Raw genomic sequence first — 57,671 nt, 5'->3', positions numbered from 1 at the left:
CATGAAGATCAGGAGCGAGATCTGCTCGCCCAGGGCCAGCGGGGTACCCAGTGCGGAGGCCACGAAGAGCGAGGCCATGGTGAGGTAGATCGCCGTGCCGTCGAGGTTGAAGGAGTAGCCGGTGGGAACCGTGACGCCGACTACCGGCTTGGAGACGCCGAGGTGCTCCATCTTGGCGATGAGGCGCGGAAGCGCTGCTTCCGAGGATGACGTCGAGAAGATCAGCAGGTACTCGCGGGCCAGGTACTTCATCAGCTTGAAGATGTTGATGCCGGTGACCATCTTGAGCAGCCCACCGAGGATGACCACGATGAAGATGATGCAGGTGACGTAGAACGCGGCCATCAGGGTGAACATGCTGACGATGGCCTGGACGCCGGTTTCACCGACGACGGCGGCGATGGCACCGAACGCTCCGATCGGAGCGAGCCACATGACCATAATGAGGATGCGGAACACGAGGGCCTGGATGTGGCCGATGCCGCGGAGGACCGGCTTGCCGGCGGTTCCCATTTTCTGCAGCGCGAAGCCGACGAGCAGGGCGACGAAGAGAGTCTGCAGGATGCTGGTTCCGGTGAGTGAGGACAACAGGGTGTCCGGGATGATGCCGAGAAGGAAGTCGACGGTGCCTTCCGACTTCGTGTCATCGGTCTCATAGCTGGCACCGGAAATATCCAGGCCTTCACCGGGCTGGATGATGTTGCCGACCACCAGGCCGATGGCGAGCGCAAAGGTGGACATCAGCATGAAGTAGCCGAGTGCAAGTCCGCCGACCTTGCCGACCGTGGCGGCCTTGGCGATGGATCCGATACCGAGCACGATGGTGCAGAAGATGATCGGTGCGATCATCATCTTGATCAGGCCGATGAAGGCAGTGCCGATGGGCTTCATCGACTTGGCCACCTCCGGCGCGACGAGACCCAGGATGGCGCCGAGGATGACGGCGGCGATGACCGCAATGTAGAGGGTGTGGGTCTTATCCACCCTCTTGCGGGGCTTGTCGACCGAAGCGGCAGACTGTGCAGGCATCTTCGCCATGCTGTTACTCCTTATGCTGGTAGGCGGCCCATTGGCCGGTTCCTATTCATCGTGGGCGATACAGTGATTTGGGTCACCATTGCGTTCATACTGTTCGCCGGCCCATGCAACCCAAGCTGAGCCGTCCGCAAATCCAGGACGGGAGCCGCAGGCGAAAGGAGTGGAAGACGCATGAGGAACTGGAGTTTGGCCCGGCAGTTCTTCATCGGGCAGCTCGTCTTCGTCCTCGCCCTGACGACCACCATCTCGTGGGTGCTTTACCTCGATGCCGAAGACAGCACGTTTGACGCAGCTTCCCAGCGCATGCTCGCGGTTGCAACGACCTTCGCGAATGATCCCTATGTACTGGAGGCGGTGCAGGCTCCGAAACCGTCCGACCTGCTGCAGCCTTATGCAGCGGAAGTGATGAATGATCTCGGAGTCGATTTCATCACCATCATGGATACCGACAGGACCAGGTATACCCACCGCAACATCAGCGAGATCGGTGGACGCTACATCGGGTCCGTCGACCAGGCGCTTGCCGGTAACCCGCATACAGAGGTATTTACCGGTACTCTCGGACCCTCGGTCAGGGCAATCGTTCCGATACGAACAGAGGACGACGACGTCACCGCGCTCGTTTCTGCCGGCGTCACCGTGGATACAGTCTCCATCGCGCGCAACGCGCAGCTCCCCCTCGTCTGGCTCATTGCCGCCGGCGCCCTGACGGCCGGCACGATTGTCTCCCTGCTGCTCAGCCGTCATCTGCGCAGGGCAACCCTCGGCCTCGGCACCGAGCAGCTCTCCCGGATGTTCGTGTTCTACGACTCTGTGTTGCATTCAGTCCGGGACGGACTGGTACTGACCAACCTCCGCGGGGACCTCGTACTCTACAACGACCAGGCCGCAGCGCTATTGAACCTGCCCTCCTCGGTTCCGGGCGAACCGAAGCCGGCCTCCGACGTCGGCCTCTCCCCCTCGATACAGGAGTTGTTGATGAGCGGACGCAGGGCAATGGATGAAATCCATGTCACTGACGATCGTGTGCTGGTAGTCAACCAGGAACCGGCCATCCCAGCGTCCGGAACGAAGCCGCTGGGAACGGTGACCACGATCCGCGACCACACCGAACTTGAGGCTCTCTCGGATGAAGTCCAGACCATGCGCACGTTGACCGAAGCACTCCGCGCCCAGACCCACGAGCACGCCAACCGGCTGCACACCATCGTGTCCCTGATTGAACTCGACCGGCGGTCGGACGCCCTTGAGTTCGCGACCCGCGACCTTCAGCAGTCCCAGCAGCTCACCGATGAGGTGGTTGCGGCCATTGACGAACCCTTCATCACCGCACTGCTGGTCGGTAAGGCTGCGCAGGCCAACGAACGCGGACTGCAGCTGTCAATCGACGTACCTGAGACACTGGAAACCCGCGGAATGGACCCCAGGGATCTGGTCACGATCGTCGGTAACCTGCTGGACAACGCGTTCGACGCCGCCGCAGCTTCGGAAGACAGGTCCGTCGCCCTGTCCATCCACACTGCCGGTGAAGACGCCGACACTATCGTCATCGAGGTCAGCGACAGCGGACCGGGCCTGGACGATGCACAACTCGGTAATGTCTTCACGCTCGGCTCCACTTCGAAGGGAGCGGCCGGAACCCGCGGACTGGGCCTGGCCCTGGTACGCCAGGCCGTGCACCGGTTAGGCGGAACCATCACCGTCATGAACGACGGCGGCGCATGTTTCACTGTCCTTCTCCCGGCGGGCGCCTCCCCCTTGCCGGGCAGGCCGAATGAGCAGCCGGCCCAGCTGAGGACGCATGGAGAACTGCCGAATGGGTAGCAGCATCTCGAGCCACCCCATCCGGGTGCTGGTGGTGGAGGATGACCCCATTGCAGCCGAAGCGCATGCCCTGTATGTCCGCCGTCTTGAGGGGTTTGAGCTCGTCGGTACTGCAGGTACCGGCTCCGATGCCCTCGCCATGGTCCGCAGGCAGTCAGACGCAGGCGCCGAGACCATCGATCTGGTGCTGCTCGATATGAATCTTCCGGACCTGCATGGCCTTGACATCATCCGTCGGATCCGCGGCTCAGGCAGCACCGTGGACATCATCGCGATTACGGCCGTACGTGAGCTTGGAGTGGTCCGGTCCGCGATCTCATCGGGAATTGTGCAATACCTGATCAAGCCGTTCACCTATTCGGCATTCAGCGAGAAGCTGGGCAACTACAGGCAGTTCCGGGAGAACCTGCAGGCGCAGGCTTCGTCCACCACGCAGTCAGAAGTCGACAATGCCCTCGCTGCCCTGCGTCCGCCGTCGCAGGGAAGCCTGCCCAAGGGATTATCCGAGGAGACTCTGCGCGCCGTCGTTTCCTTCCTGTCGACGGCGAGCGCCCCGGTTTCCGCGGTGGAGGTGGCATCGTCGCTGGAATTGTCCCGGGTGACAGCACGGCGGTACCTCGAGCACCTGGCCGACAATGGGTCGGCGCGTCGAATGCCGCGCTATGGAACGCGCGGACGGCCTGAACTGGAGTACAGCTGGGCCCGCTAGGGGCTAACGCTCGTCAACCCTGTCCGGAAGCCCGAACGCCGGGAACAGTTCCGGATACAGGAAGTTGTGGTGGCCCACGATGCGGCCATCTGCCGCCTCGATGACCTGAATAGCAAACGGCTCCCACAGACCAGGTTCCACAGGGTGATACGCGCCGAACCCTGCGGTTCCATTCACCGTCACGGGGATAAGGCGGCTGTCCTTGCACACTATTCCCTTGCCCAGGAACCACGCCGCACAATCCTCCGGCCCACTGAGCCAGAGGTTGAACGGCGGCATCGACAGCACGGCATCATCCCGCAGCAGGGACACCAGCCGATCGATGTTGTACGTCTCGAAGGCTTCCACGTACTGCTCAAGCAGCACGGTGTGTTTGCTGTCCATGGTGGACATCAACGCCGGCCCCCGGCGCGCAGCGAGAGTCTTCCGCGCGCGCTGCAGGGCGCTGTTGACGGCGGCTACCGTCTGTTCCAGTAGATCGGCCGCCTCGCTGGCCTTCCAGGCGAGCACCTCACAGAGGATCAGCACAGACCGTTGCAGCGGCGGCAGGTGCTGCAACGCTGCCACAAAGGCGAGCCGGACTGACTCCTTGGCCAGGGCGACGTCGGCGGGGTCGGCGTTGAGGTCAATGACCTTGCTGTCGGCGATGGGTTGGACGAACGCGCTTTCGGGCAGCGGCGCTCCGAGCACCGCTTCCGACGTGGGGGTCGCCGGAGCTAACTCCATCGGCCGGGCACGCCGCTGCGGGCTGCGCAGCATGTCGATGCAGACGTTGTGGGCGATCTTGTAGAGCCACGTCCGGGTGGAGGAGCGCCCGTTGAAGTCGTTGCGGTTGTTCCATGCCTTGATCATGGTCTCCTGCACGGCATCTTCCGCTTCGGAGCCGGATCCCAGCATCCGATAGCAGTAGCCGGTCAGTTCCCTGCGGTAGCTTTCGAGGTCCTGGACAGACGTTCCTGCGGAAAGACCTACCTGTCCCGTCTCCATTGCTGGCTGCATGCCTTCAGCGTATCGGCGGGAGCCGGGACGAGACGAAGTTCGGCGGAAGTTTTCTTCGGAACCGATGATTTCCCTACGTCTCCGCCGTCTACTGGGTAAGCGAGCATTCACGCCGCCGAAACCCTCATCAAGGAGCGAGCACCATGACCACCAGCGTCTTCATCAATCTCCCCGTGAAGGACCTTCCGAAGTCGAAGGAGTTCTACACCAGCCTGGGCTGGAGCCTGAACCCGGCCTTCAGCGACGACAACGCCGGCTGCATCGTCATCAGCGACACCATCTATGTCATGATCCTGACGCACGAGCATTACCAGCAGTTCACCGACAAGCAGATCGCCGACACCTCAAACACCTCCGCCGTTCTCAATGCCATCAGCGTAGATTCCCCCGAGGAAATCGACGGCCTGGTCGACCGGGCGATCGGCGCGGGTGCCGTGGAGGGCAAGCCGCAGGACTACGGCTTCATGCGTTCGCGTACCTTCGCCGACCCGGACGGCCATTCGTGGGAAGTCCTCTGGATGGACCCGATCGCCCAGACCGGCGACTGGGCGGCGGTGCAGGAGAAGTACCCGCAGGAGGCCTGAAAGGACCATCACCTGACGACGACGGCGGCACCGCCCGGACGGTGCCGCCGTCGTTTGTCTGTATACAGAGCTGGGAGAAAAATCCCTATATCGCACGCTTCCGTTGATCCTGCCCACTGCGTTGTATACATTGGAACAAGTGCGACGAGCGAAGGAGCAGGCAGATGCGGGCAAGTGATCGCGCCTACCAGGCGTTGCGCTCCGACATCATGGATTGGCGGCTTGCACCCGGTGCGGTGCTCGCCGAAGTTGAGCAGTCTGCCCGGCTCGGTGTCTCACGGACACCTCTCCGCGAGGCGCTCTCGCGGCTGACGGCGGAAGGGCTGACGGAAGCCCACGCCGGACGCGGCGTCGTCGTCAGCGAAGTCTCGCTGGAGAAAATTGCGGAGCTGTTCGCCGTCCGGATTCCGCTGGACTGCACGGCCGCTGCCCTCGCGGCTGCTAACGGGGACCGGGAGTTGTTCGAAGGCTTGACCCTGCGGTTCGAATCGGCGTCGTCGCTCATCCGGAGCCCGGACACCGGACAGCGCCGGTACTACGAACTGGTCGCCGAACTGGACGCCGCCATTGACGCCGCCGCGGCGAATCCTTATCTCCTCCAGGCTCAGAAGCAGCTCCGCACGCACCTGAGCCGCGTACGCAGGCTGGCGCAGGATGACGTTGCACGCCTGACGGCCTCCGCAGCCGAACACGCACAGATCGCCAGATCAATCACGCAGGCCAACGGCGACCTCGCCGTTGCCTCCACCAAAGTCCACCTCCACAACAGCCTGCAGTATCTGCTCGCTGCACGAGCACACATCACCGCCACCCGAGAGGAAGCCCATCATGGTTGAGATTCATCCCGTCCGCGTGCACCGCAGCGAGGAAAACCTCCCCCGAAGCGGTCAACTTGCCTGGAAGATCGCCGAGGTTGCCACGGATCCGGTCGGGGTCGACGACGACGTCGCCGACATGGTGATCAACCGGATCATCGACAACGCCTCAGTCGCCATCGCCTCGCTGTCCCGTGCACCGATCGTCGCCGCGCGGGCGCAGGCGCTGAGCCACCCGGTCTCAGTCAACGGACGCGGCGCCACCCTCTTCGGAATCGGTGCGAAGAGTTCGCCCGAATGGGCTGCCTGGGCAAACGGCGTTGCAGTCCGTGAGCTCGACTACCATGACACCTTCCTCGCCGCCGACTACTCCCACCCGGGAGACAACATCCCGCCGATACTTGCAGTAGCCCAGCACACCGGCGCCTCGGGAGCCGACCTGCTCCGCGGCATCGCCACTGGATACGAGATCCAGGTGGACCTGGTCAAGGCAATCTGCCTGCACAAGCACAAGATCGACCATGTCGCGCATCTGGGCCCGTCCGCGGCGGCCGGCATCGGTACACTGCTGGGGCTCGACGCGGAGACCATCTTCCAGGCCGTAGGCCAGGCCCTGCACACGACGACGGCAACCCGCCAGTCCCGCAAGGGCGAGATCTCGACGTGGAAGGCGCATGCCCCGGCGTTCGCAGGCAAGATGGCCGTCGAAGCCGTGGACCGGGCCATGCGGGGGCAGACCTCCCCGACTCCGATCTATGAGGGCGAGGACGGCGTGATCGCCTGGTTGCTGGACGGCCCCGACGCCAGGTATGAGGTTCCGCTGCCCGCCGCCGGCGAACCGAAGCGGGCGATCCTGGACACCTACACCAAGGAGCATTCTGCCGAGTACCAGGCCCAGGCCTGGATCGACCTCGCGCGCCGGCTGAACGCTGCCCATCCGGAGGTCACCGATCCGGCGCGGGTTGAATCCATCCGGATCCATACATCGCACCACACGCACTACGTGATCGGCTCCGGAGCGAACGACCCCCAGAAATATGATCCTGCCGCGTCCCGCGAGACGCTTGACCACTCAATTCCGTACATCTTCACGGTTGCGCTGCAGGACGGCCGCTGGCATCACGTCGATTCGTACGCCCCGGAAAGGGCCTCCCGCGCTGACACCGTTCAGCTGTGGCACAAGGTCACCACCGTGGAGGACCCGGAGTGGACCCGGCGCTACCATTCACTGGACATCAGCGAGAAAGCCTTCGGTGGACGGGTCGAGATCACCCTGGCCGACGGCACCGTCATCATCGATGAGATCGCCGTCGCCGATGCACATCCGCTCGGAGCACGCCCCTTCACACGTGAGCAGTACATCGGAAAGCTACGTACGCTCTCCGCCGGCGTGGTGAAGGACGCTGAGCTTGACCGGTTCCTCGACGCGGTACAGCGCCTGCCCGAGCTCACGCCCGACGAGCTCGACCAGCTGAACCTGGCCGCCGCCGTCGACCTCCTGGCAGCAGGATCACCGAAAGGACTGTTCTAGATGCTGTACTCCTCCGTAACGCCCGAGCAGAAGCGGAAGGTCCTGCGGGCCGGACTGGCAAGCGGCCGTCTCCAGCAATTTCCCGGGGCCTTCAATCCGCTGTCCGCGCGGCTGATCGAAGACAAGGAGTTCGACGGCGTCTACATCTCCGGCGCGGTCCTGGCGAACGACCTCGGTCTGCCGGATATCGGTTTGACGACCCTCACGGAAGTCGCCACCCGGGCCGGCCAGATCGCCCGCATGACCGACCTCCCCGCGCTGGTGGACGCTGACACCGGTTTCGGCGAGCCGATGAACGTTGCCAGGACGGTCCAGGAGCTGGAAAACGCCGGCCTGGCAGGTTGCCACATTGAGGACCAGTACAACCCGAAACGGTGCGGTCATCTCGACGGCAAGAACGTTGTTGACGAAGACACCGCCGTCAAGCGCATCCGGGCAGCTGCCGATGCACGGCGTGATGGCAACTTCCTCATCATGGCCCGAACGGACATTCGCGGCACCGACACCCTCACTGCCGCGCAGGACCGGGCAAAAGCGCTGGTCGACGCCGGGGCAGACGCCATCTTCCCCGAGGCGATGCGGGACCTCACGGAATTCGAGGCCATTCGCCGGGCGGTCGATGTGCCGATCCTGGCGAACATGACCGAGTTCGGGAAGAGCGAGCTCTTCACTACTGCCGACCTTGAATCAGTGGGAGTGAACATGGTGATCTATCCGGTGACGCTGCTCCGTAGTGCGATGGGCGCGGCGGAGCGTACGCTGGAGACGATCAAGGCCGACGGCACCCAGGGGGCCGCCGTTGGCTCCATGCAGACCCGCGCACGGCTCTACGAGCTCGTCGATTACGAAGCGTACAACCGATTCGACACCTCAGTGTTCAACTTCCAGGTGCCCGGCGGACAGTGAGACACCCCGGCGCGCGCCGGACACCATAGACAAAGGAGTCAACGCATGACCGAACCCCAGATCTACAAGGGCCTCGCCGGAGTCACTGCGGACACCACCGCAATCTCGAAGGTCAATCCGGAGACCAACTCGCTGCTGTACCGCGGGTACCCGGTCCAGGAGCTTGCAGGTGCCCTGAAATTCGAAGATGTCGCCTGGCTCCTCTGGCACGGTGAACTCCCCACCGAAGCTGAGGCGCAACAGTTCCGCCAGCAGGGGCGCCCCTCGCGTGCATTGGCCGATAATGTGAAGGCCGCCATCGATCTGCTGCCGCTCAGCTGCCACCCGATGGATGTCGGCCGTACGGCTGTCTCCGTGATCGGCGCCAACCACCCCAAGGCGGAAGACTCCTCGCCGGAAGCCGAACTGGAGAAGGCGACGGAGCTGCTGGCGGCGTTTCCCGCCGTCGTTGCTTATGACCAGCGCCGCCGCCGCGGGCTCGAACCGGTGGAAGCACGCGAAGACCTGGATTACTCCTCCAATTTCCTCTGGATGACCTTCGGCGAGGAGGCAGCACCTGAGGTTGTTGAGGCCTTCAACACGTCGATGATCCTCTACGCCGAACACTCATTCAATGCCTCAACGTTCACCGCACGAGTGATCACGTCCACCCTCGCCGACCTTCATTCGGCGGTCACCGGAGCCATCGGCGCACTGAAGGGACCACTCCACGGCGGAGCGAATGAAGCCGTCATGCACACCTTCGAGGAAATCGGCATTCAGGCGGATGAGTCCCTGGAGGACGCGACTGCCCGAGCCAGGGCCTGGATGGAAGAGGCCCTCGCTCAGAAAAAGAAGGTGATGGGATTCGGTCACCGTGTCTACAAGAACGGTGATTCACGGGTTCCCACCATGAAGGCGGCCCTCGACGCGATGGTCAAGCACTATGGGCGTCCGGAGATCCTCGGTCTGTATGACGGGCTGGAGACGGCGATGCAAGAGGCGAAGGGCATCAAGCCCAACCTCGACTATCCCGCGGGTCCCACCTACCACCTCATGGGGTTCGACACTGAGATGTTCACACCCCTCTTCATCGCCGCACGCATTGCAGGCTGGACCGCACACGTCATGGAGCAGCGCGCAGCGAACTCTCTGATCCGGCCGCTGGCCGCCTACAACGGCGCGGACGAAAGACACCTCTCCTAGCCCGCGGACAGTGGCTGTCCTCAATTTAGGAGAATCCGTTCTTGAGAACGGACGCTCCCGGTAGGGTTTCCGGACATGGACATCATTCTGGTTCCCGGTTTCTGGTTGGACGCTTCCTCCTGGTCTGAGGTGAGCCCGCCGCTTACGGCTGCCGGACACCGCGTACACCCGCTGACCCTTCCCGGCTTGGAAGCGGTGGATGCTCCGCGGGAGGGGATCGGCCTGCGTACCCACATCGACGCCGTCGTATCGGTGGTGGATGCCATCGCCGATCCTGTGGTGCTCGTGGGTCATTCCGGTGGAGGAGCCATTATCCACGGCGTGGCGGACGCGCGTCCGGAACGCATTGTCAGGGCCATTTACGTGGACAGCGGTCCTCTCGGCGAGGACGGCGTGATCAATGATGAGCTGCCCTCGGATGGCGATGAGATACCGCTGCCACCGTGGGAGGTCTTTGATGATGAGGATCTCGTCGACCTGAACGACGAGCTGCGCGCCGACTTCCGGCGCCGCGCAGTTCCCCAGCCTCGCGGCGTCGCCTGCGATCCACAGCACTTGTCCGACGAACGCCGCTACGACGTTCCGGCCACCGTCATCGCCTGTGAGTTTCCTTCTGCGCAGTTGCAGGAATGGGTGGCGCAGGGGCATCCCTACGTCGCGGAGCTCGGGCGGATGAAGGACGTTGAGTACGTCGACCTGCCCACCGGACACTGGCCGCAGTTCACCCGGCCGAAGGAGTTGGGCGAGATCATTGCGGCGGCAGTCGACGGTTCTCCCCGCCCTCCTGCCGGCTAATCGAAGTCGGCGGTCGCCACCGTCTCATTATCCGGATTGAGTGTCACGGTCACATTCAGCGGCTGGCTGTGGAGCACGTGGCCGAGCCAGTGCTTTGCGTCGTCCCACATGCCGTCCCACGGCACCTGCTCGACTGGGTACCAGCAGGGATCAATTTCATCCGTGACGGCGGGGTGCCCGGAAAACCGTTCGGTGGTGAAGACTACGGCGTCCATATCTAGAACAGGCTTGACCGGAAAACGCCACCGGACCGGGCCCAGTTCCACGAGATCTGCGACCTTCACGACTACGCCGGACTCCTCGTGGACCTCGCGCGCAGCGGCTTCTCCGGCGGATTCTCCGGGTTCGATTCCGCCGCCGAGGGCCACGATTCGACCAGTGCCGAAACCGGAGCGCTTCATCCCCAGCAGGACTTCACGGCCGGCAGTTGTCTGCCGGAACAGGAAGCACAGCGCGACTCTGCGTGGGGTCATGAGAATCAAGTTTAGTCTCGGAGTGCAGAGGGAGTTGAACCGGTCGGCTAGGATCGCCGACGATCATCCTCTCGCAGGAAAAAGGCACCTAAAGAGCCGGCTAGCGTAGCGAAGACGCCGATCGAATAGACGGCGAGAAGCACCTGCACTATGCGGGCGAACGCACTGTTCGGCGTGATGCCGCTGCCGGTGATGGTCGCCATGGCCGTCTCATACAGGGCGTCGCCGTACGCCGAGTGCGTGCCTGTTGCGTAGAGCAGCTGGCTGGTTGCAAGGATCACGACGGCGGTGACTGCGGCCATCCAGCCGATTCTGCTTGAGAGCAGCCTGCCCGCCGACCGCGAGCCGCGTACACCTGCGGAGAGAATTCCGCCGACGCGGGCCACTCTGGCAAGGCGCAGAAGGCGGACAGCCTGGAGTGCCCGCACAAAACGGAGAAACGGCACAAGCAGGAAGATGACCTGCCACCAGTTCTTTCTCCAAAAAGCCGAGCTGAACCGCGCAATGTAAGCACGCAGCAGGAATTCGGCAACGAAGACCGCCCAGAACACCCATCCGGCAACGGTGAGTGCCAGGACAAGACCCGGATCGGTAGCCAGAAGCTGGCCAAGGACAACGAAGAGGAAAACAAGACCGAGCGCGCCCATCGGCCGATCCAGACGCCGGGCGAGAATCTCTGCGGCGCTCAGGCTTTCCGCTGCAGCGGCGTTCTCGCGATCATAGCGTTGAGCATGATGTTGGGCTTCGTTCACCTCCCCCATCTTTCCACGCCGCCATGATGAACTGGTTAGACTGCTGCGACCGATCCGCTCAAACCATATGGAGACCGTAGTGCAGTGGTTCCTGACCGTCCTCGGCTCGCTTGTGATCCTCACGGGACTCGTTGAAGTCTTCCACACGCTGCTTCATCCCAGCGGGCGCGGACGTCTGAGCCGCCTCTGCGTCGTCACGGTCTGGAGAACAATGCGCCTGCTGGGAAACTGGGGCTCATCGTTGGCCGGGCCCCTGGCAATGGTCGCCGTCATTCTCTTCTGGGCGGCCATGCAATGGATCGGTTGGGCCCTGATCTACTACCCCCATGTGCCGGACGGTTTCAGCTACTCCCCCGGACTGGACCCTTCGCGATACAACGACGCAGCGGAGGCCCTCTACATCTCCGCAGTCACCCTGACGACCCTCGGATACGGCGATGTGATCGCCTCCGATCCGGTCATCCGGTTCCTGTCCCCGCTTGAGGCGCTAACCGGTTTTGCGCTGCTGACCGCAGCGGTTTCCTGGTTCATGCAGATCTACCCGGCCCTGGGGCAGCGCCGGGTACTTGCGGTTCGCCTGGCCCTGCTGCAACATGCCGGCTACGGCTCAAAGCTTGACGCCCTGGAACCATCTTCGGTAACGAGCACGCTTGAGGCCGTGACCTCTGGTCTTGTCCAGATACGAGTCGACTTGACCCAGACATCGGAGTCCTATTACTTCTGGGAGTCCAACAAGGAATTGTCCCTTCCCGGCTCGCTCTCCTATGCCGTCGATCTCGCCGAAAACGCACAACGCTCAGCGGTGCCGACAATCCGGGTCGCCGGCAACCTCCTACAGGATGCGCTGGAATCGCTGTCAGACTTTCTGCGCGAGGAGTTTCTCGACGTGGAAGGAACAAGGGAGGACGTGTTCCGTTCGTATGCCGACGACCACCGATACCCCTACCGCGAAACAGACTGAAACCCTACCTCCTGATTCGGAAGGAATCAGGAGGCAGGGTTTCAGTAGCCTGCAGTCCGTACTAGTCGAGCACAGTGATCGAGTCCGCCACCTCAGCAAGCTGAGCGAATTCCGCGGATTCAGCGTAGGCCTGCGCTTCAGCCATCGATCCGAATTCGAGGGCGCTCCCCTGCTCATACGGCGAGAACATGAAAGTGGTGGTCAGTGACAACAGGCCCGTTCCGGGCCCACTGATCACGTTGTAGAGCATGCATGACTCTCCGGACGTGGGCTGGTCGGTGCCGATCAGAGACGGAGCAGCCAGGAGCGGATCACCGTCGAAGATCCGAAGTACGAAGCGGGCCGCTACCTCTGACCCACCGGGAACGGCGACGGAGACCGGTACCGCGCCAATCTCTTCCCACGGCACCGGATCCTGCGAGCAGACGCCGCCGAGACCGCTCGCACTCGAGTGCTGGACGTTGGCGACCTTCACCCCTTCGGCATTCACCAGATCCACCCCCTGCGAAGCGGCAACCACGTCCCAGTCGCTCCGCGTTTGGAAGGCAACGCCGAGATCCGTCGGCTGGTGGGTTACCCTGGACTCCGACGCCGCCGGACCATCACCCACCAGCTCCGGGCGCAGCTCCACGGGAATGCCTACGTCGATGAACTGCTGGTCCATCATCTCCGCCGGAGTGCGACCCTCGGGCACCGGCAGGAATTCCCATTTCACGATGGTGCTGTAGCTTTCCGTTTGCACCAGCCACTGCCCCTCGACCCGGCGGGCGATGTAGTACCAGGTGTTTCCGCCGTCCTGCGGGTTGGCCTCGAAGGCGGCGTCGGTGATCTCCATGGCCATCCACTCGTCCGTGCAACCGACGACCGCATAATCATCCGGATTAGCGGCGAACGTCATCAGGCTCATGAAGTCGCTGCCCTGCTCCATGACCCGGTCAACGTCCTGTACCCGGCAGCCTTCATCAGCCGGCGGTCCGGTGGGAACGCCGCTGGGCTCGACCGTTGGATCGGCCGTAGGCGCCGGCGAGGGATCGGCGGTTGTTTCGCCCGTTGGCTCAACCGAGGGCGTTGGATTAGTGGTCGCTGCGGGCAACGGCGCCTCGGTCTCGAGGGACCCACCCACGACGACGGCGCCGGCGACGGCTGCCGCGGCAGCGGCGCCTGCCACGATTGCTGCCATACGGCGGCGGCGCCGCAGGGGCACCACCACCGGGCGTTTATCGCTGAATGCGTCGTTCTCATCGTCCTCAGGGTCGATGACGGCGTGGTAGCCGCTGCTGATCGGTTCAGTAAACATGTCAGATCCCGGCTCCCGGTGCCCAGCATCAGCTGGGAAAGCAATGATTTCGGTTGGTGAATCCTCGGACTCACGTTCGGCGCGCACGGGGTCAAGGCCCCGGATCAGGTTTTCTATGCGGTCCATCTCAGGCACCTTCCTCTGCCATCACAGCGGCAGGCATCATCTCTGCAAACGCGGCGCGAGCCCGGTGCAGTCGAACTTTGGCAGCTGAGGCGCTGCAGCCGAGCACCTCACTGATCTCAGTAATGGACAGGTCGTCCCAGTAGGCCAACAGAAGAATCTCGCGCTCTTTCTCCCGCAGTCGCAACAACGAATCGGCAACCGCCTGCTGTTGCGCACCGTTGCCCGCGCGGGCGGCAATGACGACCGAGTCCCGAACCCGCTGCATGAGGTGCTCTGCGCGTTCACGACGACGGTATTCATTGCCGATGACGTTGCGGGCCACGGTGAGCAGCCACGCCGGCGTCACGTCAGCAGCGTCCGGATTCCGCTGCCAGGCGATGCGGAATACATCGTTGGTGAGTTCCTCGGATGCTTCCCGGCTACTGACTCGGCGGTGAATGAAGGAAAACACGCGGTCGCGGTATTCCCTGTGTAGCGCCGCGAACACGTCATCGTATCGCTGCAACACTGTCCCCCCTGGTGTATGTGTCCTGTCCATACCCCTCTTGTTTCCGGCATCCCGGATGGGGTTACAGGCGGCGCCGAATAACTACCAATTGCCGATTAACTACCCATTGCCGATTAAACTACCCATTAAAGGGCGCGCGGGTGCGCTGCGGCATAGATTTCCCGCAGTGTGTCAGCTGTGACGAGGGTGTACACCTGGGTGGTGGTCACCGAGGCATGGCCGAGAAGCTCCTGCACCACCCGGACATCCGCCCCGCCCTGCAGCAGGTGCGTCGCGAAGGAATGGCGGAGGGTATGGGGTGAGACCTCGCCGGATACCTTGGCGCGTTCGGCGGCAGCCCGAAGGATGGTCCACGCGCTCTGCCTGCTCAGGCGGCCGCCGCGGAGATTCAGGAACAGGGCCGGCGCGCTGGTCCGCTCGGATGCGTTCGCTGCTAGCGCGGGACGGGCACGCACGAGGTAGGAATCGATCGCCCGTGCCGCGTAGGAGCCCAACGGAACCAGCCGTTCCTTCGACCCCTTACCGAAGAGGCGGACGACGGCGGGACCGTCCAGCGCCGCATCCACAGACACGTCGTCGACGTCCAGGCCGACGGCCTCGCTGATACGGGCTCCGGTCGAGTAGAGGAACTCCAACAACGCGCGGTCCCGAAGTCCGGCCGGAGTGGATGTATCAACGGCTTCGAGGATCCGCGTCACCTCTTCAACGGAAATTGCTTTCGGCAGCCGCTGCCCCGCGGCAGGCGGATGAACATCTTCGGCCGGGTCCGCCGTCGTCGTTCCTTCAAGTGCGAGGAAGCGGTGCAGTCCGCGGACAGCTACCACGGTGCGCGCGGCCGAGCGCGGGCTCAGCGGTGCCTGTCCGTCCTCTCCGGCGGCCAAACCCTGCGCGAAGGCAGAGACCAGCTGGCGGGTAACTGCGGCCATCGAGTCCACGCCGTGGGAGACGAGGAAACGGTGGTACCTCAGCAGGTCGCGGCGGTAGGCGGCGAGGGTGTTCGCAGACAGGCCGCGCTCCACGAGCATGTGCTGGAGGTACTCGCTGATGAGCCGTCCGGGAACGGTCGAGGAAAGCTCGTCCTGCACTGTGGCCTGCCCGCCCTCGCCCATGGGTCAGTCCCGCAGTACAGGGCCCTGAGGCCACGTTCCGTGCTGGCTGGGGTGTTCCGGCCACGGAGCATCGGCGGGACGGAGGGAACGATAACCGGACTGTCTGGCCGCCGCGGCAGCGAGCACAGCGGCCGCAGCGGAAGGACTATGGATACGCCCTTCGAGCACAGCCTGCACGGCGTCCTGCAGCGGCACCCAGGCGAACTCGATCTCGGCTTCCTCATGGGTGCGGGTATGCCGCTCCGCGTGAGGCACCTCGGTGATGTTCTGGGCGAGGTAAATGCGGAGCGCTTCGCTCGAGGACCCTGGCGAGAGGAAAAGATCCGTCAGGACGTGCCAGGTACCCGCCGCAACATCGGCTTCCTCCGCAAGCTCACGCGCCGCAGCGTCTACAAAGTCCTCCCCGTCGACGTCAAGCAGTCCGGCAGGGATCTCCCACAGGTCCATCCGCACCGGGTGACGGTACTGACGGAGCAGCAGGACCCGTTCTTCACTGTCCATCGCGAGGATCGCCACGGCACCGGGGTGCTGGATGTACTCGCGGGTGATCGGCTCCCCATCCGCGTCGAGCCGGAAGGTCTCGCTGACCACGTCCCAGATCTTGCCGGGAAAGACCGTGGCGGAGTCCAGCAACCGGCGCGGGCTCTGCCGATCCGATACCGCGGCGTCGAGCGGACCCGGTTCCACGCCTACGCCTTGACGCCCCGCCGCGAGAGCGCGGCCTTGACCAGCCCGGCGAACAGCGGGTGCGGACGTGTGGGCCGGGAACTCAGCTCGGGGTGTGCCTGGGTTGAGACATAGTACGGGTGGGTCTGGGCCGGCAGCTCAACGAACTCGACCAGCTTGCCGTCCGTCGTGGTGCCAGAAACGACCAGACCGGCAGCCTCGAGCTTCTCCCGGTACTCGTTGTTCACCTCGTAGCGGTGACGGTGACGCTCGCTGACGCTCGTTCGGCCGTAGGTCCTGGCGATCACCGAGCCGTCCTTCAGCGAGGCGTCCCACAGGCCGAGGCGCATGGTGCCGCCCATATCGCCCTCACCGGCGACGATTTCCAACTGCTCTGCCATTGTTGCGATGACCGGGAACTCGGTGTCCGGGTCGAACTCAGTGGAAGAAGCGCCCTGAAGGCCCACAACGTTGCGGGCGTATTCGATCACCATGCACTGCAGTCCCAAGCAGAGGCCGAGCGTAGGAACGCCGCTTTCGCGGGCGTAACGGAGGGCACCGAGTTTGCCCTCGAGACCACGGATTCCGAAGCCGCCGGGAACGCAGATCGCGTCTGCGCCCTCTAGCGCCTTGGCGGCACCTTCAGGCGTCGCGCAATCATCCGAGGGCACCCAACGGATCTGTACCTTGGCCTTATTGGCGAATCCGCCGGCCCGGAGGGCTTCGGTGACCGAGAGGTAGGCATCCGGGAGGTCGATGTACTTGCCGACCAGTGCGATTTCGACGTGGTGCTTCGGGTGGTGCACGGCATCGAGAAGCTTGTTCCACTTGGTCCAGTTGACGTCCTTGAACTTCAGGTCCAAAGCCTGAACGATGTACGCGTCGAGTCCCTGGGCGTGGAGAGTCTTGGGGATGTCGTAGATGCTCGGGGCGTCAGCGGCGTTGATCACGGCATCAACGTCGACGTCGCACATCCGGCCGATCTTCTCTCGCATCGCGTCCGGCACCTCGCGGTCGGAGCGGATGACGATTGCGTCAGGCTGGATACCGATAGAACGCAGCATCGCGACCGAGTGCTGCGTGGGCTTGGTCTTGAGCTCCTGCGAAGGACCGATGTAGGGCACCAGCGAGACGTGGAGGAAAAACACGTTGTTCCGGCCGATGTCCTGGCGGACCTGGCGTGCGGACTCAAGGAAGGGCTGGGACTCGATGTCGCCGACGGTGCCGCCGATCTCGGTGATGATGACGTCCGGAACCTTGCGTCCGGCGGCCGGTTCCGCGGGCAGGCGCATGCGGCGCTTGATCTCATCGGTGATGTGCGGGATGACCTGCACGGTATCTCCGAGGTACTCTCCGCGGCGTTCCTTGGCGATAACGGTGGAGTACACCTGGCCGGTGGTGACGTTCGCCGACCCGTCGAGGCTCTCATCGAGGAAGCGTTCGTAGTGGCCGATGTCCAGATCGGTTTCCGCGCCGTCGTCGGTGACGAAGACCTCGCCGTGCTGGAAGGGATTCATTGTGCCGGGATCAACGTTGAGATACGGATCCAGCTTCTGCATGGTTACAGACAAACCACGCGCCCGCAGCAGGTGCCCGAGGCTCGAAGCCGTCAGTCCCTTACCGAGAGAGGACGCCACACCACCGGTGACGAAGATGTGCTTGGTAGTCTTGGCGGACTTTTGGAACCGGGAGATTGTTTGCTGCACCACGGAGTTCGAGCCTATCACCTGGCGGCGGTCCGTGCTGCATCCAGCAGCAGTTCCTCAGCGTGCGCCTGCGCGCTGGCCGACTCCTCCTGACCGGCGAGCATGCGCGCGAGTTCCCGTACACGTTCCGATTCCGGAAGGACCTCGACGTCGCTGGCAGTGAAGCCGCCATCGGCTGCCCGGGTCTTGGTGACCCGGATGTGATGGGACGCGAAGGCGGCCACCTGCGGAAGGTGGGTGACCACCACCACCTGGACGTGCTGCGCGAGCATGGCAAGGCGCCGCCCGATCTCCACGGCTGCCTTTCCCCCGACCCCGGCGTCCACTTCGTCGAAGACGAAGGTCGGGACGGGGTCGACAGCGGCAAGCACCACCTCGATGGCGAGCATCACCCTCGACAGTTCACCGCCGGAGGCGCCCTTTCCCAGCGGGCGCGGCGCCGAGCCGGCGTGGGGTTGCAGCGAGAAGGAGACCTCGTCTGCCCCGAGCGCGCCCGGCGTGTCGCCGGGGGTCACATCGATGATGAGTTTCGCATCAGGCATGGCGAGGGCGGTGAGCTCCTCGCTCACCCTGACGGCGAGCTCCTCGGCGGCGACCCGACGTAAACCGCTCAGCTCCTGTGCCTCAGCGATCAACTGCTCGTAGAGCGCACCGGCTTCCTGTTGCAGGCCGTCAATGCGATCGGAGTCACCGCTGATCTCATCCAGCCGTGCGCGGCTTGTATCTGCCCAGGCGATCACTTCATCGATCGAGGGAGCGTACTTGCGGATCAGGACATTCAGATCCGCCCTGCGGGCTTCCACCTCAGCGAGTCGCTCGGGACCCTCCGAATCCAGAGACGCCGCGTAACCGGCCAGTTCAGTGGAAATATCGGCCAGGATGTAGCCCACCTCGGCGAGCCGCGCCGCAAGGGAGCCCAGCTCGGCATCGTGGGTACCCACCGCTTCCAGCTGCCGTTTTGCTGCATCAACCAGCGTGGTGGCGTCACCCGTTTCAGGAAACTCACCCGACACGAGCGCGGAATGGGCCGCCGCGGCCGCCGTCCGCAACTCCTCGACGTTGCCAAGCTTCATCGCTTCGGCTTTCAGGGCTTCGTCCTCGCCGGCCTGAGGGTCGATGCCGTCAATCTCCTCGAGCGCTGCCTGCAGCGACTCTGCCTCCCGGAGGCGGTCCCGCTCAGCGCTTCTCAGCGACTCAAGATCCGCCGTCACGTCGCGCCACCGCGCGTAGGTCGCCTGATACGCAGCCAAGGCGTCACGGAGACCAGTGCCGCCGAACTTGTCCAATGCCTCCCGCTGCGCCGCTGAGCTGCGGAGCCGCAGCTGGTCCGACTGTCCATGGACCACCACGAGCTTCTCCCCCACCTCCGCGAGGACGCCTGCGGGGGCCGACCTTCCGCCGACGTAGGCGCGGCTCCGGCCGTCGCTGTTCACGGTACGGGCAAGGATCAACCCCGCGCCGCCGTCGTCGTCGGTTTCAAGCTCTCCTCCGGCCTCCACCGCCCGGCGGGCGGCAGCGCCCTCCGGATTCACCCGCAGCAGGGCCTCAGCTGAGGCGTTCCGTGCGCCGAGGCGGACGGCGCCGGCGTCGGACCGGGCACCCATCAGCAGACCTAGGGCAGACAGCACCATGGTCTTGCCCGCGCCGGTCTCTCCCGTGACAACGCTGAACCCGGGCCCTAGAGCGAGCGTCGCGTCAGCAATGACTCCGAGGTCGCGGATGCGAATTTCCTCGATCATCGGGCAGGCTGACCGTCGTCGTGTGTGACCGGCCCGCGCCAACCCTGTGTGGGCAGCTCGAACTTGCGGACGAGTCGCTCGGAGAACGGCGTCTGGTGTGTGCGCGCCAACCGGACCGGGATATCGGAACGGGTAGCCTCAACGCGCGCGCCCGGCGGCAGATCCACTGTGCGCCGTCCGTCACACCACAGCACGCCTGAGGCGTCTGTGCGGGTCAGGATTTCCACCGCGAGCAGTGACGTTGGGGCGACGACGAGCGGCTTGGCGAACAATGCGTGAGCACTGATCGGCGCGACCAGGAGCGCTTCGACCTCCGGCCAGACAACCGGGCCGCCGGAGGAAAAGGCGTAGGCGGTGGAACCGGTGGGTGTGGCGAGCACGACCCCGTCGCAACCGAATGAGCTCACCGGCCGGCCGTCCACCTCGAGCACCACTTCGATCATGCGTTCCCGGTTGGCCTTTTCGATTGCCGCCTCGTTGAGAGCCCAGGTCCGCGCAGCCAGCTGATCACCGCGCCAGACCTGCACGTCGATGGCCATCCGCTCTTCGACGGTGTAGTCCTTGTCCACGACCCAGCGAACGGCCTCTGCAAGGTCGGCACGCTCGCTCTCGGCCAGAAAGCCGACATGGCCGAGGTTCACACCGAGCAGTGGAACCTCCGTGCCGCGGACCAGTTCTGCGGCACGGAGAATTGTCCCGTCGCCGCCGAGCACCATGCCCAGCTCGACGTCGCTCAGAGTCACGTCGTCGCCAAGGGTCTCAGTAGGCGCTGCAAGCGTGCCGTACTCCGATTGGATATCCCGGAGCTCCTCTCCGCGCATCACCGGGGTCAGTCCGGCGGCGTGAAGCCGGGTACAGGCCTCCTGGGCAGCAGCCATGGCGTCATGGCGGCCGGTGTGGGCGAGTACCAGTATGCGTCTAGTCATCACGCTCCGTTGTATCAGGTGGGGACGGCCTCACGCAGTACCGATGGTGCCGAACGCGCCGCTGCCGTCCACTATTTCGTGCGCCAGCCGAACTGCGTCGCTATCGATCCTAGGCACCATCTGCCCGCCGGGCACCTTCATCCACAGGAAGAATTCCACATTTCCGTTCTGACCCGGGAGTGGGCTACGCGCCACACCCTCCACATCGAGACCCGCCGAGAGCGCTGATCGGACCACGCCGACGACGGCGCCGCGCCGCTGCTCCTCATCGGTCACCACTCCGGTCCGGCTCAGGGCGCTCTTACCTACTTCGAACTGCGGCTTGACCATCAGCACAAGGTCGCCGCCGCTTCGTGTCGCCTGCGCAAGCGGCTCCATGACGAGCGACAGGGAGATGAAAGAGAGGTCGGCCACAGTGAGGTCGACCTGTCCCCCAATGTGGTCGGGCTCGAGGAACCTGACGTTGAGGCCCTCATGCACGGCGACGCGCGGATCGTCCCGCAACTGATCGACCAGCTGCCCGTGACCCACGTCCACCGCCACCACCTCGGTCGCTCCCCGGCGAAGCAGCACATCTGTGAAGCCGCCGGTGGATGCACCCGCATCGAGACATCGCTTGCCCGCAACATCAACACTAGTGAAGGCGGCAAGAGCGCCGTCGAGCTTGTGCCCGGCGCGGCTGAGATAGTCCGGGCTCTCCCCCTCCGACACCATCAGCTCGTCGGTGTCCGAGATCGCGGCGGAGGGTTTGGTCAGGACAGTCCCCGAACGCAGCACGCGGCCCGCCGTGATGAGCTGCGCTGCATGGGACCTTGAGCGCGCCAGCCCACGGGACACCAGCGCCTGATCAAGACGTGCCACCGTCAGGCCTGCTCACTGTTCAACTCAGCGAGGAGTTCGTCATGGAGCCGCTCATAGAGCGCATGCCGGGCGGCGTCGTCGGCTGTGGGAACGGCAGTCAGGGAATGCAGCACGCCATCAACCGAAGCGTCGCCGGTAGGAGCCACCTCCGGATACCCGGAAGGCTCACTGCCTGTCGTCGGATCCTGCTCCGCGGGGGCTGGCTCAGTGGCTTCCACGCTCGCTCCTCACGTTCTCAGCGACTCGACTCGTCCGCGAATTCGAGCTTGGGCAGCGTTGCGGCATCCTGTTGAGGGCACGCTGCCCACCATGCTGCGCAACCTGCACGCCAGGCGTCCAGGTTCTCACGCCCGCCACCCATGATGACGACGCCGTCCTCGACTTTGGCGTAAGCCTCACCGCAGGTGAAGGTCCCGTCCTGCCGACGGACTTCCGGGTACGGCCTGTGTAACTGGCCGAGGTCAGCGAAAAGATAGGTCGGGCGCTCGTCGGTGACCGCTGCCAAAGCGTTGGCTGCTGTGTCGACACCGGTCAGAACCAGCGCAGTCGCCATGCCCGCCCGATTCCCGCCGAGTATGTCGGTGTCCAACCGGTCGCCGACCACCAGGGCCGTTTCCACCCCCAGATGCTCCGCTGCCGTCTTGAAGAGCTGCGCTTCGGGCTTTCCCGCGATCAGAGGCGACTGTCCCGTCGCGGCGCTTACTGCGGCTACGAGGGAACCATTGCCTGGAGCGATCCCACGCGCTTGCGGAATGGACATGTCCGTGTTGGTCGCAACCCACAGAGCTCCCCCCGCAACCGCGAAGGCGGCTTCAGCGAGGTCTTTCCAGCCGAGGGTGGGCTCGAATCCCTGAATGACCGCATCGGGAGTCGGATCGGCGCTGGTTACCGGTACGAGCCCCTGGTCTGCGACATGCTGCGCCAGGATGGCGCTGCCAGTGACGAGGACAGTTGCGCCCTTCGGCACGCGGGTCGCGAGCAACTCGGCGCCTGCAAGAGCGGATCCGAAGACCTGCTCCGCGGTTGCCGGCGCTCCCAGCTCGCGGAGGTGCGCCGCCACGTCCGCGGAGGAGCGGGATGCGTTGTTGGTGATGTATGCCAGGGCGACGCCGATTCCCCCTAGCTTCTCCAGCGCCTCCGTGGCACCCGGGATAGCTGAGGACCCGGCGTAGACGACTCCGTCGAGGTCGGCAAGAACCGCACCGTAGCGGCTTGCAATCGGAGCCTCGACCGCATCACTGGTCATCCCGCGGCTCCTCGATCACAACAGTGTCCTCGTCCTTGTTCTCGTCCTTGTCCTCCAGTTCCGGGGTTTCGGAAACGGTTGCTGTCTCGTCTGCAGTGGCTGCTTCCTCGAGCGGGGTACCGACACTCTGGACGGTTCCCCGCGCAGCTGTACGATCCAGCTCCGCAGCTTCCTCGTCGCCGACGAGATCGATGATGTCGGGGTCGGCGAATGCTCCCACGCCGAGCGCATTCTCGGCTATCTCCGCCTGGCGGTGCCAGGAGGCAGCTTCCTCGGTCCGGCCCACGGCAGCGAGGGCGTCCCCGTATGCACGGAACAGACGCGGGCTGTAGCTGAACGCCCTGTTCTTCGTCAGCTGAGGAATTTCGAGCGCCGCTACCGCCGCGTCGAGCTGACCGAGGTCGGTGCGCGCACCAGACTCGACTATTGCAAGCTCCACCTTGCCGGCGGCGTCGAGCGACGAGGCATCCTCGGATTTGGCGAGGTCGAGAGCGCGGTCGGGACGTCCGAGGCCACGCTCGCAGTCGGCCATCACCGGCAGGTGGACATTGGACCCGCTGATTCGGCGGTACGTGCGGAACTCCCGGAGAGCCTCCCCGTAGTGGCCGGCAGCGTATGCGGTGAGACCCACCGCTTCACGGACCACCGCCAGGCGTCCACCGCGACGGCTCGCAGCGAGTGCGTGCTGGAAGGCCAGCTCGGGCTCATCATCGATAAGCCGGCCCGCCATCACGAGGTGCTTGGCTACCCAGAGAGCGCTCCGCTCCTCAAGGTTACGGATTTCTGCACGCGTGATCTTGTCGAGCTCGCTGCCGGTGACATCCTCATCGATCTCCGGTGAACGCTCACGGTCGGGCCGGTTGGCGCTGCGAAGATCGCGCGCATTGTGCGGACGGGCGAACTGCTCATTCTCGCTGCCGGTTTCCCGTGGCGATCGCTCGGGACGACGTTCACCGCCTGTCTCCCGACGGTCCCCTCCGCGGGGGCCATCAGAATAGGTCCGCCCCTGACGACGGTCGTCGCTGTAACCCCGGCCCGATCTACGCTCGTCGCTGCGTTCGAACCCACTCCGGCCCGAAGAGCTCCCAGCATCACGCGAGCCCGTCCCACGGGAGAAACCGCTGTTGCCACTGTCGCGGTACGAACGCCGCTCGGTGCCTGCATCGCGCGATCGATTGTCTCCGCCTGCCGGCCGCTCCCAGCGGCGTCCAGCGTCGCCGGTGTTGCGGCGGTCCTGGCCCTGGGCAGGGCGGCCTTCGCCACGCTGCCCTTCGCGGTCCTTCCAGCCTGGCCGGCTACCTGCGTCCGATCCTCTGCCGGCCCCGCCGAAGTCCTTACGCGGCCCACCCTCGCGGGAAAAACCACCCTCACGACGCGGCCCACCCTCACGGGAAAAACCACCCTCACGACGCGGCCCACCCTCGCGAGAGAAACCACCCTCACGACGCGGCCCACCCTCACGAGAGAAACCACCCTCACGACGCGGCCCACCCTCACGAGAGAAACCACCCTCACGACGCGGCCCACCCTCACGGGAAAAACCACCCTCACGACGCGGCCCACCCTCACGAGAGAAACCACCCTCACGACGCGGCCCACCCTCACGAGAGAAACCACCCTCACGACGCGGCCCACCCTCACGAGAGAAACCACCCTCACGACGCGGCCCACCCTCACGAGAGAAACCACCCTCACGTGCCGGACGGCCGGAACCGCGGTCAGTACGTTCCTGGTAACGGGGCCGGTCGCCGGACTCAGGGTTGCGTCGACCGGCGCCCCGATCGTTAGCTGCTCCACCGGCGCCGCGCGGTCCGGAATCTCCACGACGGGGTGCCGCGCTGCGGCCCTCTCCGCCGCGGCCTTCACCCTGGCGTTCTCCGCCCCGACGGTTATCCTTACGTGGGTTTTCTCCGCGTTCGCGGAACGGTTCCCGATCAGCCATGGCAGCACAATTCCTCTCGTCATGAGCTGACCTGACGATGTGCCGGACGCTCTCGCTGTTTACCTGTGTTGATAGCCCGAAACTCGGCTTTCGACCTTCCTATTGTAGGGAAAGCCGGCCGCAACCGTTTCGGGTAGTTAAATGACTGAGGCTCCGACGGTGATGTCGGAGCCTCAGTGCTAAGTGTTGTCCGGCGGTGTCCTACTCTCCCACACTCTCTCGGGTGCAGTACCATCGGCGCTGTGGGTCTTAGCTTCCGGGTTCGGAATGGGACCGGGCGTTTCCCCCACGCTATGACCGCCGTAACTCGTTGTCCGCACCCCTTGTTGTGTGTGGGGTGGGAAGTCTGTTGTTACAACTTGTGTATGTAGTTGTTGGTGTTCCCAGGAGCGCACCCCCGCCGCCCTGTTGTTGGGGGGGGTTGCGGGGTTGTTGGTTGGGAACCGCATAGTGGACGCGTAGCATTGTGTGTTTTGTGTGGTGTCAAGTTATCGGCGTATTAGTACCGGTCAGCTTCACGAGTCGTTAGTCCTCGCTTCCACATCCGGCCTATCAACCCAGTGGTCTGGCTGGGGGCCTCTCACACCAAATGGTGTATGGAAATCTCATCTTGAAGCAGGCTTCCCGCTTAGATGCTTTCAGCGGTTATCCCATCCGAACGTAGCTAATCAGCGGTGCACTTGGCAGTACAACTGACACACCAGAGGTTCGTCCGTCCCGGTCCTCTCGTACTAAGGACAGCCCTTCTCAAATTTCCTACGCGCGCAGCGGATAGGGACCGAACTGTCTCACGACGTTCTAAACCCAGCTCGCGTACCGCTTTAATGGGCGAACAGCCCAACCCTTGGGACCTACTCCAGCCCCAGGATGCGACGAGCCGACATCGAGGTGCCAAACCATGCCGTCGATATGGACTCTTGGGCAAGATCAGCCTGTTATCCCCGAGGTACCTTTTATCCGTTGAGCGACGGCCATTCCACAATGTGCCGCCGGATCACTAGTCCCGACTTTCGTCCCTGCTTGAGATGTCTCTCTCACAGTCAAGCTCCCTTGTGCACTTACACTCGCCACCTGATTGCCAACCAGGCTGAGGGAACCTTTGGGCGCCTCCGTTACTTTTTGGGAGGCAACCGCCCCAGTTAAACTACCCATCAGGCACTGTCCCTGACCCGGATTACGGGCCGAAGTTAGATATCCAGAGTGACCAGAGTGGTATTTCAACGATGACTCCACCTGAACTGGCGTCCAAGCTTCACAGTCTCCCACCTATCCTACACAAGCCACACCGAACACCAATACCAAACTATAGTGAAGGTCTCGGGGTCTTTCCGTCCTGCTGCGCGTAACGAGCATCTTTACTCGTAGTGCAATTTCGCCGAGTTTATGGTTGAGACAGCGGGGAAGTCGTTACTCCATTCGTGCAGGTCGGAACTTACCCGACAAGGAATTTCGCTACCTTAGGATGGTTATAGTTACCACCGCCGTTTACTGGGGCTTAAATTCCCAGCTTCGCCCACAAGGGGCTAACCGGTCCTCTTAACCTTCCAGCACCGGGCAGGAGTCAGTCCGTATACATCGTCTTGCGACTTCGCACGGACCTGTGTTTTTAGTAAACAGTCGCTTCCCCCTGGTCTCTGCGGCCCCGATCCGCCTCCGGTGAGCAAGTCACCATCACGGTTGGGGCCCCCCTTCTCCCGAAGTTACGGGGGCATTTTGCCGAGTTCCTTAACCATAATTCTCTCGATCGCCTTAGTATTCTCTACCTGATCACCTGTGTCGGTTTGGGGTACGGGCGGTTGGAACCTCACGCCGATGCTTTTCTAGGCAGCATAGGATCATCGGATCCCCACCAAGGGTGGGGCCCATCGGGTCTCAGAGACGGTATCAAAACCAGGACCACGGATTTGCCTATGGTCCCTCCTACATCCTTAGACCGGGACAACCATCGCCCGGCCCGACTACCTTCCTGCGTCACACCTGTTAATACGCTTACCTCCCAAGATCAGGTCCCACGCGCCCCATCAACACGGACCCCGAAGGGCACTGGAAGATGGTTTGGGTGGTTAGTATCCCTTGTTCAGTATGGGCGGTTCTTCACCGGTACGGGAATATCAACCCGTTGTCCATCGACTACGCCTGTCGGCCTCGCCTTAGGTCCCGACTTACCCAGGGCAGATTAGCTTGACCCTGGAACCCTTGATCATTCGGCGGACGGGTTTCTCACCCGTCTTTCGCTACTCATGCCTGCATTCTCACTCGTGTAGGCTCCACCGCTGGTTTACACCGCGACTTCACTGCCCACACGACGCTCCCCTACCACTCCAGACGCCTGAACCACGAAGGCTTGGCACTATCTGAAATCCACAACTTCGGCGGTGTACTTGAGCCCCGCTACATTGTCGGCGCGGAATCACTTGACCAGTGAGCTATTACGCACTCTTTCAAGGATGGCTGCTTCTAAGCCAACCTCCTGGTTGTCTGAGCAACTCCACATCCTTTCCCACTTAGCACACGCTTAGGGGCCTTAGTTGGTGGTCTGGGCTGTTTCCCTCTCGACTATGAAGCTTATCCCCCACAGTCTCACTGCTGCGCTCTCACTTACCGGCATTCGGAGTTTGGCTGACGTCAGTAACCTTGTAGGGCCCATCGGCCATCCAGTAGCTCTACCTCCGGCAAGAAACACGCAACGCTGCACCTAAATGCATTTCGGGGAGAACCAGCTATCACGAAGTTTGATTGGCCTTTCACCCCTACCCACAGCTCATCCCCTCCATTTTCAACTGAAGTGGGTTCGGTCCTCCACGACGTCTTACCGTCGCTTCAACCTGGCCATGGGTAGATCACTTCGCTTCGGGTCTAGATCACGCCACTCACTCGCCCTATTCAGACTCGCTTTCGCTACGGCTACCCCACACGGGTTAACCTCGCGACGTAACACTAACTCGCAGGCTCATTCTTCAAAAGGCACGCCATCACGGGAACAAGCCCGCTCTGACGGATTGTAGGCACACGGTTTCAGGTACTATTTCACTCCCCTCCCGGGGTACTTTTCACCTTTCCCTCACGGTACTGGTCCGCTATCGGTCATCAGGGAGTATTTAGGCTTACCAGGTGGTCCTGGCAGATTCGCACGGGATTTCTCGGGCCCCGTACTACTTGGGATACTCTCCAAGCGGCAGCACGCATTACAGCTACGGGACTCTCACCCACTCCGGTCGGGCCTTCAAACCCGTTCACCTATACGCCTGCACTCACTTCACCAGCCCGGCAGAGCTGATACGGAAAGTCCCGCAACCCCAGTGATGCAACGCCCGCCGGCTATCACACACCACTGGTTTAGCCTCATCCGCGTTCGCTCGCCACTACTAACGGAATCACTATTGTTTTCTCTTCCTGTGGGTACTGAGATGTTTCACTTCCCCACGTTCCCTCCACGCACCCTATGTGTTCAGGTACGGGTCACCCAGTCACTCGCGCGCTGGGCGGGGTTTCCCCATTCGGACATCCTGGGATCAAAGTTCGGTTATCAACTCCCCCAGGCTTATCGCAGATTCCCACGTCCTTCTTCGGCTCCTGATGCCAAGGCATCCACCGTGTGCCCTTAAAAACTTGACGATCACACACACAACCAACACCAACCCCCACACCCCCCAAAAGGGAACACAGGAACCAGCGACCAACCCAAAAGCCGGCAACGGTCATGCGCGATACACAAAATTTAAGATGCTCGCGTCCACTATGCAGTTCTCAAACAACAACCCCAGTAACACACCCCCACCACCCCACACAGGGAACAGCAGAAAGGTCATGCCCAGGAAAACCAGAAACACCACAAACCCAACCCCACAAAGGGGGCCAAGCTCCTGTTGCCTCAGGACCCAACAGTGTGCCAAAAGATAACCACCACCACCAACCACACCCTTTCCACAACCCACACCCCAACCCCCCCACAAAGGAAAGAAAGGAACGCAGATCCGTACTCAAACACGGCCAGCACCAGCAGCCACCAAATCCGTTGATATTCCACCCATGAGCACCCACCGCAGAACAAACGCCTGCGCAATGGGCCTACTCCTGACAACCCCCACACCCCACACAACGTGGACCGCAGGACATTGTAGGCGCTCCTTAGAAAGGAGGTGATCCAGCCGCACCTTCCGGTACGGCTACCTTGTTACGACTTAGTCCCAATCGCCGGTCCCACCTTCGACGGCTCCCTCCCACAAGGGGTTAGGCCACCGGCTTCGGGTGTTACCAACTTTCGTGACTTGACGGGCGGTGTGTACAAGGCCCGGGAACGTATTCACCGCAGCGTTGCTGATCTGCGATTACTAGCGACTCCGACTTCATGAGGTCGAGTTGCAGACCTCAATCCGAACTGAGACCGGCTTTTTGGGATTAGCTCCACCTCACAGCATCGCAACCCTTTGTACCGGCCATTGTAGCATGCGTGAAGCCCAAGACATAAGGGGCATGATGATTTGACGTCGTCCCCACCTTCCTCCGAGTTGACCCCGGCAGTCTCCCATGAGTCCCCGGCATAACCCGCTGGCAACATGGAACGAGGGTTGCGCTCGTTGCGGGACTTAACCCAACATCTCACGACACGAGCTGACGACAACCATGCACCACCTGTAAACCGGCCACAAGTGGCCGACACATCTCTGCGCCGTTCCGGTTCATGTCAAGCCTTGGTAAGGTTCTTCGCGTTGCATCGAATTAATCCGCATGCTCCGCCGCTTGTGCGGGCCCCCGTCAATTCCTTTGAGTTTTAGCCTTGCGGCCGTACTCCCCAGGCGGGGCACTTAATGCGTTAGCTACGGCGCGGAAAACGTGGAATGTCCCCCACACCTAGTGCCCAACGTTTACGGCATGGACTACCAGGGTATCTAATCCTGTTCGCTCCCCATGCTTTCGCTCCTCAGCGTCAGTTAATGCCCAGAGACCTGCCTTCGCCATCGGTGTTCCTCCTGATATCTGCGCATTTCACCGCTACACCAGGAATTCCAGTCTCCCCTACATCACTCAAGTCTGCCCGTACCCACCGCAGATCCGGGGTTAAGCCCCGGACTTTCACGGCAGACGCGACAAACCGCCTACGAGCTCTTTACGCCCAATAATTCCGGATAACGCTTGCGCCCTACGTATTACCGCGGCTGCTGGCACGTAGTTAGCCGGCGCTTCTTCTGCAGGTACCGTCACTTTCGCTTCTTCCCTACTGAAAGAGGTTTACAACCCGAAGGCCTTCATCCCTCACGCGGCGTCGCTGCATCAGGCTTGCGCCCATTGTGCAATATTCCCCACTGCTGCCTCCCGTAGGAGTCTGGGCCGTGTCTCAGTCCCAGTGTGGCCGTCCACCCTCTCAGGCCGGCTACCCGTCGTCGCCTTGGTAGGCCATTACCCCACCAACAAGCTGATAGGCCGCGAGTCCATCCAAAACCACAAAAGCTTTCCACCAACCACCATGCGATGGAAGGTCGTATCCAGTATTAGACCCAGTTTCCCAGGCTTATCCCAGAGTCAAGGGCAGGTTACTCACGTGTTACTCACCCGTTCGCCACTAATCCCCCCAGCAAGCTGGAGATCATCGTTCGACTTGCATGTGTTAAGCACGCCGCCAGCGTTCATCCTGAGCCAGGATCAAACTCTCCGTAAAAAAATACAGACACAACACAAACCCCCCGGAAAAAGAAGGATCCATGCTGCACAAAATTCGAAACCAGCCAAAAAACCAGCCACCCACGGAGGTGAATGACCAGTAAATCAACCAATCAAAAAACAATCGGTATCAACAAACATGGCACACTATTGAGTTCTCAAACAACAGAAGCAATTCACGTACTATGCAATTTGTTTTGCATTTCTGTGCTGCGGTGTTTCTAAATCTATTTCATTCTCTTTGTTTCTGTCAAATCGGCTTATTTGCCCGAATTCGTTCAAAACAATTCGAATTCACCCGCCACAAATCGCCTGGCTTTGGACGCTGCCTTCAGCGCACGCCCGAACCACTTGAGTTTTAGGAGGGAGTTTGTCGCTGCTCAGCGGCGGCGACTCAGAAAACTTTACACGCCGTTCCGGCCCGGTGCAAATCCGCACCGGGCCGGACCTGTCTGCGTCTGAAACTAGCCGACCTCGACGGTCGCGAGGGTCCGCTTGCCCCGACGAAGGAGCAGAAAGCGCCCGTGAAGCAGTTGCTGTGATCCGACGGTTGCCTCGGGATCCGAGACCTTTTCGTTGTTCACGTAGGCGCCGCCTTCTGCAACGGTGCGGCGGGCCGCTGAGTTACTCGGCGCCAATCCGCTAGCCACCAGAAGGTCGATAATACCGAGCCCATTGCTGCCGACCTTCGCGCTCGGCAGCTCGGCTGTTGCAGCACGTAGCGTCATCTCATCGAGTGCGGCAAGATCGCCCTGCCCGAAGAGAGCCGCGGACGCGGCGATGACCTTCTCCGTTGCCTCAACGCTGTGAACCAGCGAGGTCACGTCGAAAGCCAGCGCGCGCTGAGCCTCCCGCAGGTGCGGCCGGCTCTCAACCGACTCAGCAAGGTGCTCAATTTCGGCGCGGCTACGGAACGTGAACACCTTCAGCCGGTCGATCACATCAGCGTCGGAGGTGTTGAGCCAGAACTGGTACATCGCGTACGGCGTGGTCATGTTCGGATCCAGCCATACTGCGTTGCCTTCACTCTTGCCGAACTTGGTGCCGTCGGAGTTGGTGATGAGCGGCGTTCCGATCGCGTGGACGCTCTTGCCCTCGACCTTGCGGATGAGCTCCGTGCCACTGGTCAGGTTGCCCCACTGGTCGGAGCCACCAGTTTGCAGTACACACTGGTGGTCCCGGAACAAATGAAGGTAATCCATCCCCTGCAGCACCTGGTAGCTGAACTCAGCGTAGCTGATGCCCTCGTCCGAGTTGAGTCGCTTGGCGACTGTTTCCTTCTTGACCATGGTGCCGACCCGGAAGTGCTTGCCGACATCGCGAAGGAAGTCGATGGCGCTCATGGGCGCCGTCCAGTCCAGGTTGTTGACCATGCGAGCGGCGTTGTCACCCTCGAAGCTCAGGAACCGCTGGACCTGGCCCTGCAGGTACCCAACCCACTCGGCAACGGTTTCCTTGGTGTTCATCGTGCGCTCAGCCGACGGCCGGGGATCCCCGACGAGCCCCGTGGAGCCTCCGACCAGACCGATTGGCCTGTGGCCGGCAAGCTGCAGACGACGCATGGTCAGCAGTTGGACAAGGTTGCCGAGGTGAAGGCTCGGAGCCGTCGGATCGAACCCGCAGTAATAGGTGATCGGCTCCCCGGCGAGAACCTTCTCCAGTTCCGTCTCGTCAGTGGAAACGTGAATCAGTCCACGCCACTTCAGTTCCTGCCAGAGGTTGTCGAAAGTGCTGTCATTCTGCTGCTGGTTCACGGCTGGACGGGCCGCCTCGATAGGTTGTTGCACCGCTTCAAAGTATCAGCCCTCAATGCCGTCGGGAATTTCGCCGGTTGAGATGAGACGAAGGCGCTGGGTAGGACGGGTCATCGCCACGTATAGGTCGCCAATCCGGACGGCCTCCTGCCGGAGCATCTCGGCCGGCTCGAGAACGATCACGCCGTCGAATTCAAGACCCTTCGCGTCCCGCGGGGTGATAACCACGATGTCCTGGCCCAGTCCGCCCGCGCCCTGACCTACTCGGTTCCCATGAATACGGGTGACAGCGGAACGGACCTGCTCGACGATTCTCGCCGGGGCGATGACCGCCAGGAGCCCCCCGGCTATTGCGTCCAGTTCCTCAGGCAATGCGGACAGGAGTGCGGGTTCCAACTCGGTCACCCGATCGATCACCGGGTCCCACCGGCCATCCCGGACCGCCTTCGGAGCAGACACCACCAGGCCGGCAGCATTGGCCATGCGTACGGCTGCCTCTGCGATCTGCGCAGGCGTGCGGTAGTTGACCGTAAGTTCCTCAAGCTGCCAGCGCTCCCCCACGAACGGTTCGAGCGCCTGTTGCCAGGAATGTGAACCGGCGATTGAGCTGGTCTGTGCGATATCACCCACGATGGTGAAGGACTTGAGGGGGCATTTGCGCATAAGCAACCGCCACTGCAGGGGCGAGAGCTCCTGCGCTTCATCAACCACAACGTGCCCGTAGGCCCAGGTGCGGTCACCGGATGCGCGCTCGGCGGCGGTCAGGCGGGCGTCGGCCACGGTGTTGTGCTCGGCCAGTGCTTCCGCGGTCAGCATCCCATCGACGCCGGCATCTTCCAGGGTCGCGCTGACATTTTCGAGCGCGCGCTCCGCGTTGGCGAGGTCCCGGCGTCGTTCCTGTTCCTTCTCGGCGGCACTCCGGCCGGCTGAGGCATCGAGCTCCCCCAGCAATTCCGCTGCCTCGTCAAGCAGCGGCACGTCCGCCTCTGTCCAGGGGGAGTCTTCCGGCCGGTACAGCAGTTCCCGTTCGGCGTCAGTCAGGTGGGGCGCCGCCGCTTCAAGGTGCGCAGGCTTCGAGAAGAGATCTCGCAGGAGTTTCTCGGGCGTCATCGGCATCCATGCGAGGTTCAGCGCAATCCGCACGTCCCGGGATGTCCGGACATCCTCGGCGAGGTACGAGCGGTCCGCCGTATTGCCGGCACCCGATGATTCCTCCAACTGCTCGGTCAACTGCTCGGTGAGTTCGCGCAGCATAATCTTCACGAACGTCGTCCGAGCGTCGTTGTGCTGTTTTCCGGTTGCCCGGGCGCGGTCGCGGGCCCGCCGGACCTGCCGCGGCGTCAGGATGAGCGTTGTTCCCTCGACGTTGAGTTTGCGGTTCTCGGCCGGAATGCGCTGGCGGTTGGCGACCGCCTGCTTCACGACCTCTGCCATATCCAGCCGGCCCTTGAGCGCAGCAACCTCCTCGGAGGGCTCCGGCACCGCCCGGATGCCGGGCATCAGGCTCCCGATGCTGGCCATCACCACACCGGTTTCACCCAGTGAGGGCAACACGCGCTCGATGTATCTCATGAATGCGCTGGTGGGGCCGACGAGCAGCACGCCCGCCGACTTCAACCGCTCGCGGTGGGTGTAGAGCAGGTAGGCGGCCCGGTGCAGCGCCACTGCGGTCTTGCCCGTACCGGGACCACCCTGCACGACGACGACGCCCGGCAGCGGCGCACGGATGATGCGGTCCTGCTCGGATTGGATAGTGCCCACAATGTCGGACATTTGGCCCGTGCGCTTGGAATTCAGCGCGGCGAGCAGAGCGCCCTCGCCCTGGAGGGAATCGTCTTCCGTGAGCATGGAGGCGTCAAGGACGTCGTCCTCGATGGCCACGACGTCCCGCTTGGACAGGATGAGGTGGCGGCGGCGGCGGACACCCATGCGTTCGAAGGCGGTGGCCTGGTAGAACGTGCCGGCTTCGGGCGCCCGCCAGTCGACCATGAGCTGCTGCAGGTCTTCGGTGGACAGGCCGATACGACCGATGTAACGCTCTTCCTCCGTGTCGAGGTCCAGCCGTCCAAAGACGAGACGGTCATCGACAGCATTCAACTGCGCGAGCCGGTCCTCATACATGGTCGCGAAGGCGTCGCGTTCGGACCGGTTCTGGTGTGAACCAGCGGATATAGTCCGGCGCACCTGATCGAGCTGGCGCTGCTTCTCGGCGCGGAGCTCATCAAGCCGCTGGTACAGACCGGCTACGTAGCGGCGCTCGTGTTCCAGTTCGTTCCGGGCTATGGACATTTCAGGCATTGCGCGTTCCCTCTCGCCAAGGCGGACCGTCAATTCTATCCCGCTGGGTGCGAATTTCCATGAGCGTCCGCCTTTTACACTGCTAAATGGTTACCAGGGCGTGAACAGGAGTTGGGACAGCCGCCCTGCCTCCAAGCCCTTCCAGCTCAAGCACGACGGCGGCTCCCACCACTTCGGCGCCTGCCCGTTCCAACAGGCGCACCGCCGCGGCGAGCGTTCCGCCGGTGGCGAGGACATCGTCAAGCACCAGCACGCGGGTCCCCGGAGGGAACTCGTCGCGGTGGATTTCGACCGCTGCGTTCCCGTACTCAAGCGAATAGCTTTCGCTGTGCACCTGGCGGGGAAGTTTTCCCGGTTTGCGTACGGCGGTCACCCCTGTTCCGGCGCCATAGGCGGCCGCAGCGGCGAGGATGAAACCGCGCGCCTCCACTCCCGCCACCCGGTCGAACCTGCCCTCGAAAGGCTTGAGGAGGGCTGGAATGATCGCAGCGAATGCTTCTGCGTCCGCGAAGACGGGTGTCAGATCGCGGAACGTGACCCCCGGCTTGGGGAAGTCGGGAACGCTGACGCAGTGCGTGAGGATGAGGTCCCTGATGGTCTGTACTGTCATGCCTGTCCTGACTGTGCTGGGGCTTCCCCGTGGACCGGAGCGCTTGCGGCAACCGCCGTGTTCCGTGCTGCCCGGGGCTTGGCAGCGGGCCGGTACACGGACACGCTGCGTTCCCCCGCGAGCCAGTAGCGCCAGGGGTAGGCCGTGGATCCGCCCGGACCGCTCACTCCGACTCTGGGTCCGGTCTGCAAGCGCAACGGGTCAGCCGGATGCTCGGGAAGCTCGAGCCGGAGCCGCTCCGAGAAGACGTCGCTGCCGTCGAGCGAGCGGTCGATCCCGAGTGCCTGCGCCAGCCGGGCCGGGCCGCGGGCGAGGTCCCGATCCGTACGCGGGTGTCCGCGCCTGCGCCGCGCTGTGTCCAGTCCGCTGACAACCTCTCCGGCGCGCAGCAGCAGACCGGTGGCGTTGCCGGGAACCCCGCACACGACGTTGGCGCAGTAGTGCATCCCGTAGGTGAAGTACACGTACAGGTGGCCGGCCTCTCCGAACATCGTGGCATTGCGTGCCGTCTGTCCGCGAAAGGCGTGCGAGCCCGGGTCTTCAGCGCCCATATACGCTTCCACTTCGGTAAGGCGCACCGTAACCGGGTCCGCGCCGTCGTCGTACGTCAGGTGTGCGCCAAGCAGGAGCGGCGCCACGTCGATGGCCGGATGCGCCAACCGGGCGCGTTGTAGTGCTGGATCCACCAAAAGACCGTATCAAGCCGGTCCGGAGTCCTCCGCACGGCGGTGTCCGATTTCCGCTAGCAGCGCACCATGCCGCCTGCGAGGATTGAGACATGGACTTCTGGCAGCAGTACCGCGCTATTGAGTCGCGGGACACGCGGTTCGACGGGCAATTCGTCACCGCCGTGGCAACGACAAAGATCTACTGCCGTCCATCCTGCCCGGCGCGCACACCCAAGCCCTCCAACGTCACGTTCTATCCGACGTCTGCGGCTGCGCACGAGGCGGGCTACCGCGCATGCAAACGGTGCCTGCCGGAAGCCGTGCCGGGGACCCCGGCCTGGAACCTGCGCTCCGACACCGCCGCGCGGGCTATGAGGCTCATTTCCGACGGCGAGATCGACCGCAGCGGCGTCCCGGGCCTTGCGCTCCGTTTGGGGTATTCAACCCGGCAGCTCGGTCGGATCCTCCAGTCCGAGCTCGGCGCCGGACCGCTCGCCCTGGCGCGAGCCTCCCGTGCGCAGACGGCGCGGACGCTGCTTACGGCCACCGACATGCCGCTTTCCGATGTGGCATTCGCAGCGGGCTTCAACAGCGTCCGCCAATTCAACGAGACCATCCAGGAGGTGTATGACCTCTCCCCCTCCCAGCTCCGGCACCGCAGCCGCTTCCTGTCGCATGCTTCCACGGCTGCCGGCGCAGCAACCTCCCTGAGCCTGACACTGCCCGCGCGGACCCCGTACGACGACGGCATCTTCACTTTCCTGGCGGCCCGCGCCGTAGCAGGGATCGAGGTAGCGGACGCGTCCAGTTACGCCCGACTGGTCCGGCTGCCGGGCGGGGAGGGCTGGTTCCAGGCCCGACGCGCGCCCGGAGGCCTCAACGTCGCGGTCACAGTGGAGCATCTGAAGGACCTGCCTGTGCTGCTGGCCCGCATCCGGAGGTTGTTCGACCTTGATGCCGACCCTACGGCGATCGACGATGTCCTCTCCGCGGACCCTTCACTGCAGGCGCGCGTCCAGAGGTATCCGGGCATGCGCCTGCCTGGTGCGGTCGACGCCCATGAGATCCTCATTCGGGCCATGGTGGGCCAGCAGATTTCCGTCGCGGCCGCCACCGGGGTTCTCACCATCCTCGCCGAACTGGGTGAACCTTCAACGCTTGGGCGTCCCGGGCACAGCCGGCTGTTCCCCACTGCAGGATCAATCGCGGACGGTGCTGCCCCCCTGTTGAAGGGGCCCACCCGGCGACGGGAAAGCCTGGTGGGAGCCGCCGGCGCCCTCGCCGAGGGGAGCGTTGTGATCGGGCTCCAGGACACCCCCGCGGAATTGGCAGAGAAGCTCCTGCCCCTGCCGGGGATCGGTCCGTGGACTGTCCGCTATGCGGCGATGCGGATCCTTGGCGCGACCGACATTCACCTCGCCAACGACGCCGCTGTCCGGTCGGGCCTGGCCCGGCTCTCCGTGCGTCCCTCTGACGTCCGTAAAACCGAGGCCTGGTTCGAGCGGTTCAGCCCCTGGCGCTCCTATGCGACGCTCCACCTCTGGCGGCTCGCTGCTGAAAAGCCGTCCAGGCCCCAGTCATGCGCACACTCCGCAGACACTTCCCGAAAGGCACTGGCATCATGACCACCCAGACCTTAACCGTCTCCACCCCGGACGGGCCGTTCACCGTCATCGAACGCGACGGGGTGGTTCTTGCCTCCGGCTGGACTGCCGACGTCGCCGAACTCACCGGCCAGATCCACCCAACATTGCAGGCGGAACACATCCGCCCGGTCAATCACGCCAGCCCCATCACGGACGCGGTGGCTGCCTACTACGACGGCGATCTCGCGGCTATCGAGGCCGTCCCGGTGCAGCAGTTGTCGGGGCCGTTCCGCAGTCACGCGTGGGAGATTCTGCGCACGGTTGCACCCGGGAAGCCGGTCACCTATTCCGAGTATGCACGCCTGTCCGGGCGCCCATCCGCGATCCGGGCCGCTGCGGGAGCCTGTGCCTTCAACGCCGCTGCCCTGTTTGTTCCCTGCCACCGTGTGATCCGGACAGACGGAAGCCTCGGCGGGTTCCGGTGGGGAGTTGCCGTGAAGACGAGCCTGCTGGCGCGTGAAGCAGCGGCTCAACCGGCGGGAGCCGTGCCGAGCGTAGCCCGATAAAAGTCCTCCAATGCATGCAGCTTCCGCATGCTGGTGTGCGGCTGGTCGCCCTCCACCGACACCGCCACGGCGTCCAGATGAGCATGCCACTGGGCCATCAGGGCGGGCGCGACAGCTGGATCCTCAATCACGTGGCGGACAGTAAGGCGGGTGCTGGAACCCTCTGCGGTGAAGTCGACCTCCGCCTGTTCGACCCTCGGCTGTTGCTCCGGGTCGGCTGTGAGTGCGTCCTTGACGAGCGGCAGGGTGGAACTGAGGCGACGGTCGAAGTGGACCATGGTGACGCCGTCGTCGGTTTCCATCCAGCCCATCGTGTTGGAAACATCGAACTCCTGGGAATAGGCATCCCGGAGGGCCGCCCAGTCCCCCGGCGGGGCCGGCTCCCGGCCCGCAGCCACGTCATCGAGCGCGGCGAGGATGTGCTGCCAGCCGGCGGCACCCTCGGTCAGAAAGTCGGCCGTCTCGGAGCGTGCCCGTAACTGCAGCAGAGCACCGCCGTCACTTTCCAGGACCCGCCATTCCAGGATGGACTCGAAACCCAGTGCATCGTCCCAGCTGATCTGGAGGCTGGTGGGTGGGTTCAGTTGCAGGACTGTCCCGGTAGAGGTTCCCCCACCCAGGTCCAGGGAATACTCCTTTCCCAGCTCCCATTCCCCGGCGAGTTCGCCGAGCCAGAGCCGAACCTTCCCGGGGTTCGTCAGAAGGCTCCAGATGTAGGAGCGGGGGTAGTCGAATTGACGGTCGAAAGCGAGAACGTACCCGTCGCTCAGCCGTTCGATCCGGCCAAGCGGCACAACGGAGTGCGCAGCTGATTGTTCAACTTCCGACGTCATGGCGTCTGCCTTCGCTTCTGTGGGCGCGTGGGTGCCTCCCAACTTAGCGCAGTGCCGGACCCCTGATAAGGGCTCCGAACGGTCAAAGGCCTAATGTTTCGAGACTGCCGATGAGCCGGGAGCGCAGGTCCCGTCAGGCGCGCGGAGACACTGCCGCCGGCCACGGCAGGAGTTCCGGGAGGGCAACGCCGTCTGCTGCGGCGGTCGCGTTCAGTCCACCCTGCGGCTTGCGTCCGGCAAGCCATGCGGCGATGTCCTGCAGCAACCCGGTGACGACGACGGTGCGCGCCGGTGTTCCGGGTCCGCTCGACAGCGTGCGCGGCTGCTCACCCAGCGGTTGGAGCTTGAGTGCCGTTCCGTCCGGGATACGTGCAGCGAGGAAGCCGAAGAGGTAATGGCAGAACGTGTTGTCCCAGTCGAGGGAAGTTCGTCCCGTGTCGAGGTCGGAGGCATGGATGACCAGTTCCCTCCAGAGGGCAAGCCCGCCGTCGCGCACGGTACCGTTCCGGTAGGCGATGCGTGCGTCCCACCCGCTGCCCTGAAGGGCGGCGAAACGTGCGACGACGGCTTCGACCGCCTCTGTGAGGCTCCGCAGCTGCTCGTCGACGGGGCGCTGCGCCCGCCGCTCAATGTCGCGGTTCCGGCCGTCGAACCCGTCGTCGTAGAACTCGATGGTCCCGCCCTGGGCTGCGTACTCAAGCTGGCGTGCCATCGCGCGCGCCACTCCCTCGACGTGCGCGAGGACGAAGGCGCGGTTCCATCCGGGAAGGACCGAGGGCGCAGTGACTGCTGCCTCGTCCAGGCCGGCAGCGGCCGCGAGCAGTTCACGACCGGCGTCGGCTAGCCGTTCGGCGAGGTTTTCGGGCACGGCAGGCTCTGGTGTGTTCACGGCTATCCTCCGGGTGGGCAGGGGCGGGTCAGTCCCGACAATACCCGCTGCCCTCCCGGAGGCCGACTGTCAGCCCTGCGGCGGCAGCAGTGTCGAGCGCACGTTGAGCAGCTGGGTGTTCAAGGCCTCCAGCTGGCGCCGAACGGCAGCCGGAGCTGTGCCGCCCTGCGAGTCTCGGCTGTTCAGCGATCCTTCAACCGTGAGCACCTCCCGCACACCCGGTGTGAGGTGTTCCGAGATCCCGGCATAGTCCTCGTCGCTCAGGTCCCACAGCTCCACACCGCGGCTTTCAGCCAGCTTGACCGCTGCGCCGGACAGTTCGTGGGCTTCGCGGAAGGGCACGCCCTGGCGGACCAGCCACTCGGCCACATCCGTGGCGAGAGCGAATCCAAGCGGCGCCAGCGACGCCATGCGCTCGGAGTTGAAGGTCAAAGTGGCGATCATTCCCGACACGGCAGGCAGGAGTACCTCGAGGGTGTCGATGGCATCGAACACCGGCTCCTTGTCCTCCTGAAGGTCCCGGTTGTACGCCAGGGGCAAACCCTTGAGCGTGGCGAGCAGTCCGGTCAGGTTCCCGATCAGCCTTCCGGCCTTCCCGCGGGCGAGCTCCGCAACATCCGGGTTCTTCTTCTGCGGCATGATCGATGACCCGGTGGAGAAGGAATCGTGCAGGGTGACAAAGGAGAATTCCTTGGTCGCCCAGAAGATGACCTCTTCGCTGATGCGCGAAAGATCGACGCCGATCATCGAGGCCACCCACGCGAATTCCGCGTAGACGTCCCGCGCCGCCGTGCCGTCGATCGAATTGTGCGTCGCCGAGTCGAACCCGAGCTCTGCGGCAACCGCTTCAGGGTCGAGGCCGAGGGAGGACCCGGCCAGCGCCCCTGAACCGTAGGGTGACACCGCAGCGCGGCGGTCCCAGTCCTGGAACCGCTGCAGGTCACGCAGCAATGCCCAGGCATGCGCGAGCAGGTGATGGCTCAGCAGTACCGGTTGTGCGTGCTGCAGGTGGGTGCGGCCCGGCATCGGCACTTCGAGGTGCTTCTGGGCCTGCTCCACAAGTGCGTCGATCGTGGCGAGCACGCCGCCTGTGATGATGCGGGCATGCTCACGCAGGTACATCCTGCCCAGCGTGGCAACCTGGTCGTTGCGTGAACGGCCGGCCCGCAGCTTTCCGCCGAGCGCCGGTCCGGCGCGTTCGATCAGTCCGCGCTCGAGCGAGCCGTGCACGTCCTCGTCAGAGTCGGCGGGGAGGTAGACGCCCGTGCGGACGTCGTCGTCGAGCGCGTCCAGGGCAGCCAGCATGCCGGAAAGTTCGCCGTCGTCGAGCAGGCCGGCGCGGTGCAGCACACGGGCGTGCGCCCGTGATCCGGCAATATCGTGGCGGGCCAACCGCCAGTCGAAGTGCGTCGACTTGCTCAGGGCCGCGAGGGCGTCCGCGGGGCCGCCGGAGAACCGGCCGCCCCACAGCGAGCCCTCGTTGGTGCCGGTTGCGGCTGTACCGTGTGCCTCGGTCACTGCCTAGTTCCCCGCGCGCTGATCGCGACCCGATGCCACCTTGGAGGACAGGCCGAAGATCTCGATGAACCCGCGGGCCATCGACTGGTCGAAGGTATCGCCGGTGTCGTACGTTGCGAGGTTGAAGTCGTAGAGGCCGACGTCGGACCGGCGACCGGTGACGGTCGCGCGGCCGCCGTGAAGTTCCATGCGGACGTCGCCGGACACGTAGCGCTGCGTGTCGTCGATGAAGGTTTCCAGCGAGCGCTTCAGCGGAGAGAACCACTGGCCGTCGTAGACCAGTTCGGTCCAGCGCTGGTCAACAGTCTTCTTGAACCGTGCCTGCTCACGCTCGACGGTGACGTTCTCGAGCTCGCGGTGGGCGGTGATGAGGGCCATGGCGCCGGGAGCCTCATAGATTTCGCGGCTCTTGATTCCCACCAGCCGGTCTTCGACGATGTCGATGCGGCCCACGCCCTGGGCGCCGGCGCGGCGGTTCAGTTCCTCGATCGCCTGCAGCGGAGTAACGGCGTGTCCGTCGATCGCAACGGGGATGCCTTCCTTGAAGGTGACGACTACTTCATCCGGTGCCGGGGAGAACTCGGGCGAGTCGGTGTAGTCGTAGACGTCCTTGGTGGGGCCGTTCCAAATGTCCTCGAGGAAGCCGGTTTCGACGGCGCGTCCCCACACGTTCTGGTCGATCGAGAACGGGTTCTTCTTGGTGGTTTCAATCGGCAGGCCCTTCTCCTCGGCGAAGGCGATTGCCTTGTCACGGGTGAGGGCGAGATCGCGGACGGGGGCAATGCACTTCAGGTCCGGGCCGAGGGTCTGGATGCCGACCTCGAAGCGGACCTGGTCGTTGCCCTTGCCGGTGCAGCCGTGCGCCACGGTCGAGGCCCCGAACTCACGTGCAGCGGCGACGAGGTGCTTGACGATCACGGGCCGGGAGATAGCCGACACCAGGGGGTACGCATCCATGTACAGCGCGTTGGCGCGAAGGGTCGGCATGCAGTACTCGTTGGCGAACTCGTCGCGGGCGTCGGCCACATAGGCTTCGACGGCGCCGCAGCCGAGGGCACGCTGGCGGATGGTCTCCAGGGATTCGCCGCCCTGTCCGACGTCGACAGCGACAGCCACTACTTCTGCTCCGGTTGCTTCGGCAATCCAGCCGATGGCCACCGAGGTATCCAGTCCGCCCGAGTAGGCAAGGACGATGCGTTCAGTCACTGAAATAGCTCCTTTTGTTTCTTCGAATGATGTGGAATGTTCGGTGGTCTGTCTGGTCGGGATGTCTGTTGCGTCCCGCTCAGGACGCGGCCTCATGGGCGAACTGCAGGAAACGGGCTGCGACGTCGGCTCCGCCGGCCGGATCACGGGTGACCAGCAGGATGGTGTCGTCTCCGGCGATCGTACCCAGCACGGACGGCATGACCGAATGATCGATCGCCAGGGCCAGGAAGTTCGCTGCGCCCGGAGGCGTCCGCAGGACCACCAGGTTCCCTGAAGCCTCAGCCGTCACCAGCAGTTCACCGCACAGCCGCGACAGCCGCGAGTCCAGAATCTCCTGGCTGACGCCGCTCTGGGGAGCACGTCCGCCGCCCTCTCCCGGAACGGCGTAGACAAGCGCGCCGTCCTTGCCGCGGACGCGCACTGCGCCCAACTCCACGAGGTCACGGGACAGTGTGGCCTGAGTGACCTGGAGTCCGTCGTCTGCCAGCAGGTCCGCCAGTTCCGACTGCGACCGCACGGACTGCGACGTGAGCAGGGCGGTGATCCGCGCCTGCCGCGCCGTCTTGGTTGTGGGCTGCCCGGTCGGCTGGGCGCCGGCCGAACCCGCAGGGGCAGCGGAGGTCACGAGCGCTCCATGAGCCACACCATCAGCGCCTTTTGCGCGTGCAACCGGTTCTCGGCCTCGTCCCACACGAGGGATTGCGGGCCGTCGATCACGCCGGCGGAAATCTCGTATCCGCGGTAGGCGGGCAGGCAGTGGAGGACGACGGCGTCAGCCGCCGCCTGGGAGAGCAGCGCCTCATCCACCGCGTACGGACGGAACAGCTCGAACCGCGCACTCTTGGCGGCGTCGTCCTCGATCTCCTGGCCCATGGATACCCAGGTGTCCGTGGCGATGACGTCGGCGCCCGTTGCTGCCTCACCGGCATCGGTGGTGATGAGTACCGATCCGCCGGTTTCTGCCGCACGCTTGTTGGCGGCGTCGACGATGCGTTGTTCCGGCAGGTACCCCTCGGGACCAGCGATGCGGACGTGCATACCCGCGGTGACGCCGGCGAGGAGGTACGAGTTTGCCATGTTGTTCGCAGCGTCACCGAAGTAGGAGAGGGTGAGGCCCGCCAGCTTGCCCTTGTGCTCCCTGATGGTGAGCAGGTCGGCAAGCAGCTGGCACGGGTGGTAATCATCCGACAGCGCATTGATGACGGGAACGGAGGAAGCCGCAGCCATTTCTTCGAGCCCGGCCTGGGCGTAAGTGCGCCAGACTATCGTGGAGACCATCCGCTCCAGCACCTTGGCCGTGTCCGTGATTGATTCCTTGTGCCCGAGCTGCGACTCCCCCGCACCGATGATGAGCGGCACCCCGCCGAGGTCTGCGATACCGGTGGCGAAGGACACGCGCGTCCGCGTGGAGGTCTTGTCGAAGATGACCGCGACAGTCTTGCGCCCGCTGCCCTCGCCCGCGTAGGTGGAGTTTGAGTAAGGTGCCTTCTTCAGCTCGAGCGCGAGATCCAGGACCTCGTTCTGCTCAGCCTGAGTGAGGTCGGTGTCGAGAAGGAAGTGGCGGGTCATGCGGAATCCTCCGGTGGCTGGGCTGCGGTGTTCGGTTCGTGGGTGTATCGCGCAGTGTCGAGAATCCCGGGCAGCGCGTCGAGGAAAGTTTGTGCTTCCGCCCGGGTCAGGATGAGCGGCGGCGCGAGCCGTAGTGTGCGGGGTGCCGGGGCGTTGATGATAAAGCCCCGCTCCAGAGCTTCCTTGACGGCCTCGGCTGAATAATCGCCGTCAAGGTCAAAGCCGATGAGCAGGCCTTCGCCGCGGACGTCCTCCACTGCGTCCACCTCGGCGAGGGCGCCGCGGAGGAAGCTGCCGACGTCGTCCGCGTTGCGCAGCACCGCGCCCGCTTCCAGCGCATGCACAGTGGCAAGCGCTGCGGCGGTTGCGACGGGATTCCCACCGAAGGTGGTGCCGTGCTGGCCCGGCGTCAGCAAGGCCGACACCTCACTGCCGAACGTCACAAGCGCGCCGATGGGGAAGCCGCCGCCGAGTCCCTTGGCCAGGGTCATGGCGTCGGGAGTGATGCCGCTTGCCTGGTGTGCGAACCAGCGCCCGGTACGTCCGACGCCGGTCTGGACCTCGTCGAGGATCAGCAGGGCTCCGGCCTTGCTGGTCAGCTCCCGTGCCTTCTGCAGGTAGCTCATGCTGAGGGGACGCACGCCGGCCTCGCCCTGGATGGGCTCCAGCACGACGGCAGCGACCGTCTCGTCCAGCGCTGCCTCCAGCGCCTGCAAGTCATTGAAGGGCAGGTGCTCCACACCGCCCGGAAGCGGTTCGAACGGCGCCCGGTAGGCCTGCTTCGACGTGAGGGCGAGCGCGCCCATGGTGCGGCCGTGGAAGCCGCCTTCGAGAGCGAGGATGCGCGTCCGCGGCTTTCCGTCGTGGGACGGAGCGCTGTTGCGGCGGGCCAGCTTGAAGGCAGCCTCGACTGCTTCGGTGCCCGAATTCGCGAAGAATACCTTCGAGCCGGCGGGTGCGCCGGCAAGGGACAGGAGCTTTTCGGCAAGCGCCACCTGAGTGGGACTGGTGAAGAAGTTCGAGACGTGGCCCAGGGTAGCCAACTGTGAGGAGATGACTGAGGTGACGAAGGGATGGGCGTGACCCAGAGCATTGACGGCGATGCCGCCAAGCAGGTCGAGGTACTGCTTTCCGTCGGCGTCCCACACGAGGCACCCCGCGCCCCGGACAAGCACACGCTGCGGCGTACCGAAGACCCCGAGCAGGGCGTCAGAATATCGCTGCAGCCATTCCTGGCCCTTCGCTGGATCCACGAGCGCTGCTGCGGCAGCAGTCTCGATCGACGTTTCCCTGGTGCTCATGCGATGACGTCCTCGTCCGGCACAACCTGGGTGCCTATTCCGGCGGTGGTGAAGATCTCGAGCAGCATGGAGTGCGGCAGGCGCCCGTCGACAATGTGGGCACGCTCCACTCCCCCGTCGACGGCCTTGAGGCAGGCGGCCATTTTCGGAATCATTCCCGATTCGAGCCCCGGCAGGAGGTTGCGCAGTTCCGCCGCCGTCAGCGAGGAGATGAGGCTGGTGCGGTCCGGCCAGTTCGAGTAAAGGCCTTCGACATCTGTCAGGATGACAAGTTTCGATGCCCCCAGGGCTTCGGCAAGGGCCGCCGCCGCAGTGTCCGCGTTGACGTTGAGCACCTGTCCGGTCCCGCTGCCGGAGGCGTCGATCTCGGGCGCAACCGTGGAGATCACCGGAATGCGTCCGGCTTCGAGAATGTCCAGGATCGCTGATGGGTTGACTCCCACAACCTCACCGACCAATCCAAGGTCGACTTCCTCGCCGTCGATCACCGTGCCGGCCCTGATGGCGCGCAGCAGTCCGCCGTCCTCGCCCGAGAGACCCACTGCGTAGGGGCCGTGCGAGTTGATCAGGCCCACCAATTCGCGGCCCACCTGGCCCGTGAGGACCATGCGGACGACGTCCATCGCCTCCGGTGTGGTGACCCGCAGCCCGCCTTTGAACTCGGACGCTATGCCGAGCCGGTCCAGCATGCCGTTGATCTGGGGCCCACCGCCGTGCACCACGACGGGGCGGATCCCGGCATGGTGCAGGAAGACGATGTCTTCGGCGAAAGCACGGCGCAGGTCGTCGTTGACCATGGCATTGCCGCCGTACTTGATGACCATGGTGGTGCCGGCGAACCGCTGGATCCAGGGCAGTGCCTCGATCAGCGTCGCCGCCTTGTCCTGTGCAGCGTTAAGAGTGTTCATGTGGTCCTTCGACTCAGCGTCTTCGGCTTCAGCGTGTCAGCTGGAGTAGGCGGAGTTCTCGTGCACGTAGTCGTGGGTAAGGTCGTTCGTCCAGATGGTCGCGGTCTCGGAACCTGCGTTGAGGTTTATTTCCACGGTGACCAGGCGGCCGCTCAGGTCCACCAGTTCCCGCGGATCACCGATGCCGCCGTCGCGGCAGATCTGCACTCCGTTCATGGCTACGTCAAGACGGTCCGGTTCAAAGGCGGCGTCAGTGGTGCCGACCGCAGCCAGCACCCGGCCCCAGTTCGGGTCGTTGCCGAAAATCGCGGCCTTGAACAGGTTGGAGCGGGCGACTGAGCGCCCGACGGCCTCGGCGTCTGCTTCGGTGGCGGCATTGATCGTCTTGATGGCGATGGTGTGGCTGGCACCTTCAGCATCCTCGATGAGCTGATGGGCCAGAGACGCGCAGACACCGGTGAGCGCCTCGGCGAATTGAGCCGCGTCCGGCCGGACTCCGCTCGCGCCGGAGGAGAGCAGGACAACGGTGTCGTTGGTGGACATGCAGCCGTCGGAGTCGGCGCGGTCGAAGGTGACCCGGGTTGCCGCACGCAGTGCGGCGTCCAGCACAGCGGGGTCCAGGACGGCGTCGGTGGTCAGCACAACCAGCATGGTTGCCAACCCCGGAGCCAGCATGCCTGCGCCTTTGGCCATTCCACCGATGGAGTAGCCCTCGCTCGGAGCGTCCTGCGTTGCCGGGTAGGTGGCGGTCTTGGACACCGAGTCGGTGGTCATGATCGCTTCTGCCGCGGCGCGCCCACCGCCGTCGGACAGCAGGCCCACGGCCTCGCTCACGCCGGGCAGCAGCTTGTCCATCGGCAGTTGCTCGCCGATGAGGCCGGTGGAGCAGACGAAGACGTCCGTTGCCGAAACGCCCAGTGCCTCAGCCGCGAATTCCGCAGTGCGGTGAGTGTTCTGGAACCCCTCCTGGCCGGTGCAGGCGTTCGCTCCGCCGGAGTTGAGGACGACGGCGTCGACCCGCCCGTCGGAGACGACCTGACGGGACCAGTGAACCGGCGCAGCCGCCACCCGGTTGGAGGTGAAGACTGCCGCCGCATGGTGATGCGGACCGTCATTGACGACGACGGCGATATCCCGCGCGCCGGTCGACTTCAGTCCTGCGGCAACGCCTGCTGCGCGGAAACCCCGCGGCTCGGTAACGCTCACGGTGCTACTCCTGATCCGTTCAAACCCGTGGTCTCCCGCAGACCGAGGGCAATATTCATGGACTGCACCGCGCCACCGGCGGTGCCCTTGGTGAGATTGTCGATCGCGCAGGTGATGATGACGCGGCCGGCATGCTCATCGAAAGCGAGCTGAAGCTGTGCGTTGTTGGAGGCGATCACCGATTTGGTGGCCGGCCACTGTCCTTCCGGCAGCAGAGTGACGAAAGGTTCGTCGTCGTACGCGGCCTCCCAGGCCTCACGCAGGTGCGCTGCCGTGGTGCCGGCAACGACGCGGGCGGTCGCCGTCGTCAGGATTCCCCGCGACATGGGAGCGAGGGTAGGTGTGAAGGAGACGGTGACCGGCGTGCCCGCCGCCCAGCCCAGCCCCTGCTCGACCTCCGGGGTATGCCGGTGGCTGCCGCCCACTCCGTAGGGACTCATGCCGCCCATCATTTCGGAACCGAGCAGGTGCGGTTTGAGCGCCTTGCCGGCACCTGACGCACCCGAGGCAGAGACGATCACGACGTCGTCAGGCTCAAGCAGTCCTGCCGTGAACCCCGGGGTAAGGGCGAGGAGGGCGCTGGTGGGATAGCATCCCGGAACGGCGATGCGCCGAGCGCCGCGCAGGCTATCGCGTGCACCCGGCAGCTCGGGGAGTCCATAGGGCCAGGTGCCTGCGTGCGGGGATCCGTAGAAGCGGTGCCAGGCGTCGGCGTCTTCGAGTCTGTGATCGGCTCCGGCGTCGATGACAAGGACGTCGGGGGGCAGTTGCGCGGCGACCTCGGCACTGGCGCCATGCGGCAGGGCCAGGAAGACGACGTCGTGTCCGCTGAGATTGTCAGCGTTGGTCTCCTCGATGACCCGGTCAGCAAGGGGGTGCAGATGCGGCTGCACCTCACCCAGCCGGCTGCCGGCACTGCTGTGTGCGGTGATCGCACCGATGGTCACGTCCGGATGTGTGGAGAGCAGACGCAGGACTTCGCCGCCTGCATAGCCGCTTGCTCCGGATACCGCCACGGAAATACTCATGCGAATCATCGTACAGTAAACCTATTCACTAGAACACATAGTTATGCACTCAACTTGCGGACAGAAGGAATGACCGCGCCGCAACCCCGGTTGGTGCAGTTAAGAGCAGTCCGACGAGAGGAATACCCAGACCATGCCCACAGCCATCTCAGCGGAGCGCGCCGGAGGCCCCGAAGTCCTCCGCCCAATCACAGTCGACCGGCCCAGCCCCACCGGCTCACAAGTGCTGGTGAAGGTCGCCGCCGTTGGTGTGAACTTCATCGAGACGTACCAGCGAGCCGGAATCTACGCTGTTGACTACCCCTTCATCCCGGGCGGAGAGGCTGCCGGTGAGGTGCTGGAAGTCGGCCCGGAGGCCCAAGGCTTCTCCCCCGGCGATCGGGTGGCGTTCGCGGAGGGATCCCGCTCCTACGCCGAATACACCCTCGTGGACGCCGACAAGGCGCTGCCCGTGCCCGACGGTGTGGACCTTGAGACCGCTGCTGCCCTTCCGCTGCAGGGAATGACCGCGCACTACCTCGTGAACTCCACCTACCCGGTCCAGGCAGGAGAGACTGTGCTGACCCATGCCGGAGCCGGTGGCACCGGACTCCTGCTGACCCAGCTGCTCAAGGCGAAGGGCGCGCGGGTGATCACCACTGTTTCCACGGATGAGAAGGAAGCGCTCGCGCGGGAAGCGGGCGCCGACGTCGTGCTTCGCTATGAAGGCTTTCCGGAACAGGTGCGCGAGCTGACGGATGGCAAGGGCGTCGATGTGGTGTACGACGGCGTCGGCAAGGCGACCTTCGACGGTTCTCTGGAATCGCTGCGCGTGCGCGGAATGCTCGTGCTGTTCGGGGCAGCGTCCGGTCCGGTCCCTGACTTCAACCTGCAGAGACTGAACAGCTCGGGCTCCCTGTACGTGACGCGGCCCAGCCTGGCGTTCTACCTGCGGTCCGCGGAAGAACGGCGCTGGCGCTCCGGTGAGGTGTTCGGTGCGGTCGCTGATGGATCCCTGACAGTACGGATCGGCGCGCGCTACCCGCTTGCCGAGGCGGCGCAGGCTCATGGAGACCTGCAGGCGCGCAGGACGACCGGGAAGATCCTCCTCGTCCCCTGATCGTTCATTCGGCAGGACACTCCCCGCTGGCCACCCATTCGGGGCGTGTCCTGCCACTCAATGAGGGGCTAGCGCTGCACTGCTCCATGGCGCTCGGCCGCAAGGTGTACCGCCTGGTCGCGGGCGGCGCTTGCTTCGTCGGCGGTGAGGGTGCGGTCGGTCGCGCGGAAGCGCAGGCCGAAGGCGAGCGACTTCTTGCCCTCCCCGATGCCCTGGCCGGAATAGACGTCGAACAGGTGAACGTCCTCCAGCAGCTCCCCCGCGCCTTCGCGCAGGGTGGCCAGGACAACGTCCGCAGGCAGGGCGGCATCCACCACGAGTGCGACGTCCTGGGTGGTTGCCGGGAATGTGGACAGATGCCGTGCCACGATCACGTCCGGAGCCGCGTCGAACAGGAGGTCCACATTGATCTCCAGCGCCACCGTGCGCGGCGGGAGGTCCTGCGCGGCGAGCAGCTTCGGGTGCAGTTCGCCCGCATAGCCGAGCAGCTCGCCCGTGCGCAGGCTGATGCGCGCGGTGCGTCCCGGATGGAACGCCTGGTGCTCCCCCTGCTCGATGACGAGGTCGACACCGACGACGTCGGCCATCAGCCGCACAGTGTCCAGGGCATCGGCCCAGTCGTATGCGCGCGGCGTGTGGCCGGCGGCAGCAGGTGAGTCCTTGCCCAGGAAGACAGCGGCGATGGTCAACGGCTGGACCGGCAGGCCTTCGTACAGCGCCTCGAGCGTCGCGTCGTCGGGCAGCGCGCCGAGCGGCGGGATGCTCTCAGTACCGAGGTTCTCCTGGGGCAGGAAGACCAGACCGGCCTCGAAGAGCGCCAGATCACGGAAGCCGCGGGAAGAGTTCCGCCTGGCCACCTCGATCAGGCCCGGCAGGATGGAGCGACGCAGGTAGCTGAACTCCGCGCTGAGCGGGTTGGCGAGCTTGACGGCCGCTCCTGTTCCCTCAGCAGCGCCGAAGGTGTCATTCGCCTCCTGCGACACGAAGGGATAGGACAGCACCTCGGTCAGGCCCGAGTCTGCGAGCGCAGCCAGGACACGACGTCGCTGCTGCTGGGCGCGTGTGAGCCCCCGGCCGGGAGGCGCCACGGGGAGGCGCGACGGAATCTGGTCGTAACCGACCAACCGCGCAATCTCTTCGGCAAGGTCGTCCTTGATGGTGAGGTCCTGGCGCCAGCTTGGGGCTGTTACGCGCCAGCCGCCGTCGTGCTCGCTGACCTCGGCACCCAGGTCAGCGAGCGCTCCGACAACCTGCTCCGGCGCGAAATCGATGCCGATCCGCTCGGAGGCGTAGCCTGCGGGCAGATCAATGAGTACGGGTTCCGGCGAGGTTCCGACGTCGGTGATGGACGCATCAGCGGTGCCTCCGGCGAGCTTCACCAGCAGGTCGACCACACGCTGCGCCGCAACATCGGCAACATACCAGTCGACGCCGCGCTCGAAGCGCTTGGAGGCCTCCGAGGGAAGCTTGTGCCGGCGGCGCGACCGGGCGATTGATACCGCGTCGAAGTGCGCTGACTCGACCAGCACGTCAGTGGTTGTGTCCGATACCTCGGTGGCGGCACCGCCCATGACGCCGGCGATGCCGATGGCCCCGGATCCGTCGGTGATCAGCAGATCCTCGGCATGCAGCTCCCGCTTGCGGTCATCGAGGGTGACGATCGTCTCCCCGGGATTGGCGCGGCGCACCACGATGTCACCGGTGAGTTTGGCGACGTCGTAACAGTGCGTGGGCTGGCCAAGCTCAAGCATCACGTAATTCGAGATGTCGACGGGAAGCGAGATGGACCGGATGCCGGCCAGCCTCAGCCTGGACACCATCCACTGCGGCGTCGGCCGGGTGGCGTCCACACCGCGAACGACGCGAGCTACGAAGCGGTCGCAGCCGTCGTTCCCGTAGACGGGGGCCTGGTCTTCCAGCCGCACCGGGTATCCCGAGCCATCAGCCTGATCGACGACGACGGCGCCTGCCGGATCGGTGAAGGCGGAACCTGTGGCGTGGGCGTACTCCCGGGCGATCCCTCGGATCGAGAAGCAGTAGCTGCGGTCGGGGGTCACGTTGATCTCGGCCGCCTGGTCATACAGCCCCAACAGCTCCATGGCGTCCGAACCCACCTCGGGGTCCAGTCCGAGGGTGGAGAGAACCAGAATGCCGTCGTGGTCATCACCGATGCCCAGTTCGCGCACCGAGGCGATCATGCCGGCGGACACATGGCCGTAGGTCTTGCGCGCCGCGATGCGGAAATCGCCGGGCAGCACAGCACCCGGGAGAGTCACCACTACCTTGTCGCCCTCGACGAAGTTGTGCGCCCCGCAGACGATGCCCTGCACGCCCGACGGATCGATGCCGTCCGCAGTCAGGGTCTGCTCCGCACCCTCGGGTACTACCCGGACCTGACACCAGTTGATGGTCTTGCCGTTGCTCTGGGGCTCCTTGACGACCGAGAGCACCTGGCCTACGACAATCGGCCCCGAGAGCGTGTCCGTTGGACGGTGGACAGCCTCTTCCTCCAGGCCGACCTTGACGAGCTCGGCCATGACGTCTTCAGCGGTGGCCTCCGCCGGAACCTGTGCGTACTCACGCAACCAGGACAGTGGAATTCGCACGGTTAGATCTCCATCCCGAAGTGCTCGCTGAAACGTACATCGCCCTCGATCATGTCCCGCATGTCTGATACTTCATTACGGAACATGAGAGTGCGTTCAATGCCCATGCCGAAGGCGAATCCCGAGTACACCTCGGGGTCGATGCCGGCAGCCCGGAGCACGTTGGGGTGCACCATGCCGCAGCCGCCCCACTCGATCCACTGCGGGCCGCCCTTGGCGCCGGGGTGCCAGATGTCGAGCTCCGCGGAGGGTTCCGTGAAGGGAAAGAAGTTGGGACGGAGGCGGATGCCGGCGTCCTCACCGAACATGAGCCGGGCGAAGTGCTCGAGCGTTCCGCGCAGGTCGGCCATGCTCAGGCCCTTGTCGATGGCCAGGCCCTCGAACTGGTGAAACACCGGCGTGTGGGTGGCATCCAGCTCGTCGGTTCGGAAGACCTTGCCGGGACACAACACGTAGATGGGAACCTCGCGTTCCAGCATGGCGCGCACCTGCACCGGCGATGTGTGCGTGCGCATGAGCAGGTGCGCTTCGGGAGGCTCGACGAAGAAGGTGTCCTGCATTTCACGGGCAGGGTGGTCCGGCTTGAAATTCAACGCATCGAAGTTGAACCACTCGGATTCAACCTCCGGACCTTCGGCAATCTCCCAACCCATGCCGACGAAGATGTCGCTGACCCTCTCCTGCAGGATGGAAAGTGGGTGCCTGGCGCCGGCACGACGACGGCGCGGAGCTGCCGTGACGTCGACCGCCTCCTCCACAAGGATGCGTGCATCCCGCTCTGCCTCCAGTTCCGTGGTGCGTGCTGCGAGCGCCTGGTTGATGCGTCCACGTGCCGGGCCGATGTTCTTCCCGGCGGCTGCCTTCTGATCTTTTGCGAGCGAGCCGATCTGCCGGTTCGCGAGGCTCATCGGAGACTTCTCACCGGTATGCGCGAGCCGCACCGCCTTGAGCTCGTCAAGGTTGGCGGCGGCGGCGATGTCGCTGAGGGCTCGGTCAACGGCGGCAGCAATCGCACCAGCATCCAGTGGATCCGGGGCGGCGACGTTGGCGGACACAGCAGTATCCGACGTAGGGAGGTCCGCGGGTGGGTTGGGTTCAGACATAAGTGTGCTTTTACCTTGGTGTCGTGAGCGCGATGGGTGCCGGCAGCGGAAGTGAATCCAGCATCCCGGCGGCCTTGCCAGTCTAGAGGACCGTGAGCTCGGAGCCCGAATATGTGCGGATACAGGTGCGGCTTCCCAAGGCGTTCACCTCCTAGACTTACGTCCATGGACGGCCGCGACCGGCTCCGCTGGGTACTCAACTGGATGAACGGCTCCACCCTGCTCGGAGTTGCTGCGGCGAGGCTGAGCAGGTGCGAAATCCGGGCCTCCGACCACGGCCTCATCTTCGCCCATCGCTACACTCCCCGCCTCCCGAAGGCGTCGGCATTCACGATAGGCAACGTCGTGTTGTTCCGGGCAGGCCCTGCGGAAGTCGCCCGTCGTCCGCACCTGCTGGCTCATGAGGCCCGCCACTGCACGCAGTACGCGTTGTGCCTTGGGCTGCCGTTCCTGCCCGCGTATTTCCTGTGCGCCGGAGTCTCCTGGCTCCTCACTGGTGATCCCGCCTCGCGAAACCCCTTCGAACGTTCGGCCGGGCTGCGCGACGGCGGATACGTCGAGCGTCCGGTGCGACGCGTGCTGCGACGCCCGCTCGGCGCCGGGCGGCGTTAGTGCTGCGACGCCCGCTCGGGGCCGGGCGACGTTAGTGCTCCGCCCCCGCCGCTATCCGGAGATCCGCTCCTGTGGCGGCGCTGGTGCGGGCGATGATGACCAGAGCCGCGGCCATCTGCTCGATCGGCAGACCGGGTGCGTTATGGGCGGCTGCCTGTTCAAGTGAAAAGGGTACGTGGATGAAGCCGCCCCTCGTGCCCCCGTCGTGCTCGGCAAGCAGGTGCATCAACCCGTAGAAGACATGGTTGCAGACATAGGTTCCGGCGGATTGCGACACCGATGCGGGCAAGCCCGCATCAGAGAGAGCGGCCAGGCCGCGTTTGAGCGGAAGGGTACTGAAGTACGCAGCCGGCGCGCCTGCCACAACGGGATCATCAATCGGCTGATTCCCTGCATTATCGGGGATACGCGCATCATCCACGTTGATCGCCACCCGCTCCAGCGAGACCTCCGATCGGCCTCCGGCCTGGCCCACGCAGAGCACCACGTCCGGTTGATGGGTGCGGACCGCCTCTGCCAGGACTTTGATACTGGCACCGAAGACGCACGGCAATTGGACGGCGACCGCCGATCCGCCCGAGGAGACCAGAAGCCCTGCCGCCCGCTCGGCCGCTTCCCACGAAGGATTGACGGTTTCGCCGCCGAAGGGTTCGAAACCCGTGAGGAGAATCATTGCTCCAGATTATTCCTTCCCGACGCCGACAAATAGTTGGAACATATGTTCTAATAAAAGCATGCGGTGGGATGCACAGAAGACGACGGCCGTGGGCAGCGAGACCGAACAGCCTCTCGTTCCGCTTGCGGGACTTGTCCGGTCCGTCCGTACTCCGGAGTTCGCAGGCATCACCTTCCACGAAGTGATGGCCAAGTCCGCGCTCAACCGAGTTCCAGCCGGCTCGGGAATGCCCTTCTCCTGGACCGTCAACCCATATCGCGGATGTTCACACGCCTGCGTGTACTGCTTCGCCCGGAAGACCCACAGCTATCTCAACCTGGACTCCGGGCTTGATTTCGATTCCCAGGTGGTGGTGAAAACCAACGTAGGCGAGGTCCTTCGACGGGAAGTGCTGAAAGCGTCGTGGACCAGAGAGCACGTCGCCATGGGCACCAACACCGATCCCTACCAGCGGGCTGAAGGCCGGTACCGGCTGATGCCGGACATCATCCGCGCCCTGGCTGACAGCGGCACGCCCTTTTCGATCCTCACCAAGGGAACCCTACTCAGCCGGGATATCCCGCTCCTCAAGGAGGCCGGCACGCAGGTCAGCCTGGGAATGGGCATCTCCCTGGCCGTACTCGACCCCGAACTGGCCCATGCGGTTGAGCCGGGAACACCTACGCCGCGAGCCCGCCTGGACCTGATCACCCGGCTCAGGGATGCGGGGCTGCCCTGTGGCGTGATGGCTATGCCGATCCTGCCCTGGCTGACCGACAGCGACGAAGCGCTGGATGCGCTCTTCGGTGCCCTCGCGTCAGCCGGTGCCACGGGAGTGTCGGCAGGAGCCCTGCACCTGCGTCCCGGAGCCCGCGAGTGGTACATGGAGTGGCTCGCCAAAACGCACCCCCAGCTCGTGGGCCGGTATCGGCGGCTGTATCGCGGCGGCAGTTATGCCTCCGGTGAGTACCGTGCGTGGCTCTCCGAGCGCTTGCGGGTCCACCGGCGTCGTCATGGCTTGTCCGCCGGTGCTCGGTTCTTCCGGGAGGAATCAGGCAGCTCCGAGCAGTCACCGAAAACTCCGGCCATGACCAGCGCAGAACCGACCCTTTTCTGAAGAGCCTTCCTACGCAAGGTCCTCGACGGGAACCACCGCGTCCAGCAGCGCGTCGACGATGGGCCGATCGGCTGGTATCCACGGCAGTTCCCTGAGTGTTCCCGTGTCCGCCAGGCCGACCCACCGCAGTTCGTCGTGGTCCTGAAGTGCGGCAGGTACTCCCGCGGTGATAACAGCCAGCCACACACGCATTGACGCCACGTCGTTCAGGGGCCAACCTCCAGGTTCCGGGCCTTCCAGTTCGGCCCCGAGCCGCACCTCGACTCCGAGTTCCTCGCGCACTTCGCGCTGGAGCGCCTCGACGTCATCCTCGTTGGGCTCGACTTTGCCGCCGGGAAATTCCCACTGGCCCGCGAATTGCTCCGGGGCGGTTCGGCGCGCAACGAGCAGCCTTGAGGGAGCCGTCAGCGAATCCACGATGGCGGCACCAACGATCTGTTTGCGAGCGGTATCGGTCATTCAGCCAGTGTAGGCGGGCCTCAACCGGTGCCCCTGTCAGAAGATGGCGTTGAGTCCGTTCCAGCCCGTTCCCAGGGGAGTCCGCGGAAAAAATCCTGAACGGCCGTTGCCCGGGTAGAGCCAGAGGGCACCGCCGGGGTCGCGGGCGACGATGTCAGCAAGACGGTCACCGTTGAGGTCCCCGGCTCCGACAATCGCGGTCATGGGGGTCCAGCCGTGACCCGCCCGGATACGCGGGAGAAATCCGCCGGAGCCATTGCCCGGGTAGAGCCACAGGTTGCCGGCGCCGTCCCGTGCCAGGATGTCGCTGTTGCGGTCCCCGTTGAGATCACCCGGTGCAACGATGGCGTTGAATCCGTTCCAGCCGATTCCCGCGCGTACACGAGGCAACCAGCCTCCGGTGCCGTTGCCGGCGTAGAGCCACAGCACACCGGTTGCCCGGTCCCGGGCCAGCAGGTCCACGCGCTGGTCCCCGTTGAAGTCGCCCGGAGCGACGATGCTGTTGAATGCATTCCAGCCGCTTCCCACGCGAAGTCGTGGAAGCCATCCTCCGGTGCCGTTACCCCGGTACAGCCACAACACCCCGGTCGCCGCTTCACGCGCGACGACGTCGGAAGGGCCATCCCCGTTGAAGTCCCCGGCCGTCTCGAGCGCATTGAAGACCCCCCAGCCTGTGCCTATCGTCACTCCCGGGTTGAGACGCCCGAGGCCGGTGCCTGCGTACAGCCGCAGCTCACCGGTTGACCCGACCCGGGCCAGCAGGTCGTTTCGCCAGTCGCCGTTGAACTCGGCGGTGGAGCCGGACAACGTCGAGGCAGGGATGGCCAGCGGGGTGAAGTTGTACGGTTCACAGGTGCGATCGTAATCGCGGACATTGTCGTACCACTGCGAGATGTAGACGCGGCCGGCAGAAAAGCTGGGCTGGAAACACCGGTCGAGGGCCTCGGTCGGATAGTCGAGTGTGCCCGCCGTCGCCCACACAGGGACACCGCTCAGCCGCCAGGAGCCCGTGATCTCCTGCCAGCCAGCTGTGTAGGAGTAGAAGCCGTAAGCGAAGCCTGAGTCGCGCAGTCCGCGCATCAGGCCTTCGATGAGGTACCTGTTGTCCAACCGCTGGGCAGCGGTGGCGGCCGGCCAGGGCTGTGCCGGGCGAGGCTCGATGTCGATCCATACCACCGGCGGTCGGAAGCCGACCCGGGTCATGCTCTGGACAGCGAAGCGGGCTTCGGAATAACCGACGTTGGAAAGCCTGCCGGCATGGGTGGCGGACGACCACGGCCCCTGCGTCCCGTAGGTGTTCAGTTGCGCCGTGGTCGGGTAGGTGCCCATGGCGTAGCCGTGTGCCGGTTTCCCGTTGGTGCGGGCCCAGGCGACCTGGTCGGCCAGACAAGGATTCTCCGTGAACGCGAGCCCTCGCGTCAGCCCGATGATGACGAACTGGGAGGCAGGCGGCGGAAGGGGCAACCCGAAGCCGCCCTGTGCCGTCGAACACTGAGGCCAGGAGATGTCGTGCCCGAAGAGGGGGGCTGCGTGCGCCGAGGGAAGCGTCGTTCCGAGCATGCCGAGAACCAGGCTGACGGTCATCAGGCAGGTGGTGACGGTCCTTCGGACGATCGACGGCGGCGCGGGCGACCTGCCGTCATACGTTTTCCGAGAAAGATTCCGGGACGTTCTGGGGAAAATTACAGGGTTTGGGGATGTCTCATCCATGGCTCCGCGCT

General features: G+C 64.3%; 50 protein-coding genes and 3 rRNA genes (1 of these 53 running past the window's edge). 16 read left to right on the top strand and 37 right to left on the bottom strand.

Features of this window, described 5'->3' with window-relative positions:
• Window positions 1-1,038: the 5' portion of a cation:dicarboxylate symporter family transporter gene (locus M1D74_RS06685; protein WP_309071172.1), read on the bottom strand. Its footprint begins 390 nt before the window's first position; only the first 1,038 of its 1,428 coding nucleotides appear in the window; the start codon lies at window positions 1,036-1,038; the stop codon falls past the left edge of the window.
• A 171-nt stretch (window positions 1,039-1,209) separates the two neighbouring features.
• Between M1D74_RS06685 and M1D74_RS06680 the strand changes: the two genes are divergently transcribed.
• Window positions 1,210-2,862, top strand: coding sequence for an ATP-binding protein (locus M1D74_RS06680; protein ID WP_458116919.1), 1,653 nt, complete (start codon window positions 1,210-1,212; stop codon window positions 2,860-2,862).
• A complete protein-coding gene (locus M1D74_RS06675) occupies window positions 2,855-3,571 on the top strand; it encodes a response regulator (RefSeq protein ID WP_309071174.1) in 717 nt (238 codons plus the stop codon). Before M1D74_RS06680 ends, M1D74_RS06675 begins: the two co-directional genes overlap by 8 nt.
• A 3-nt stretch (window positions 3,572-3,574) precedes the next feature.
• On the opposite strand, the gene M1D74_RS06670 is transcribed toward M1D74_RS06675, so the two are convergent.
• The gene (locus M1D74_RS06670; protein ID WP_458116918.1) at window positions 3,575-4,570 is read right to left on the bottom strand and encodes a sigma-70 family RNA polymerase sigma factor; all 996 of its coding nucleotides are present in this window, start codon (window positions 4,568-4,570) and stop codon (window positions 3,575-3,577) included.
• Between the two features lie 143 nt (window positions 4,571-4,713).
• On the opposite strand from M1D74_RS06670, the gene M1D74_RS06665 reads away from it, so the two are divergent.
• The 6 genes from M1D74_RS06665 (at window position 4,714) to M1D74_RS06640 (ending at window position 10,386) form a co-directional block, all read left to right on the top strand.
• Complete coding sequence (locus M1D74_RS06665) at window positions 4,714-5,154, top strand: VOC family protein (protein WP_458116917.1); 441 nt, start codon at window positions 4,714-4,716, stop codon at window positions 5,152-5,154.
• Between the two features lie 164 nt (window positions 5,155-5,318).
• Window positions 5,319-5,990 carry a GntR family transcriptional regulator gene (locus tag M1D74_RS06660; protein ID WP_458116916.1) on the top strand — a complete coding sequence of 224 codons (672 nt, stop codon included), beginning with the start codon at window positions 5,319-5,321 and terminating at the stop codon, window positions 5,988-5,990.
• Window positions 5,983-7,500 carry an MmgE/PrpD family protein gene (locus M1D74_RS06655; RefSeq protein ID WP_309071178.1) on the top strand — a complete coding sequence of 506 codons (1,518 nt, stop codon included), beginning with the start codon at window positions 5,983-5,985 and terminating at the stop codon, window positions 7,498-7,500. The genes M1D74_RS06660 and M1D74_RS06655 overlap by 8 nt, the downstream gene beginning before the upstream one ends.
• Window positions 7,501-8,406, top strand: a complete 906-nt coding sequence (prpB, locus tag M1D74_RS06650; protein ID WP_458116915.1) for a methylisocitrate lyase — start codon at window positions 7,501-7,503, stop codon at window positions 8,404-8,406.
• Between the two features lie 45 nt (window positions 8,407-8,451).
• A complete protein-coding gene (locus M1D74_RS06645; RefSeq protein ID WP_309071180.1) occupies window positions 8,452-9,591 on the top strand; it encodes a bifunctional 2-methylcitrate synthase/citrate synthase in 1,140 nt (379 codons plus the stop codon).
• A 75-nt stretch (window positions 9,592-9,666) separates the two neighbouring features.
• Window positions 9,667-10,386 (top strand): alpha/beta fold hydrolase, encoded by a 720-nt coding sequence (locus M1D74_RS06640; protein ID WP_458116914.1) that lies wholly within the window; start codon window positions 9,667-9,669, stop codon window positions 10,384-10,386.
• On the opposite strand, the gene M1D74_RS06635 is transcribed toward M1D74_RS06640, so the two are convergent.
• Window positions 10,383-10,859, bottom strand: coding sequence for an 8-oxo-dGTP diphosphatase (locus M1D74_RS06635; protein WP_458116913.1), 477 nt, complete (start codon window positions 10,857-10,859; stop codon window positions 10,383-10,385). The genes M1D74_RS06640 and M1D74_RS06635 overlap by 4 nt on opposite strands.
• Window positions 10,860-10,906: 47 nt before the next feature.
• Window positions 10,907-11,611, bottom strand: coding sequence for a hypothetical protein (locus M1D74_RS06630; RefSeq protein ID WP_458116912.1), 705 nt, complete (start codon window positions 11,609-11,611; stop codon window positions 10,907-10,909).
• Window positions 11,612-11,690: 79 nt separating this feature from the next.
• Here M1D74_RS06630 and M1D74_RS06625 point away from each other — a divergent pair, with 79 nt between their 5' ends.
• On the top strand, window positions 11,691-12,572 hold the full coding sequence (locus M1D74_RS06625; RefSeq protein ID WP_458116911.1) for a potassium channel family protein: 882 nt from the start codon (window positions 11,691-11,693) through the stop codon (window positions 12,570-12,572).
• Window positions 12,573-12,633: 61 nt separating this feature from the next.
• Here the strand turns inward: M1D74_RS06625 and M1D74_RS06620 are convergent, their stop codons facing one another.
• The 11 genes from M1D74_RS06620 to M1D74_RS06570 all read right to left on the bottom strand — a co-directional run bounded on the left by M1D74_RS06620 (window position 12,634) and on the right by M1D74_RS06570 (window position 23,387).
• The gene (locus tag M1D74_RS06620) at window positions 12,634-13,995 is read right to left on the bottom strand and encodes a hypothetical protein (RefSeq protein ID WP_458116910.1); all 1,362 of its coding nucleotides are present in this window, start codon (window positions 13,993-13,995) and stop codon (window positions 12,634-12,636) included.
• 1 nt (window position 13,996) lies between these two features.
• The gene (locus M1D74_RS06615; RefSeq protein ID WP_458116909.1) at window positions 13,997-14,503 is read right to left on the bottom strand and encodes an RNA polymerase sigma factor; all 507 of its coding nucleotides are present in this window, start codon (window positions 14,501-14,503) and stop codon (window positions 13,997-13,999) included.
• Window positions 14,504-14,628: 125 nt separating this feature from the next.
• Window positions 14,629-15,612 carry a site-specific tyrosine recombinase XerD gene (gene xerD, locus M1D74_RS06610; RefSeq protein WP_458116908.1) on the bottom strand — a complete coding sequence of 328 codons (984 nt, stop codon included), beginning with the start codon at window positions 15,610-15,612 and terminating at the stop codon, window positions 14,629-14,631.
• A gap of 3 nt (window positions 15,613-15,615) precedes the next feature.
• Window positions 15,616-16,299, bottom strand: coding sequence for an NUDIX domain-containing protein (locus M1D74_RS06605; RefSeq protein ID WP_458116907.1), 684 nt, complete (start codon window positions 16,297-16,299; stop codon window positions 15,616-15,618).
• A gap of 2 nt (window positions 16,300-16,301) precedes the next feature.
• The gene (locus tag M1D74_RS06600) at window positions 16,302-18,005 is read right to left on the bottom strand and encodes a CTP synthase (RefSeq protein ID WP_458116906.1); all 1,704 of its coding nucleotides are present in this window, start codon (window positions 18,003-18,005) and stop codon (window positions 16,302-16,304) included.
• On the bottom strand, window positions 18,002-19,723 hold the full coding sequence (recN, locus tag M1D74_RS06595; protein ID WP_458116905.1) for a DNA repair protein RecN: 1,722 nt from the start codon (window positions 19,721-19,723) through the stop codon (window positions 18,002-18,004). Before recN ends, M1D74_RS06600 begins: the two co-directional genes overlap by 4 nt.
• Window positions 19,720-20,649: an NAD kinase gene (locus M1D74_RS06590; protein ID WP_458116904.1), complete on the bottom strand. Its 930-nt coding sequence runs from the start codon at window positions 20,647-20,649 to the stop codon at window positions 19,720-19,722. Before M1D74_RS06590 ends, recN begins: the two co-directional genes overlap by 4 nt.
• A 30-nt stretch (window positions 20,650-20,679) precedes the next feature.
• Entirely contained in the window at window positions 20,680-21,510 is an 831-nt protein-coding gene (locus M1D74_RS06585) for a TlyA family RNA methyltransferase (RefSeq protein ID WP_458116903.1), read from the bottom strand.
• Window positions 21,511-21,512: 2 nt separating this feature from the next.
• A complete protein-coding gene (locus M1D74_RS06580; RefSeq protein ID WP_309072378.1) occupies window positions 21,513-21,728 on the bottom strand; it encodes a hypothetical protein in 216 nt (71 codons plus the stop codon).
• Window positions 21,729-21,745: 17 nt separating this feature from the next.
• Complete coding sequence (locus M1D74_RS06575; protein ID WP_458116902.1) at window positions 21,746-22,756, bottom strand: HAD-IIA family hydrolase; 1,011 nt, start codon at window positions 22,754-22,756, stop codon at window positions 21,746-21,748.
• Window positions 22,746-23,387: a hypothetical protein gene (locus M1D74_RS06570; protein ID WP_458116901.1), complete on the bottom strand. Its 642-nt coding sequence runs from the start codon at window positions 23,385-23,387 to the stop codon at window positions 22,746-22,748. Before M1D74_RS06570 ends, M1D74_RS06575 begins: the two co-directional genes overlap by 11 nt.
• Here M1D74_RS06570 and M1D74_RS06565 point away from each other — a divergent pair.
• Together M1D74_RS06565 and M1D74_RS06560 are read left to right on the top strand one after the other, a co-directional pair.
• Window positions 23,358-23,597 (top strand): hypothetical protein, encoded by a 240-nt coding sequence (locus M1D74_RS06565; protein WP_458116900.1) that lies wholly within the window; start codon window positions 23,358-23,360, stop codon window positions 23,595-23,597. The two genes, M1D74_RS06570 and M1D74_RS06565, sit on opposite strands and share 30 nt — an antisense overlap.
• Before the next feature lie 45 nt (window positions 23,598-23,642).
• Entirely contained in the window at window positions 23,643-24,728 is a 1,086-nt protein-coding gene (locus M1D74_RS06560; protein ID WP_458116899.1) for a hypothetical protein, read from the top strand.
• 158 nt (window positions 24,729-24,886) lie between these two features.
• Here M1D74_RS06560 and rrf read toward each other — a convergent pair.
• The 7 genes from rrf to M1D74_RS06525 form a co-directional block, all read right to left on the bottom strand.
• Window positions 24,887-25,003, bottom strand: a 5S ribosomal RNA gene (rrf, locus tag M1D74_RS06555).
• Between the two features lie 174 nt (window positions 25,004-25,177).
• Window positions 25,178-28,313, bottom strand: a 23S ribosomal RNA gene (locus M1D74_RS06550).
• A 517-nt stretch (window positions 28,314-28,830) separates the two neighbouring features.
• Window positions 28,831-30,354: ribosomal RNA gene (locus M1D74_RS06545) — 16S ribosomal RNA — on the bottom strand.
• Together the 16S, 23S and 5S rRNA genes form the textbook arrangement of a ribosomal RNA operon.
• 466 nt (window positions 30,355-30,820) lie before the next feature.
• Window positions 30,821-32,143 carry a tyrosine--tRNA ligase gene (tyrS, locus tag M1D74_RS06540; protein WP_375164443.1) on the bottom strand — a complete coding sequence of 441 codons (1,323 nt, stop codon included), beginning with the start codon at window positions 32,141-32,143 and terminating at the stop codon, window positions 30,821-30,823.
• Between the two features lie 12 nt (window positions 32,144-32,155).
• Window positions 32,156-34,408 (bottom strand): HelD family protein, encoded by a 2,253-nt coding sequence (locus tag M1D74_RS06535; protein WP_458116898.1) that lies wholly within the window; start codon window positions 34,406-34,408, stop codon window positions 32,156-32,158.
• An 82-nt stretch (window positions 34,409-34,490) separates the two neighbouring features.
• Complete coding sequence (locus M1D74_RS06530; RefSeq protein ID WP_458116897.1) at window positions 34,491-35,018, bottom strand: adenine phosphoribosyltransferase; 528 nt, start codon at window positions 35,016-35,018, stop codon at window positions 34,491-34,493.
• Window positions 35,015-35,704: a DNA-3-methyladenine glycosylase gene (locus M1D74_RS06525; RefSeq protein ID WP_458116896.1), complete on the bottom strand. Its 690-nt coding sequence runs from the start codon at window positions 35,702-35,704 to the stop codon at window positions 35,015-35,017. The genes M1D74_RS06530 and M1D74_RS06525 overlap by 4 nt, the downstream gene beginning before the upstream one ends.
• Window positions 35,705-35,796: 92 nt before the next feature.
• On the opposite strand from M1D74_RS06525, the gene M1D74_RS06520 reads away from it, so the two are divergent.
• Window positions 35,797-37,311: an AlkA N-terminal domain-containing protein gene (locus M1D74_RS06520; RefSeq protein WP_458116895.1), complete on the top strand. Its 1,515-nt coding sequence runs from the start codon at window positions 35,797-35,799 to the stop codon at window positions 37,309-37,311.
• Window positions 37,308-37,838, top strand: coding sequence for a methylated-DNA--[protein]-cysteine S-methyltransferase (locus M1D74_RS06515; RefSeq protein WP_458116894.1), 531 nt, complete (start codon window positions 37,308-37,310; stop codon window positions 37,836-37,838). Before M1D74_RS06520 ends, M1D74_RS06515 begins: the two co-directional genes overlap by 4 nt.
• Here M1D74_RS06515 and M1D74_RS06510 read toward each other — a convergent pair.
• The 10 genes from M1D74_RS06510 to argC all read right to left on the bottom strand — a co-directional run bounded on the left by M1D74_RS06510 (window position 37,802) and on the right by argC (window position 48,299).
• Window positions 37,802-38,671: an SRPBCC domain-containing protein gene (locus M1D74_RS06510; protein ID WP_458116893.1), complete on the bottom strand. Its 870-nt coding sequence runs from the start codon at window positions 38,669-38,671 to the stop codon at window positions 37,802-37,804. The genes M1D74_RS06515 and M1D74_RS06510 overlap by 37 nt on opposite strands.
• A gap of 133 nt (window positions 38,672-38,804) precedes the next feature.
• The gene (locus tag M1D74_RS06505) at window positions 38,805-39,560 is read right to left on the bottom strand and encodes a maleylpyruvate isomerase family mycothiol-dependent enzyme (protein WP_458116892.1); all 756 of its coding nucleotides are present in this window, start codon (window positions 39,558-39,560) and stop codon (window positions 38,805-38,807) included.
• Between the two features lie 69 nt (window positions 39,561-39,629).
• On the bottom strand, window positions 39,630-41,078 hold the full coding sequence (gene argH / locus M1D74_RS06500) for an argininosuccinate lyase (RefSeq protein ID WP_458116891.1): 1,449 nt from the start codon (window positions 41,076-41,078) through the stop codon (window positions 39,630-39,632).
• A gap of 3 nt (window positions 41,079-41,081) precedes the next feature.
• Window positions 41,082-42,284: an argininosuccinate synthase gene (locus M1D74_RS06495; RefSeq protein WP_458116890.1), complete on the bottom strand. Its 1,203-nt coding sequence runs from the start codon at window positions 42,282-42,284 to the stop codon at window positions 41,082-41,084.
• A gap of 79 nt (window positions 42,285-42,363) precedes the next feature.
• Window positions 42,364-42,912 carry an arginine repressor gene (locus M1D74_RS06490; protein WP_309072521.1) on the bottom strand — a complete coding sequence of 183 codons (549 nt, stop codon included), beginning with the start codon at window positions 42,910-42,912 and terminating at the stop codon, window positions 42,364-42,366.
• Window positions 42,909-43,856 carry an ornithine carbamoyltransferase gene (gene argF / locus M1D74_RS06485; RefSeq protein WP_458116889.1) on the bottom strand — a complete coding sequence of 316 codons (948 nt, stop codon included), beginning with the start codon at window positions 43,854-43,856 and terminating at the stop codon, window positions 42,909-42,911. The genes M1D74_RS06490 and argF overlap by 4 nt, the downstream gene beginning before the upstream one ends.
• Window positions 43,853-45,157 (bottom strand): acetylornithine transaminase, encoded by a 1,305-nt coding sequence (locus tag M1D74_RS06480; protein ID WP_458116888.1) that lies wholly within the window; start codon window positions 45,155-45,157, stop codon window positions 43,853-43,855. The genes argF and M1D74_RS06480 overlap by 4 nt, the downstream gene beginning before the upstream one ends.
• Window positions 45,154-46,065, bottom strand: coding sequence for an acetylglutamate kinase (argB, locus tag M1D74_RS06475; protein ID WP_458116887.1), 912 nt, complete (start codon window positions 46,063-46,065; stop codon window positions 45,154-45,156). The genes M1D74_RS06480 and argB overlap by 4 nt, the downstream gene beginning before the upstream one ends.
• A 36-nt stretch (window positions 46,066-46,101) precedes the next feature.
• Entirely contained in the window at window positions 46,102-47,271 is a 1,170-nt protein-coding gene (gene argJ, locus M1D74_RS06470; RefSeq protein WP_458116886.1) for a bifunctional glutamate N-acetyltransferase/amino-acid acetyltransferase ArgJ, read from the bottom strand.
• Window positions 47,268-48,299: an N-acetyl-gamma-glutamyl-phosphate reductase gene (gene argC, locus M1D74_RS06465; protein WP_458116885.1), complete on the bottom strand. Its 1,032-nt coding sequence runs from the start codon at window positions 48,297-48,299 to the stop codon at window positions 47,268-47,270. Before argC ends, argJ begins: the two co-directional genes overlap by 4 nt.
• Before the next feature lie 133 nt (window positions 48,300-48,432).
• Between argC and M1D74_RS06460 the strand changes: the two genes are divergently transcribed.
• Complete coding sequence (locus M1D74_RS06460; RefSeq protein ID WP_309072504.1) at window positions 48,433-49,398, top strand: quinone oxidoreductase family protein; 966 nt, start codon at window positions 48,433-48,435, stop codon at window positions 49,396-49,398.
• 68 nt (window positions 49,399-49,466) lie between these two features.
• Here M1D74_RS06460 and pheT read toward each other — a convergent pair whose 3' ends face one another.
• Together pheT and pheS are read right to left on the bottom strand one after the other, a co-directional pair.
• Window positions 49,467-52,004, bottom strand: coding sequence for a phenylalanine--tRNA ligase subunit beta (gene pheT, locus M1D74_RS06455; protein WP_458116884.1), 2,538 nt, complete (start codon window positions 52,002-52,004; stop codon window positions 49,467-49,469).
• Window positions 52,005-52,006: 2 nt separating this feature from the next.
• The gene (gene pheS, locus M1D74_RS06450) at window positions 52,007-53,107 is read right to left on the bottom strand and encodes a phenylalanine--tRNA ligase subunit alpha (protein ID WP_458116883.1); all 1,101 of its coding nucleotides are present in this window, start codon (window positions 53,105-53,107) and stop codon (window positions 52,007-52,009) included.
• Window positions 53,108-53,272: 165 nt separating this feature from the next.
• On the opposite strand from pheS, the gene M1D74_RS06445 reads away from it, so the two are divergent.
• Entirely contained in the window at window positions 53,273-53,719 is a 447-nt protein-coding gene (locus tag M1D74_RS06445) for an eCIS core domain-containing protein (RefSeq protein WP_309072513.1), read from the top strand.
• 31 nt (window positions 53,720-53,750) lie between these two features.
• On the opposite strand, the gene pcp is transcribed toward M1D74_RS06445, so the two are convergent.
• Window positions 53,751-54,392 carry a pyroglutamyl-peptidase I gene (pcp, locus tag M1D74_RS06440; protein ID WP_458116882.1) on the bottom strand — a complete coding sequence of 214 codons (642 nt, stop codon included), beginning with the start codon at window positions 54,390-54,392 and terminating at the stop codon, window positions 53,751-53,753.
• A 61-nt stretch (window positions 54,393-54,453) separates the two neighbouring features.
• Between pcp and M1D74_RS06435 the strand changes: the two genes are divergently transcribed.
• Window positions 54,454-55,491, top strand: a complete 1,038-nt coding sequence (locus M1D74_RS06435) for an Rv2578c family radical SAM protein (protein WP_458116881.1) — start codon at window positions 54,454-54,456, stop codon at window positions 55,489-55,491.
• Window positions 55,492-55,500: 9 nt separating this feature from the next.
• Here M1D74_RS06435 and M1D74_RS06430 read toward each other — a convergent pair whose 3' ends face one another.
• Both M1D74_RS06430 and M1D74_RS06425 read right to left on the bottom strand, forming a co-directional pair.
• Complete coding sequence (locus M1D74_RS06430; RefSeq protein ID WP_309072510.1) at window positions 55,501-55,950, bottom strand: (deoxy)nucleoside triphosphate pyrophosphohydrolase; 450 nt, start codon at window positions 55,948-55,950, stop codon at window positions 55,501-55,503.
• Window positions 55,951-55,986: 36 nt separating this feature from the next.
• Entirely contained in the window at window positions 55,987-57,534 is a 1,548-nt protein-coding gene (locus M1D74_RS06425) for an FG-GAP-like repeat-containing protein (RefSeq protein WP_458116880.1), read from the bottom strand.
• Between the last annotated feature and the right edge of the window lie 137 nt (window positions 57,535-57,671).

The organism is Arthrobacter sp. D2-10 (assembly GCF_054161285.1).
Note: the sequence above shows the minus strand (reverse complement) of the source record. Positions and strands in the feature narration are given on the sequence as shown.

What these genes read in the sequence shown, in the direction of transcription:
- M1D74_RS06680 (WP_458116919.1), top strand. Translation starts at nt 1,210, where the DNA reads ATGAGGAACTGGAGTTTGGCCCGGCAGTTCTTCATCGGGCAGCTCGTC.
- M1D74_RS06675 (WP_309071174.1), top strand. Translation starts at nt 2,855, where the DNA reads ATGGGTAGCAGCATCTCGAGCCACCCCATCCGGGTGCTGGTGGTGGAG.
- M1D74_RS06670 (WP_458116918.1), bottom strand. Translation starts at nt 4,570, where the DNA reads ATGCAGCCAGCAATGGAGACGGGACAGGTAGGTCTTTCCGCAGGAACG.
- M1D74_RS06665 (WP_458116917.1), top strand. Translation starts at nt 4,714, where the DNA reads ATGACCACCAGCGTCTTCATCAATCTCCCCGTGAAGGACCTTCCGAAG.
- M1D74_RS06660 (WP_458116916.1), top strand. Translation starts at nt 5,319, where the DNA reads ATGCGGGCAAGTGATCGCGCCTACCAGGCGTTGCGCTCCGACATCATG.
- M1D74_RS06655 (WP_309071178.1), top strand. Translation starts at nt 5,983, where the DNA reads ATGGTTGAGATTCATCCCGTCCGCGTGCACCGCAGCGAGGAAAACCTC.
- prpB (WP_458116915.1), top strand. Translation starts at nt 7,501, where the DNA reads ATGCTGTACTCCTCCGTAACGCCCGAGCAGAAGCGGAAGGTCCTGCGG.
- M1D74_RS06645 (WP_309071180.1), top strand. Translation starts at nt 8,452, where the DNA reads ATGACCGAACCCCAGATCTACAAGGGCCTCGCCGGAGTCACTGCGGAC.
- M1D74_RS06640 (WP_458116914.1), top strand. Translation starts at nt 9,667, where the DNA reads ATGGACATCATTCTGGTTCCCGGTTTCTGGTTGGACGCTTCCTCCTGG.
- M1D74_RS06635 (WP_458116913.1), bottom strand. Translation starts at nt 10,859, where the DNA reads ATGACCCCACGCAGAGTCGCGCTGTGCTTCCTGTTCCGGCAGACAACT.
- M1D74_RS06620 (WP_458116910.1), bottom strand. Translation starts at nt 13,995, where the DNA reads ATGGACCGCATAGAAAACCTGATCCGGGGCCTTGACCCCGTGCGCGCC.
- xerD (WP_458116908.1), bottom strand. Translation starts at nt 15,612, where the DNA reads ATGGGCGAGGGCGGGCAGGCCACAGTGCAGGACGAGCTTTCCTCGACC.
- recN (WP_458116905.1), bottom strand. Translation starts at nt 19,723, where the DNA reads ATGATCGAGGAAATTCGCATCCGCGACCTCGGAGTCATTGCTGACGCG.
- M1D74_RS06590 (WP_458116904.1), bottom strand. Translation starts at nt 20,649, where the DNA reads ATGACTAGACGCATACTGGTACTCGCCCACACCGGCCGCCATGACGCC.
- M1D74_RS06575 (WP_458116902.1), bottom strand. Translation starts at nt 22,756, where the DNA reads ATGACCAGTGATGCGGTCGAGGCTCCGATTGCAAGCCGCTACGGTGCG.
- M1D74_RS06535 (WP_458116898.1), bottom strand. Translation starts at nt 34,408, where the DNA reads ATGCCTGAAATGTCCATAGCCCGGAACGAACTGGAACACGAGCGCCGC.
- M1D74_RS06530 (WP_458116897.1), bottom strand. Translation starts at nt 35,018, where the DNA reads ATGACAGTACAGACCATCAGGGACCTCATCCTCACGCACTGCGTCAGC.
- M1D74_RS06520 (WP_458116895.1), top strand. Translation starts at nt 35,797, where the DNA reads ATGGACTTCTGGCAGCAGTACCGCGCTATTGAGTCGCGGGACACGCGG.
- M1D74_RS06515 (WP_458116894.1), top strand. Translation starts at nt 37,308, where the DNA reads ATGACCACCCAGACCTTAACCGTCTCCACCCCGGACGGGCCGTTCACC.
- M1D74_RS06510 (WP_458116893.1), bottom strand. Translation starts at nt 38,671, where the DNA reads ATGACGTCGGAAGTTGAACAATCAGCTGCGCACTCCGTTGTGCCGCTT.
- argF (WP_458116889.1), bottom strand. Translation starts at nt 43,856, where the DNA reads ATGACCCGCCACTTCCTTCTCGACACCGACCTCACTCAGGCTGAGCAG.
- M1D74_RS06480 (WP_458116888.1), bottom strand. Translation starts at nt 45,157, where the DNA reads ATGAGCACCAGGGAAACGTCGATCGAGACTGCTGCCGCAGCAGCGCTC.
- argB (WP_458116887.1), bottom strand. Translation starts at nt 46,065, where the DNA reads ATGAACACTCTTAACGCTGCACAGGACAAGGCGGCGACGCTGATCGAG.
- argC (WP_458116885.1), bottom strand. Translation starts at nt 48,299, where the DNA reads ATGAGTATTTCCGTGGCGGTATCCGGAGCAAGCGGCTATGCAGGCGGC.
- M1D74_RS06460 (WP_309072504.1), top strand. Translation starts at nt 48,433, where the DNA reads ATGCCCACAGCCATCTCAGCGGAGCGCGCCGGAGGCCCCGAAGTCCTC.
- pheS (WP_458116883.1), bottom strand. Translation starts at nt 53,107, where the DNA reads ATGTCTGAACCCAACCCACCCGCGGACCTCCCTACGTCGGATACTGCT.
- M1D74_RS06445 (WP_309072513.1), top strand. Translation starts at nt 53,273, where the DNA reads ATGGACGGCCGCGACCGGCTCCGCTGGGTACTCAACTGGATGAACGGC.
- pcp (WP_458116882.1), bottom strand. Translation starts at nt 54,392, where the DNA reads ATGATTCTCCTCACGGGTTTCGAACCCTTCGGCGGCGAAACCGTCAAT.
- M1D74_RS06435 (WP_458116881.1), top strand. Translation starts at nt 54,454, where the DNA reads ATGCGGTGGGATGCACAGAAGACGACGGCCGTGGGCAGCGAGACCGAA.
- M1D74_RS06430 (WP_309072510.1), bottom strand. Translation starts at nt 55,950, where the DNA reads ATGACCGATACCGCTCGCAAACAGATCGTTGGTGCCGCCATCGTGGAT.
- M1D74_RS06425 (WP_458116880.1), bottom strand. Translation starts at nt 57,534, where the DNA reads ATGACCGTCAGCCTGGTTCTCGGCATGCTCGGAACGACGCTTCCCTCG.